The following is a 56309-nucleotide window of genomic DNA, read 5'->3' as shown; positions in this document are numbered from 1 at the left end:
GACGAGCTTGGTGAAGTTCTCGACCGATGTCGTCATCAGCTTGAGATTGACGTCGGCGCGCTGGATGCCGGTCAGGTAACCATCCAGCGTCGAGAGCTTGTTGTTGAGGTCGAGGCTCGTACTGCGATCCATGCCGAGATCGGCAAAGGTCTCCGACTTCTTCTTGGTGATGAGCTGGCGCTGCAGGTCATCGAACTGCGAACGGGTCGCGACGAACTGGTTCGGCTTGGCGAGACGGTAGGCGCCGGTGCCGGTGGCGGTGATGGTCATGACCTATCTCCTCACAGTCTCAGCAGCACGTCGAGCAACTCCTTGACGGTGGAGATGACGCGTGCGTTGGCGGCGTAGGCGCTCTGCAGTTCGATCAACGTCGACATTTCCTGGTCGACATTGACCTTGGTGTCTTCGAGGAAGCGGCTCTGCACCGCCGAGAAGGCGACCTGCTGGCCTTCGTCAAGGCGCTTGGCCTGCTCGCTCGCCTGGCCCTGCCCGGCGACGACGCGCTGGACGAGGCTGGAGACCGTGCCGGTCGAGGTTGCGGTCGAGCCGTCGAAGCCGGTCGCATTGGTGAAGCTGCGCTGGCTCGAGGTCAGGCGGTCATAGAGGAATTTCGGCCGCGTCGTGTCGCCCTGCGGCGTTGCCGGGCTGGTGTTGTAGACGACCAGACGCGAGCGATCGGCGATCAGATCCGGATTGACGGTGATGCGCGAGGCAAAGCCCGCCGACTGAGCCCCGCCCTCATAGGAACCGGTATAGACGCCGTTGTTGCGGCCATCGACGAAGAAGGGCAGTTCGCCGGTGCCGCCGGTCAGCGAGGTCTGGGTCGGGCGCGCGGTCAGGCCGACGACGTCGCGGGTCGCGCCGGCGCCGTCATCGACAATGCGCAGCACCGAGCCGGTGTTCGAGACGGTGAAGCCGGGACCGATAGCCGCCTGCATCTGCGCTGCGACCGAGGCCGGACCGCCGGAGAAGTCGATGCCGATGACGCGATTGTTGGCATCGCCCTGGGCCGAAGCGGGCAACGGCAGCGACGCCGCCGACTCGACACGGACGAAGGTGAAGCGCTGCGTCTGCCCGCCGGGCGTGACCTTGTAGTCGAGCGTCACCGAATTGCCGGACTGTAGCCCGGCGAGGTCGACATCGAAGCCGGTGGCGGCGCCCGCCGTCACGGCTGTTCCGGCGATCTCCCGGTCGGAAAGCGCGCTCGACAGCTGGGCGGCAATCTCGTCGAGCTGCTTCTGGGCCTGCACCAGCGTCTTGTCGCGCAGCTCGACCAGCGCGCCGATCTCACCGGAGCGGAAGGTGTTGTTGGCGATGGCGTCGAAGCCGTTGCCGTTCAGGTCCCGGGCGACGATCGTGCCGACGCCTCGCTGTGCGGGGTCGCTGCTCCATTGCGATTGCGGGCCGATATTGGCGCGCGCATCGAACTCGAACTTGACCGTCGGCCGGCCGTCGAAGAGCTGCGTGCCCGAGGCAGTGGTGATGCTGAGCGAGCCGTTCGGGCGCTCGTCGGTACGGATCTCGACATATTGCGACAGCTCGGAGACGATCCGATCGCGCTGGTCGCGCAGATCCGCCGTGCCGGAGGTCTGCTGGGCGTTGACGATGCGCGCATTGACGTTGGTCAGCTGGTCGAGCAGCTCGTTGACGCGGGTCACTCCCGCGCCGATGCCGGCTTCGGCCTGGCTGCGCTGCTGCTGGACGCCCTCGGACAAGCCGCGCAGGCGGCTGGCGAGTTGACTCGCCGCATCCAGCACGGCGGTGCGGTTGGTGTAAGAGGACGGGTCGTTCTGCAGCGCCTGCAGCGAGCTGGTGAAGCTGCTGTACATCGAGTCGAGCGCCGTCTTGCTGCCGGGCGCACCATACAGCTGGTCGAGGTTGGCGAAGACCTGGGCTCGGGTCGAGGTATAGGCCGCGCCCGAGCTCTCCTGCAGGAGCTGGTGCTGGACGATACGGTCGAGCAGCCGCTGGACGTTCGGATTGCTGACCCCGACGGTGCCGCCGGAGATCGAGTCGACGCTCGAGACATTGCGCCGGACATAGCCGGGGGTGCCGGCATTGGCGACGTTCTGCGAAACGACGCCAATGCCGATCTGCGCGCTGTTCAGCCCGGAAATGGCGGTGCCGAGCGAAGTGCTGAGACCCATCGTCAACTCCTGTCGTCTTGGCCCAGCCCTTCTGGGCTGTCAGGACCAGGCTGCGTTCAGCCGTTCAGCGGATGATGTTGAAGACGTCGCGCAGCATCTCCTGCGCCGTGGAGATCACCTTGGTGTTGGCCGAATAGGCCTGCTGGGTGACGATCATCTTCGAGAACTCGTCGGCGATGTCGGTGTTGGATTGCTCGACATTGCCGCCGATCAGCGCCGCGGTACCGAGGCCGACGATCGGAGCGCCTGACTCGATCGTCTCCTCGAAGGCGCCGCCATCGAGGCGTTTCAGCGCATTGCCTGCGTTGAAGCGGGCGACCGCGATCTGCGCCAGCGCCACGACCTGACCGTTGCTGAAGGTGCCGACCACCTGGCCCTCGTTCGAGATCGAGACCCGGTCGAGCGTGCCGGCGGTGTAGCCGTTCTGGCGGATGCTGCGGGCGTCGATCTGGCCGCTGGTGTCGCCGTTCTGGGTCAGGCTGGTGCCGTTGGTGACGATGCTGATGGGGGCGGCGGCGGGAGAGATGGCGTTTCCGCCGATCGTCATGGGCGGTATGGTGATGTTGCCGTTGACCGGAAACGTCATCTTGCCGGTCGAATCAAAGGTGACGTTGGTGTTGACGTTGCGATAGGCGACGGTCGCGCCGGTCGCGCTGGTATTCTCGGCGATGAACAGGTTCCAGGTATCGGCCACCACCGGCGGGCCTGCCGCGGCATTGGAGATCTTGGCCCAGCGCAATTCGACGCTGGTCGCCTTGCCGAGCGTATCGTAGACCGTGACCGAACCGCCAGGGATCGAGCGATTGAGGAAGGTGGTCAGGTCGGTGCCGACCACGGTGCCGGTTCCACCCGGCGTGACGCCAGGGTTCGTGCCGAAGCCTGTACCCGCATTCAGCAACTCGGAGCCTGGAGTCGTCGAAACGGCGCTGTTGGTTTTCGGATAGGCCGGGATGTTTGCGCTGTATTCGATCTGGGTCGTCGCCTTGGCCGGGAACTGATCCTTGGTGATGCGCAGCACATCGGGCTGACTGCCGATCACCTGGCCGGTGACGGGATCGATCTTCTGGCCCTTGAGATAGTAGCCGGCGCCATTGACCAGATAGCCGTCGGCGTCGAAGTCGAAATCGCCGCGGCGGGTGTAGAGATTGCTGTTGGCGAACTGGGTCGAAGCGCCGACGCCGCTCTGGCGCTGGTCGACCACGAAGAAGCCGTCGCCGTTGATCGCCGCGTTGGTGTCGATGCGGGTGGCGTTGAGGTCGCCCTGGATCGTGTTGGTGGCGCGGCTATAGGAGGCCACCGAGCCGGCGATCTGCCGGTTCAGCGCCGAATCCGGCACCAGGTCCGAGAAGCTGGTATCGACCCGCTTGAAGCCGGCGGTGCGCGAGTTCGCGATGTTGCCGGAGATATTTTCGAGGGCGTAGGACTGGGCCTGCATGCCCGTCACCGCCGTCGTCAGCGCACTGAAAACACCCATCGCAACCTCACCCTGGTCATCCGACCGGACAGCGCCCCCCATGGGCGGCATGTCGAACCGAGGCTTCAGTTTGCACGGCCTGTGCCAGTGCCATGCGCCAATTATTTCAAGAGCTTGGATGGTTTTCGAAAGGTTTCCCGACGATTCCGACCGGGCAGATTCGTCCACCGCCGGCAAATTCTGCCGGGCACCGGCGTCTTTCCGGGGCAGGCCGAAAGGCCTGAGCCCGGAACCCAGCACCGATGAACCTCGTCACGAAGCCGCGGGCTTTTGAGAGCCATCCTGGACCGGCATCGGCTCTGGATTCCGGGCTCGACACTCCGCGTCGCCCCGGAATGACAGTGGAGGCTCAGGCGTCCTTGCCGCCCCAGCCGGAAAGATCGCCGGCGACGTCCGACAGCCCCGGCGGCTTCTCCTCGACGAAGGGCAGCGGACGGCAAACCGCGATGGCCGCGAGCCCGATCCGCGCGGTGAGCAAACCGTTGAGTACGCCCTCGCCGAGCTTGGCCGAGAGGCGCGCCGCCAGTCCCTGGCCGAGCACCTGCTGGATGACGGCATCGCCCGCCGCGATGCCGCCGGTGACGACGAGATGGCCGAGCACCTGCCGCGCCAGCCGGAGCAAGCCGAGCGTGCCCGGGCGGCCGGCATAGACGGTGGCGATCGCCCGCAGCAGCCGGGCACAGGCGACGAGCACGAAGACGACATCGACCAGCGCCCGCGGGCTCACCGCGGTGACCAGCGAGACCCGGCGCGCCGCCTGTGCCACCTGCGCCTGCGCGAGCGCATCGAGTGGCGCGAGCAGGCTGCGCTCGGCGACGGTGAGCAAGTCGCGGGCAGCAAGCAGTTGCGGCGTGTGGGCCGAGAGATCCGCCCTACCCTTCGCGGTTTCCGGCCGGCCGCTATAGAGCTTGTCGAGATCACCAGCGACGGCGCGCGCCTTAGCGAGGTCGCTCTCGGCGAGTGCCGCAACGGCGCGCTCGCGCAGCGCCTCGACCCGCCGCTCACGCAGGATATCGCGCAGCACGCGCAGCAGCATGACCAGCAGCGCCAGCGCCGCCACGCCGGCACAGACCAGCGCCGCGATTCCAACGGCCGGATTGAGGGCCAGCAGCCACCTGATCGTCTGCTCGGCCCAGACCGTTACGGAGAGCGCCAGCAGGCCCGACAGCGCCGCGACGAACAGGTTGCCCCAGCTGAAGCGGCGGCGCGGTGTCACCACCGGAGCCGACAGGGCCTCGGGCTCGATCGGCTCGATCTCGGGCACAACAGCGACATCGCCTCGCCCGCCGAAGACGGCGTCCTCGGACAACCCCTCCTGCGGGTCGAGCCGGATGGCGCGCGGCGCCTTGCTCATGACGGGCCTCCCGCCGAATCGCAGGTCGGACTCCCGAATGAGGCAAGGCATGGGAACCGCCACAGGTCCTCTCCCTCCTTGTGGGGGAGAGTTAGAGAGGGGGGTAGACAGCCGTGAGGCTGATCGCCTTGCAGAGGCTGCGCGACAAAACGACCAATCACAGAGGATGGCATACCCCCCTCCCCAACCCTCCCCCACAAGGGGGGAGGGAGTGCGCCTGCACCCCGCATCGCAGTCAATCTTGGATCGCGACTGCTCATGCCCCTCACGCCAATTTGTCGCCGATCAGGAATTCGAGCGCCCGGTCGAGGCGGATTTGCGGCGGTGGCGCAAGGCGCCCGCCGGCATCGGGCTTGACCAGCGGCGGCCGGAAGCGCGGCGCCCGTACAAGCCAGCGCGGCGCATCCGGATCGAAGATCGCCTCGGGCCGCTCCGGCAGGTCGCCGGGAAAGATCGCAGCCTCCGTCTGGCCATCGAAGACCTCGCCGTCGACCACCTCGCCCGCCTCGGGCACGCCGGCAATGGCGGGCAGTTCCTCGCGGCCCTCGCGGATACGGACCTCGCGCGTGGCGCGGATGGCGGCGAAGGCCATCGCCTCGACCTTGGCGCCCGCCCCTTGCGCCCGCGCCGTGGCGCGCGCGACCAGATGCGACATCACCCCGGCGAGGCGGTCATGGCTGGTATGGTGGAGATGATCGGCCTTGGTCGCGGCGAACAGCACCCTCTCGATCCGCGGCGCGAACAGGCTTGACCGCAGGCTGTTGCGGCCGACGGCGAAGGCCGACAGCGCCTGGTCGAGCGCGGTTTCGAGATCGGCGAGCGCGGCAGGCCCGGCATCGAGCGCCGCCAGCGCGTCGACCAACACGATCTGCCGGTCGAGCCTCTGGAAATGCTCGCGAAAGAATGGCCCGACCACGACCCGCTTATAGGCCTCGAAACGCTCCGCCATCAGCCCGGCGAGCGTGCCGGCCTGCGGCTGCGCACCCGGACTTAAGTCGAGCGGCGCGAAGGTCAGGGCCGGCGAGCCTTCGAGATCGCCCGGCATCAGGAATCGGCCGGGCGGCGTCACCGCCACCGCTTCGGGATCGGCGCGCAAGGCGGCGAGATAGGCCTTGAAGGCGTCGCTCGCAGCTTCGGCCACCAATTCGTCCGCCGGCCCGGCCGGATCGCGCTGCTTCAGATCCTCGAGCCAGGGCGCGGCGATAGCGAGCCGATGGGTCTTGCGTGCGTCCGCGACCGCCTGGGCCGACCAGCCGGCATAATCCTGCCCGATCAGCGCGAGGTCGAGCAGCCACTCGCCGGGATAGTCGACGATATCGAGGGTCAGCGTCGCCGGGCCCTTGAACCAGCCGTACGCCCGCTCGTAGTCGATCTCGAGCCTGAGCTCCGAGATGCGGCGCGTCGAGTCCGGCCAGCGCCGGTCCGGCCCTGAGAGCGCGGCCCGATGCGCCTCGTAGGGAAAGCGCGGAATCTCGGGATCGGGCTGCGGCACCAGCCTGACCCGCGCGATACGTCCCTCCGCCGAAGCCTTCAGCACCGGCAGCTTGGCGCCTTCAACCAGGTTCTGGATCAGTGCGGTGGTGAAGACCGTTTTCCCTGAGCGCGACAGGCCGGTGACGCCGATGCGCAGGCGCGGCCGCGCCAGCCCGAGCAGGCTGTCGCCGAAAGCGAGCGCGGCATTGCGCGCCTCGTCGAGATAGGAGCCGGACGCCATCAGGCGATCCGCATCATTCGTCGGGGCCTTCGCCCAGCGAGGCCGGCGTGACAAAGCGATCGAGCCTGCCGTTTCGCGGCGCAAGATCGCGCCAGTCCTCGATCGAAAAATCGATCACGGCGAGCCCGCAGGTCGGGTATTTCTGCGCCATCCGCGCCGCCGCGTAGCGGTCACCATGCCCGGCGAGCTTGGCGGCGAGCTCCTCGAAGCCAGGATTATGGCCGATCATCAGCAACGTGCGGACTTCCGGTTCGGTCTCCTGAACGACGTTGAGCAGGCGTTCCGGCTTGGCCTCATAGATGCGCGGCTCGTAATGCGTCGGCGGCTTTTCCGGCAGCATCGGCTTGACCAGCTCCCAGGTCTCGGCGGTGCGCTTCGCCGGCGAGATCAGGACGAGGTCGGGCAGCAGCAGCTCCTCGGCGAGATAGCGGCCCATGACCGGAGCGGCCTCGCGCCCGCGCATGGCGAGCGGGCGGTCGCGGTCGGCGGTATTGGCAGGCCAGGCCGATTTGGCGTGGCGCAGGAGCATCAGGCGGCGCATGGCCGCCATCTAACCACGGCTGGCAGGATTTGCGAGTGGCTTGAGCCAGGACAATCAGGTGAAGGGCTGTCTGCAGCGATCGGAAGGCTCAAGCCCTCCCCCCGCTTGCGGTGGGGAGGGTTGGGTGGGGGGCAGTGCCGCTCGGCACTGAACTGGACGAATGGTCCAGCCCCGCTTTCCGGCCCCCCATCCCTAACCCTTCCCCACCGCAAGCGGGGGGAAGGGAATGTGCACTGCCCTCAAGCGGTTGCCTTAGCTGCGGACACGCGCACTGCAGCGAGCAGCATATCCATCAGCCGGCCCGAATAAAGCCCCAGCAGGCGCTCACGTCCGCCCGACTGCATTTCCAACGGCGCGAGCTGGCCGTCGATCAGCATGGTCGAGAATCCGTGGGTGATCGACCAGACGAACAGGATCTCGGCGAGATCGGCATCGTCGGCATAGCTCGACGGCAGGCGCGTCAGCACCTCTTCCTCGTCGACGCGCCGCCCAAGCGCCAGCTTGGTTTCCCGGACCAGGATGCCGAAGGCCCGGACGGCGGCGCGGCGCAGATCCTCGTCGCCGCTTTTCAGGCCAAGGCGCCCGAAGACGACGCGGAAGCGGCCGGGCCGCGTCAGCGCGACCTCGAGATAGCCCTCGCAGATCGCTGCCAGCCGATCGCCGCCGGACGCCTCGGCTTTCGCGACAGCCGCCTCCATTTTCTGCGACAGGTCGTCGAAGCCGAGCGTTGCGATCGCCGTCAGCAGGCCGACGAGATTGCCGAAATGATGCGCCGGCGCGGCCGGCGAGACACCGGCCCGGCGGGCGCATTCGCGCAAGGTAAAGCCGCCGACGCCCTTCTCGGCCAGCACCGCCTCGGCTGCATCGATCATCGCCTGGCGCAGATCGCCGTGATGATACCCGCCTCGCTTGATCACGCCGCCTGCCGTCATCGCAACGCCCTGTCCACGCTCGTCAAAATCAAACTTGACGCCGTCAAGATATCGCAATAGGACGGCATCGCAACTGAACAGTGTCAAGATAGGAGTGCATGATGCCTCTCGGCTTGGACGACACCTTCACCCGGGCGGGCCAGCTGGCCATGCTCGGCTGGCTCGCGCTGATCCTGCTGCCGCGCTGGCGCGGCGTCTCGGCGGCTCTGGCCGGCTGGATCATCCCGGCTTTGCTCTCGCTCGGTTATGCGGTGCTGATCGCCATCCACTGGCATGATGCGAAGGGCGGTTTCTCCTCGCTCGATTCGGTTGCGGCGCTGTTCGCCTCGAAGCCGCTGCTGCTCGCCGGTTGGGTCCATTACCTCGCCTTCGACCTCTTCCTCGGCAACTGGCTCCTGCGCCGCTCTCAGGCAGAGGCGATTCCGCATTGGCTGATGCTGCCGGTGCTGCTGCTGACGTTCCTGTTCGGTCCGTTCGGCTTCATCACCTATCTCTTGCTGGAGGCCTGCTTCCGCCTGGCGCGCGAGGATCGCATCGCCAGGCTCCAGGCCCGCCTGCCGGCCTGGCTGCCTGATCTCGAGCTCGAGCCGCGCCTCACTGCCGCCGCCTTCGCCATGCTGGCCCTGGCGGTGCCGACTATCTTCGCCTGGCTGATCGATGTCAGGCAGTTCCAGGGCGTCGATACCTGGATCAAGCCGCTGAAATTCGAGATCTCGGTCGCCTTCTATTTGCTCACGCTAGCGCTGTTCCTGCCGCTCGCGAGTGACCGCTTCCGCGCCTCCTGGGCCGGGCGCTACATCGTCTGGCCGGTGATCGCGCCGATCGTGCTCGAAGTGCTCTACATCGCCTGGCGCGCCTCGCGGGTGGAAGCCTCGCACTACAACAGCGACAGCGCGCTCGGCGCGGGCCTCTACACGCTGATGGGCATCGGCGCGGTGATGTTCACGATCGCGCCCGGCTTCCTCGCCTATGGGCTCGCTCGCCGCGACGCCGCACAGATGCCCGAGGTCGTGCGCTGGTCGCTGGTCGTCGGCCTCGCCCTCACCTGCGTCTTCGGGCTGCTGAGTGGCGCGCTCCTCGGCTCGAGCCCCACCGGCCATTATGTCGGCACGCAACCGGCCCTGCATCCGACCATTCCGTTCTTCGGCTGGTCGCTGACGATCGGGGATCTGCGCATCGCGCACTTCCTTGGCCTCCACGCTTTGCAGATCATTCCGGCGATCGGCCTGCTGCTCTGGCTGGCGATGCGGCAGACCCGAGCGGGGCTCGTGGCGCTCGGTACGGTCTCCGCTGCCTACGCCGCCATCACCACGGCAGCGCTCGTCGCGGCGTTGCAGGCGCGCCCACTGCTTGGGCTTGGCTGATTCAGTTACGCATCGTCGCCGGGCGCAAGATCATCGGCTCCCGGCTCGTAGCGCAGCAGATCCCCGGGCTGGCAGTCGAGCACGGTGCAGATCCGGGTGAGCGTGTCGAAGCGCATGCCGCGGACCTTGCCGGACTTCAGCTGCGAGACCTGCTGCTCGGTCAGCCCGATGCGCTGGGCCAGCTCTTTCGAGCGCATCTTGCGGCGCGCCAGCATGACATCGAGTTCGACGATGATCGGCATCGCCCAACTCCTACACGAAACTCTGATTCTCGTCCGCGAGCCGGACCGCCTCCCTGAGCACGAGCCCGAAGGCGACCAGCGCAGCGCCAGCCGCCAGCGCGCCGAACATCCCCGGATCGAGCGTGATCGCCAGCTGCTTCTGGCCAGACGGGTTGTCGAAAGTCAGCGCCACGCTCTGCAGCCCGCGCGTGAACGGCGTCGCCACGCCCATCGCCGTCAAGAGCCAGCCTACCCGCGTCAGCCGCTGCGCGTTCTCTTCCTCCAGCACCTGGCCGCGGCCGAAGCGGCCGAACAAGCTGGCGAGCCGCAGCATCGCCGCGATGAAGAGCCCAGCAGGGACCAGGCCGATCGTGAGCGCGATCCAGTAGCCGCGCTCCGACAGCGGGCCAATTGGCGCGCTGACGCCGATCGTGCCGCGGGCATAGGTGGCAAGCTGCTCGGGATCACGCCAGAGCCAAACCACGCCGACAGCCATCAGCACTGCGGCCGCAAAGCAGAGGATGCGTGCGACCGCGCTCACGCGGCGCAACCGCGCCATGGCCGGCCAGCTTTGGTTCGAGCCTGCTGAGGATGCCATCTCATTTCACTCCGTGATTGACAAAATTAAACTAAGAAATGAATTTATAGATGTCAAAGCCATTTCACTGAGAGCCCCAATGCGCGTCTCCCTACCCACCAGTCTCCTGCTCTGCGGCCTGCTTGCCGGCTGCGGCCATGTCCCGCTGGCCTCGCTGCCGAAACTGTCGAAGATCGACATCCGCACGACGGACCTCGCGCAGCTGCGCGGCGGCATCAGCCTGCCGGCCGACATTCGCCCGCTGCCCGGCGGCGTCACGATGACACTCGTCGCCCTGCTGAAGGATGGTGGCCGCCACGAGCGCAAAGTTGTGCTTGAAGAGGTACGCGACGCGGTCGAGCTGGCGAAACTACCGGCGATGGCTGCCCCTGGACGTCGCTTCACACTGTTCAGGTTGAGCACGGCCGATGCGGCGCGCCTCGGCACCTTTCGCGAGGAGATGTTTGCCGGGCCGCAGAACAGCGGCAATCGCGGCAGCCTGGCGCTCGGCGCCGACAAGGCCTGCCGGCTCGGCGAGCTCTCGGGCAAGCCGATCGCGATGACCGGCTATCTCAGGACGTCGGAAACGCAGGACTATGTCCTGCTGATGCGCGACTTCGACCTCAAGGACGCCGTTCGCGAAATCGACCCCAAGGTCGACTTGGCCACGGCGATCCCGCCCTGCGACGCGATCCCGGCGGCGAAGGTCAGCGGCTCTCCCGCCGCACCATGAAGGCGAGCTTCTCGAACAGCGAGACGTCCTGCTCGTTCTTGAGCAGCGCGCCGTGCAGCGGCGGGATCAGCTTGCGCGGATCGCGCTCGCGCAACACCTCGGGGCCGATATCGTCGGCGACGAGGAGCTTCAGCCAGTCGAGCAGCTCGGAGGTCGAGGGCTTCTTCTTGATGCCGGGCACCTCGCGCACCTCGAAGAACAGGCGCAGCGCCTCCTCCATCAGCCGCTTCTTGATGCCGGGGAAATGGACCTCGACGATCCTCTGCATCGTCTCGGCGTCCGGGAAACGGATGTAGTGGAAGAAGCAGCGACGCAGGAAGGCGTCGGGCAATTCCTTCTCGTTGTTCGAGGTGATGATCATCACCGGCCGCCGCAAAGCCCTGATCGTCTCGCCGGTCTCGTAGACATGGAACTCCATGCGGTCGAGCTCGAGCAGGAGATCGTTCGGGAACTCGATGTCGGCCTTGTCGATCTCGTCGATCAGCAGCACCGGACGCACGGGCGAGACGAAGGCCTCCCAGAGCTTGCCGCGCTTGATGTAGTTGGCGATGTCGGAGACGCGGGCGTCGCCGAGCTGGCTGTCGCGCAGGCGGCTGACCGCGTCATATTCATAAAGGCCTTGTTGCGCCTTGGTGGTCGACTTGACGTGCCAGGTCAGCAGCGGCGCGCCGAGCGCAGCGGCGATCTCCTCCGCCAGCACGGTCTTGCCGGTGCCGGGCTCACCCTTGACCAAGAGCGGGCGCTCCAGCCGGATCGCCGCGTTGACCGCAACGGTCAGGTCCTCGGTAGCGACGTAAGAAGCGGTGCCGGTAAAGCGCATGCGGAGGCCCTTGACGTGGCGAGGTCGCGGCCAAGCTGCTGCCACGATTGGCACCGTGCTTAGAGGTCAGCCGGCGGCGGGGCAAGTTTTCGTCAGCCCGGCGCGTGATTTGGTTTGTGTTGCAAGGCTTTGCCAAGCAAAGCTTCGAGATCAGCAGCTTCGCTTGATTCTTCGAGGGTGACGTGGCCGGGACGATCGATCCTTCCGCCTATCGCGACGCCGTGGTCGTGCTCGCCACGGCCGGCGTGATCGTGCCCTTCGCCAAGCGTTTCCGCGTCAATTCGGTCGTCGCCTTCATGGCCTGTGGCGCTTTGCTCGGCCCCTATGGTCTCGGTGGCCTCGCCGCCAAGATTCCCTTCCTCGGCGCGATCACCGTCTCGAATGCGGAAGCGCTCGCCGGCCCGGCCGAGCTCGGCGTTGCCTTCCTGCTCTTCGTCATCGGGCTCGAGCTCTCTTATGAGCGCCTGATGACCATGCGCCGGCTGGTCTTCGGGCTCGGCCTCGGCCAGGTTGCGTTCTCGGCCACCGTGATCAGCGCCATCGCCTATGCCTTCGGGCAGCCGGCGGCCGCAGCCCTGCTGATCGGTACGGCGCTCGCGCTGTCCTCGACCGCGATGGTGGTCGAGCTGCTCTCGGCGCACCGTCGCATCACCTCCTCGGCCGGGCGCGCCAGCTTCGCCGTCCTGCTCTGCCAGGACCTCGCAGTGATTCCCCTGCTCTTCCTGGTCAGCGTGCTCGGCGCACAGAACGGCGGCTCGCTGATCGCCGGCCTAACCCAGGCGCTGCTGCAGGCGGTCGCGGCGGTCGCCGCCATCGTCGTCATCGGCCGCCTCGCCATGCGCCCGCTCTTTCGCCTAGTCGCCTCGACCGATTCCTCCGAGAGCTTCATGGCGGCGACCCTCTTGGTCGCGCTCGGGACCGGGCTGATCGCAGCCGGGGCCGGGCTCTCCATGGGACTGGGGGCCTTCATCGCCGGCCTGCTGCTGGCCGAGACAGAGTATCGCCGGGCCATCGAGGTCACGATCGAGCCGTTCAAGTCGTTGCTGATCGGCGTCTTCTTCCTGACCGTTGGCATGAGCGTGAACCCGGCCGCGCTGGCGGCTCAGCCGGTCGCGATCCTGAGCATCGCCGCCGGGCTCTTCCTCGCCAAGGTGGCGATCACCTTCCTGCTCGCCCGCTATTTCAAGCTGTCGCGGTCGACCGCGCTCGAAACCGCGATCATGATCGGTCCCGGCGGCGAGTTCGCCTTCGTGCTGCTCACAGCCTCCGTCGCCGCCAAGCTGGTCGACCAGAACGCTGCGGCGCTCGTGCTCGCCGCGGTCTCGCTGACCATGATCTTCCTGCCGCTCGCCGCCCGCATGGCACGGACGCTGTCGGCCCGCTTCGTTCCGGTGGCGAATCTTCCAGCGGAGGCGAGCATCCTGCCGCCGGATGACCACACGTCGCGCGCCATCGTCGTCGGCCTCGGCCGCGTCGGCCGGCTGGTCGGCGAGATGCTCGAGCAGCACAAGGTTCCCTATATCACCATCGACGCCGACGCCGCCCTGATCGCGACTCAGCGCCGCGCCGGGCGGCCGGCCTTCTACGGCAACGCGACCAAGCCGGACTTCCTGCGGCTCTGCGGCCTCGAGGACGCGACTGCACTGATCGTCACCATCGACAACCAGCGCGCTGTCGACGAGACCGTGACGGCAGCGCGTGCATTGCGGCCGGATCTGGTCATCGTCGCTCGTGCCCGCGATGCCAAGCACGCCCGGCATCTCTACGAGATCGGTGTGAACGACGCCGTGCCGGAGACGATCGAGGCCAGCCTGCAATTATCGGAAGCGGCGCTGGTCGGCCTCGGCGTGCCGATGGGCCTTGTCATCGCCTCGGTGCATCAGCGCCGCGACGATTTCCGCAGCGAGCTCAAGCCGGCGAGCGCGCTGCAGCCAGCGCTTCCACGTCACGCCCGCTCGCGGCGGCTGTAACGTTTTCTTGTCGTCTTTCCGGGGCAGGCCGCAGGCCTGAGCCCGGAATCCATGAACACGACGTTTCTCGTCATTGCGAGGAGCGTAGCGACGAAGCAATCCAGGAAGACGAAGAGCTCTGCCGCTCCTGGATTGCTTCGCTTACGCTCGCAATGACGGAGGGATCCTTGGCGCCGTCGTGGTCATGGGCTCCGGGCTCGACGCTGCGCGTCACCCCAGAAAGACGGCGCGATCCTACGCGAATTCCTTCCGCTCGGCCGGCTCCAGGCGTACGGAGAGAGTCGTCGACGCAGGCGCCAGCTCGGCGCGCGCCGGCTTCCCTGCCGCCGCAGACTGCATCGCGCGGCGCATATGGCCGTAAAACTGCTCGGCACTGCTGTGCCAGCTATGACGCTGGGCGAGTTCAAGCCCGGCCTCGCGCGGCAGGCGCAGCGCCGCGAGTGCGGCACTGCGCAGATCCTCGTCGAGCACCGCGGCCTGGCTGCCGGCGAAGACGTCGCTCGGCCCCTGCACCGGGAAAGCGGCGACGGGCAGCCCGCTCGCCGCCGCCTCCAGCAGCACGATGCCGAACGTGTCGGTCAGGCTCGGAAAGACAAAGACGTCGGAGGAGGCATAGATCGCAGCCAGCTCCTCACCCTCGCGCGCACCGAGGAAATGCGCATCCGGGAAGGCGCGCTTGAGGTCGGCGCGGGCCGGCCCGTCGCCGACCACGACCTTGCTGCCGGGCAGTCGCAGCGACAGGAAGGCTTCGAGGTTCTTCTCGACCGCGACCCGGCCGACGCTGAGGAAAACCGGCCGCGGCAGGTCGAGCACGCTCTCGGGCCGTGGATGGAACAAGGAGAGGTCGACGCCCCGCCCCCAGCGCAGGATGTGCTCGAAACCATTCGCACGCAGCTCCGCTTCGACGGTCGCTGTCGAGACCATCACCCCGGCGGCCGGTCCATGGAAGCGGCGCAGGAAACGATAGCTCCAGCTCTCGGGAATCGGCCAGCGCGCCGCGACATATTGCGGGAAGCGGGTGTGATAGCTCGTGGTGAAGGTCCGTTTCTGGGCAAGGCAGACCGCCCGCGTCAGCCAGCCGATCGGCCCTTCGGTCGCGATATGGATATGGTCCGGAGCGAACTCGGCGATACGCCGGGCGACATGCCGGCGCGTCGCCAGCGCGATGCGGATGTCGGGATAGGACGGCAGACCGACCTGCCAGAAGCCTTCCGGCGTCAGCATATGCGGGGTGACGCCGAACTCCGGCGCCGCCTCGACCATCCGCTCCAGCGAGCGCACCACGCCGTTGATCTGCGGGCGCCAGGCGTCCGTCGCGATCAGGACGCGCATCACGCCGCCTCGACGAGGCTCGGCACAGGGGCGGGACGCGTCGTCGGCGCCGGCAATGCAGGCTTCTCGCCCTTCTGCCGGTGCTGCGGCCAGCGGATAATCTCGAAGCGGCCATCGTCGTGCTCGACCACCGCCGTGCAGCTTTCGACCCAGTCACCGGTGTTGATGTAGGTCAGCCCGCCGATCTCGCGCTGGGCGGCGTGATGGATGTGCCCGCAGATCACGCCGTCGGCCTTGTGCCGGCGCGCCTCATCGGCGAGGCACTGCTCGAACTCGCCGATATAGTTCACCGCGTTCTTGACCTTGTGCTTGGCCCAGGCCGAGAGCGACCAGTGCGGCAACCGCAAGACACGGCGCACCCGGTTGATGCCGTGGTTGAGCACCAGCGCGACCGTGTAGGCCCAGTCGCCTAGGAGGGCGAGCCATTTGGCGTTGCGCACCACGAGGTCGAACAGGTCGCCATGGATCACCAGCATGCGCTTGCCGTCGGCGGTCTCGTGGACGATGTCGTCGACCAGCGTGATGCCGCCGAATTGCAGGCCTGTGTAGTCGCGCAGGAAGTCGTCGTGGTTGCCGGTGACGTAGATCAGCGTCGAGCCCTTGCGCACCTTGCGCAGCAGCTTCTGGACGACGTCGTTGTGCGATTGCGGGAAGTACCAGCCGCTCTTCAGCCGCCAGCCGTCGATGATGTCGCCGACCAGGTAGATTTTCGGCGCGTCATAGGCGCGCAGGAATTCCAGCACGAGGTCCGCTTGCGCTCCGCGCGTGCCCAGATGAAGGTCGGAGATGAAGATGCTGCGAACCTGTTTGGCGTCGCTGTCGTCGCTCATAGCAGCCGACCCGTCCTGTTACGATGCCTCCGGCGTGTGTCTGATTTGCACTACGCTTTGATGACGCGGCGGGAAAACCGTGCTTTGCCTGCGCTCACGAAAGCGAAGCTTGTTGAGGAGACGACGGATGGACCTTGGAATTGCAGGCCGCACGGCCATCGTTTGCGCTTCGAGCAAGGGGCTGGGTCGGGGCTGCGCGCAGGCGCTGGCGGAGGCCGGCTGCACGGTTATCGTCAACGGCCGCGACGCCAAGACGCTCGAGGAGACCGCAAGCGCGATTCGCGCCAGCACCGGCGCCACCGTGGTTGCCGTCGTCGCCGACGTCTCGACCAAAGCCGGCCAGGACGCGCTCCTCGCCGCGGCGCCCAGCCCCGACATCCTCGTCAACAACAATGGCGGCCCGCCGCCCAAGCCCTTCCGCGAGGTGACGCGCGAGGCGCTGCTCGAAGGCGTCGCGCAGAACATGGCGACTCCGCTCGAGCTGGTGCAGCGTGTCGTCGACGGCATGATCGAGCGGCGCTTCGGCCGCATCGTCAACATCACCTCGGCGAGCGTGCTGACCCCGCTGACCGGGCTCGACGTCTCGTCAGGTGCCCGCGCCGGCCTCACCGCCTTCCTCGCCGGCGTGGCGCGCGAGATCGCCCATGCCAACGTCACCATCAACAACATCCTGCCCGGCGTTTTCGCCACCGACCGGCTGACGACCTCGACCAAGCGCGTCGCGGCGATGAAGGGCATCTCCGAGGAGGAGGTGATGACACTGCGCCGCAACGAGATCCCGGCCGGCCGCTTCGGCGAGGCCGACGAATTCGGCAAGCTCTGCGCCTTCATTGCCAGCACCCATGCCGGCTACATCACCGGCCAGAACTTCCTGATCGACGGCGGCTCGTTCCGCACGAACTTCTGAAAACCGCCAACAGAGTTTGAGCCCTCATCCTGAGGAGGCCGCTCCGGCGGCCGTCTCGAAGGATGCTTCAGATGGCTCCGGAGTCTGCTGGAGCATCCTTCGAGACGCCATTCCTCGCGGAATGGCTCCTCAGGATGAGGGTCGAAGGACCTCTAACGTAACAAAGCCAACCCGAGCGCTATGACCATCGCCTATCGACGAGCTGTCCCCGAAGACACGCCAGCCTGCGTCATTCTGCGCGGCAGGACACGGGAGAACGCCTTCTCGGTCGAGCGGTTGGCCGCTGCGGGTGTCACGCTGGAAGGCTGGCGCGCCGCCATCGCCGATGGCAGCCTGCCGGGCCATGTCGCAACCTTTGGCGATGAGATCGTCGGCTATTGCTTCGGCGAGCGCGAGACCGGCGAGATCGTCGTGCTGGCGCTGCTGCCGGACTATGAAGGACAGGGCATCGGGAAGAGCCTGCTGGATCTGGTCGTCGACGAACTCCGGGCGCTCGGCTTCACCAGGCTGTTCCTTGGCTGCTCGTCCGATCCGACCGTACGCTCTTATGGCTTCTACCGGCACCTAGGCTGGACCTCGACCGGTACGTTCGACGACCGGGACGACGAGATCCTCGAATATCGACTCTCCTGATCGGCTGGTCGACGCCGCCTCCCGCACATCGCCGGTCCGATGTGCAAGATCGGTGCTTGGAACGGCTCCACGCTCATGGTCTAAGGAATGGAAGTCTTGCACAAGACTTCCATTCCTCGTGCCCGACCTTTTCCCTTGTCCCCGCTCCTCGGCATCAGCCTCAAGCTGCTTTCAGCCCTGTCGTTCACGCTGATGTCGGCCGGCATCAAGACGCTGGCCTCGCGCTATCCGACAGGCGAGCTCGTCTTCTTCCGCTCGTTCTTCGCGTTGATCCCGCTGATCATATGGCTGGCTTGGCGCCATGAATTCCCGGAAGCGCTCAAGACGAGCAATCTGCGCGGCCATCTCAAGCGTGGGGTCATCGGCTCGACCGGCATGTTCCTCGGCTTTGCCGCCCTGCATCTGCTGCCGCTCTCCGACGCGGTCGCGATCGGCTACGCCGCGCCGCTGATCGTCGTCGTGCTGGCGGCGCTGATCCTGAAGGAGCGCGTCCGCATCTACCGCTGGACCGCCGTTGCCGTAGGCTTCGTCGGCGTGTTGCTGATGCTTTCGCCGCATATGGGCGCGCAGGCCTTCGGACATGGCCTCTCGGGAGGGCCCGCCATCGGTGCGCTGCTCGCGCTTGCCGGCGCCTTCTGCTCGGCCTTCGCCTCGATCGAGGTCCGGCTCCTGACTCATACCGAGAAGACCGGCGCCATCGTCTTCTATTTCATGTCGCTGACCTCGCTGCTCGGCCTGCTGACGCTGGCGCTCGGCTGGACGGTGCCCGACCTGAAGGACTTCATCCTGCTCGTCACCATCGGCGTGCTCGGCGGCCTCGGCCAGATGCTGCTGGTCCAAGCCTATCGCTATGGCGACGCCTCGCTGATCGCCCCCTTCGAGTATTCGACGATGATCTGGGCGACGGCGCTCGGCTGGTTCGTCTTCGGCGAGTGGCCGCTCCTGGCCGTGCTCATCGGCTCGCTGATCGTGATCGCCTCGGGCATCTACGTCATCCTGCGCGAACAGCAACTCGGCTTGCTCAAGAAGGAGACTCGCGAAGCCGGCCCATCCCGCTCGGTCTGAGGCAGCCCGACTTGCCGCTTGGAGCGATCCGAGGCATTGTCCGCTAAGACAAACAATCGTTCTCTTTCCCAAACGGACAAATTCCTGAACGGGCAAGGCGCGACGGCAGGCAAGAGTGCAATGGGTATCGAAACCAGGGAACGTGGCGGCCGCGAAATTGAGTCGGGTGCACAGGTCATCTCCGGCCAGCTCGGCAAGACGATCCAGCGGTTGCGCAAGGCCTATAATCTCTCGCTCTCGGAGCTGGCCGAACAGTCCGGCGTCGCCAAGTCGATCATCAGCCAGATCGAGCGCAACGAGACCAATCCGACCCTGGCTACGATCTGGCGGCTGTCGCAGGCGCTCGACGTCTCGATCGAGCGCGTGCTCTCGACCAATGAGGAAGAGGCCTTCATCGAGAAGATCGCCCGATCGGATACGCCGATCCTGGTCTCGGAGGACGGCAAGCTGCGCCTCGCCATCATCGGCTGGATCAAAACCGTCGAATGGCTGCAATGGTACGAGGTCAGCGCCGAGCCCGGCGGCGAGCTCGATTCGGAAGGCCATCAGCGCGGCTCGATCGAATCGCTCTCGGTCAGCGCCGGCGAATTCGAAGTCGAGGTCGGCGGCATCACCCAGCGCGCCAAGGCCGGCGAGACCCTGCGCTATCGCTGCGACCGCCAGCACGTCGTCCGCTGCGTCAGCGGCCAGCCAGGCACGGCCCTGATGGTCTGCATCCTCAAGGCGGCAGTGATGGACTGAAGGCCGCCTCGCCTCTGTTGCAGCCCCGCTTGCGGGAAGCCTCAGTCGAGACTATATTTTGCCTCAGATGAAACGAGGCAAGATCGATGCTGACCTACGAGGCAATGGCTCGCGTACTTGGCCTGCCCGGTGATACTCTGGCAGCACGCACGCCCTTCGAACTGATTTCGACGATCGAGAGCGGACTTCCGGTGAGCGCGTTGGAGCGTATCTCCCGGCTGCTATCGCCCAACGATGCCCAGTTCAAGTTCCGCTTCGTCCCGAAGGCCACCTATGAGCGACGCAAGGCAGCGCATCGCCTATCTGCCGACGAAGGCACGCGCCTGGCGCGCGTCGCCGGCGTCTGGGGTCTGGCCCTCGATGTCTGGAAGACCGAAGAGGCCGCGCGAGACTTTATGTTCAGGTCGCACGCCATGCTCGACGACCGGCGTCCGATCGACGTCGTCATCCAGAACGAGATTGGCGCCGAATTGGTGCGCGACATTCTAGCTGGCCTGAAATACGGCAGCGCCGCGTGACGCCACAGCGTCTGGACCGGACGCTGACAGCCTATCGCATCGGCGATCCCGACGGCCTTTATCCGATCTTCGACGCAACCGGCTCCACCATTGCGCCCGGGCGCTGGAACACACCGGGCAGCCCGGTGATCTATACCAGCGAACATTACTCCACAGCCCTGCTGGAGAAGCTGGTGCGCGGCAGCGGCCAGTTGCCGCCCAACCAGCATTTCGTCCGGATCGGCATCCCCCGCGGCGTCAGCTACGAGATATTCTCAGCCCCCGCTCTGCCCGGCTGGGATACGATGCCCGCAACAGTCAGCAGGCCCTATGGCGAACTCTGGTGCCGGGAGCGCCGCAGCGCGGTCCTGCTGGTCCCGAGCGTCGTCGCGCGACTCGACAAAAACGTGCTGATCAATCCGGCTCATCCCGACTTCGCCCTGATTGAGGCGAGCCTACACGAGCCTGTGTTCTGGGATCGGCGCCTGTTTGGCGGATAACCTACCCGCCCGCCGCCTTCTGCGGCCGGGGCGGCCCCTGCACCGCCGGCAGCGACTTCAGGTATTCCGCCATCGCCAGCCGGTCGGCATCCGACAATTGCGCCATGTTGCGCACCACTGCCGCCATCAAGCCGCCGACGCTGTCGAAGCTCGGCGTAAAGCCGCTCTTGAGCAATTCGGCGATCTCGGATTTCGACCACTTCCCTAAGCCGTCCTCGGCCTGGGTGATGTTCGGCACCCAGCCCTTGCGCTCGGGATCGGGCCCGCCGGCAAAGCGCGTCGCCTGGACGATCGCGCCGAACTGGTTGCGGCTGGAATGGCATTCGGCGCAGTGGCCCGGCCCGTTCACCAGATAAGCGCCGCGATTCCACTCCTCGCTCTTGGCCGGATCGGCCTTGAACGGCGTCCCGTCAAAGAACAAGAGCTTCCAGCCGCCCACAGCGCGGCGGATGTTGTAAGGGAAGCCTAGCTCGTGCGCAGGCGCCCTGCCCTCGACCGAGGGCAACGTGCGGATATAGGCGAGGAGATCGGCGACCGCCTTTGGCGGCATCAGCCGGTATGAGGTGTAGGGGAAAGCCGGGTAATAGTGCTGACCTGAGGGTGAGACGCCGGCCGTCATCGCCTGGATGAAATCCGCCGTGCCCCAGTTGCCGATGCCGTCGCGCGTATGCGGCGAGATGTTCGGCACATGGAACTTGCCGAAGGGCGAGCCCAGCACCAGCCCGCCGCCGAGCCGGGTCTTGTCGTCCTGCCCCGGTGTGGCGTGGCAGGAGGCGCAGCCGCCGGCCGCGAACAGCAGCTTGCCGTTCTCGATGTCGGGCGCCGGCAGCGTGCCGACCGCCGGGCCCGGCGAGACCACGCGCGGATCGGTGAGGACAAAGAAGCCGGCAGTGCCAAGCGCGATGAAGACCAGAAGCGTGATCAGCAGGCGGCGCATCGGTTCCTCATTGAGTTGTCCCGGGCAAACAACGCTCGTATCGCGACAGGGTTCGCCCCGGATGACGCCGACACGAATGGAGCGGGCTCCACAAGGAAGCCCGCTCCTTCGATCAGGTCAAATCTGCAGGTCAAATCGGGGGCGTCAGGCCGCTATCACTTCTTGATGCGATAGGTCTCGTGGCAGCCGCCGCAATTCTTGGTGGCGTCGCCGAAGGCGGTGCGGAAGCCGGCGAGATCGGTCACCGCGGCGCCCTTGCCGGCATCGGCCTCGAACTTGGCGAAGGCGGCCTTGAAGCCGGCCTGGTCCTCCCAGATCTTCGGCGCCGCCGTGGTCTCGCCGCCGGTCTTGGCATTGTCCGGATAGAGGCCCGGCATCTTCTTGGCCGCATCGCCATAGGCCTTGAACACCGCCTGCGCCTTGGCGGCGTCGAACGGCGCCTCGCCCTTGGCCATCGCCGCGCCATCGCGCGTCGCAGCCCCGACGCCCTTCATCGTGTCGCGCCGTTCGGCGATCGGATTGGCCTGGGCCAGAACGGCGGAGACACCGACGGCAAGGCCGAGGGCGACGAAAGCAGAGCGAAGCATGCGCAGGAATCCTCCGGAAGACAGGCGCCTGAACCAGCGCTGTTTTGAACTCTTCCAGATCAACGCACGGGCACGACAGCGCCAAGTCGCATTGTCGTGAATATCATTGCATAAGCGCAATCAACTCCTTGCGTCAAAGCAGATATCCCGCCGCCTTCAGCGTCCCGAACACCTTGGCCGGCGTCGCCGGCATGTCGATCGCCTTGATCCCCGCGGCGCGGTCCAGCGCATCGACCATGGCGTTCATCACCGCCGGACAGGCGCCGATCGCGCCGGCCTCGCCCGCGCCCTTCACGCCGAGGGCGTTGGTGACGCAAGGCACGTTGCGCGTCTCGAAATGGAAGTTCGGGATGTCGATCGCGCGCGGCAGCGCATAATCCATGAAGGTCGCGGTCAGCATCTGGCCGGACGAGTCGAAACGGATTTCCTCCATCAGCGCCTGGCCGATGCCCTGCGCCGCGCCACCATGGACCTGGCCCTGCAGCATGATCGGGTTCAGCGTCACCCCGAAATCGTCGACCACGACATAGTTCTGGATCTCGGTGCCGCCGGTCGCCGGATCGACCTCGAGCTCGACCACATGCGTGCCGTTCGGATAGGTCGCCTCTGGCGGCGTCCAGCTCTGATGGACGCTGAGCTGCTCCGCCTTGGCGCCGGGCAGGTTAGCGATCGCCTTGAGGTCGAGCTTCTTGTCGGTGCCGACGATACGGACGGCGCCGTCGACGATCTCGAGATCGCCCGGGCTGGCTTCGAGCGCATCCGAGGCCAGGCTCTTGAGGTTGTCGGCAAGAATGCCGGTCGCCGCGTTCAGCGCCGCGCCGCCGACGGGGATCGAGCGCGAGCCGCCGGTACCCGAGCCCGTTGCGACCCGGTCGGTATCGCCCTGGATGACCTTGATGCGGTCCATCGGGATGTCGAGATGCTGCGAGACGAGTTGCGAATAGGCGGTCTCGTGGCCCTGCCCGTTCGACTGGGTGCCGATCAGCACGGTGACGGTGCCGTCCTTCTCCAGGATCACGGTCGAACTCTCCGGCCCGCCACCGCCGCAGGCCTCGATATAGCAGGCGAGTCCGATGCCGCGGATCTTGCCTGCCTTCTGCGAGGCTTTCAGGCGGCTCTTGAAGCCCTTCCAGTCCGCCACTTCCATGGCGCGGCGCATATGACCCTCGAACTCGCCGGAATCGTAGACCGGGCCGGTCTGCGTCCTGTGCGGCATCTCGCTCGGCTTGACGAAGTTGAGGGCGCGCACCGCATCCGGCGTCTTGCCGGTCTCGCGCGCGATGGCATCGACCAGCCGCTCGATCAGATAGGCCGCCTCGGGCCGGCCCGCTCCGCGATAGGCGTCGACCGGCGTCGTGTTGGTGAAGACGCCGCGGAAGCGGACATGCACGGCCGGGATATTGTAGCAGCCCGGCGTCATCGTCGTGCCGACCCAGGGGATGAAGGGCCCATACTGCGAGAGATAGGCGCCCATATCGGCAGCGAGATCGACCTTGAGGCCAATGAACTTACCGCGCTTGTCGAGCGCCATCGTCGCGGTGCTGAGATTGGCGCGGCCATGTGTATCGGCGAGGAAGTGCTCGGTGCGATCGGCGACCCAGCGCACCGGCCGCTTCAGCATCTCGGCTGCGACCATGGTCAGCGGGTATTCGCGGTACATGAAGATCTTGGTGCCGAAGCCGCCACCGACATCGGGGGTGACCACCCGGATCCGAGCCTGGTCGACCTTGAGGATGTAGTCGGCGAGGATCTCACGCGTGCCGTGGCTGCCCTGGCTGCCGAGTGTCAGGGTCCAGCGCTTGGTCGCCCTGTCGTATTCGGCGATGCAGGCGCGCGTCTCCATGTAGTTGGAGGCGAGACGATTGTTGACGATGGTCACCGAGACGGTCCGGTCGGCCTTGGCGAAGGCTTCTTCAGTCTTCTTGGCGTTGCCCTGCTCCGCCTCGAAGGCGACATTGCCGGCCCGGTCCGGCCAGACCTGCGGCGCCTTCCCCTCGAGCGCCTCGGCGATGCCTGTGATCGAAGGCAGCGTCTCGAACTCGATCTCGATCGCTTCGGCGGCGTCGCGCGCCTGGTCGAGCGTCTCGGCGACGATGAAGGCGATCGCTTCGCCGACATGGCGCACCGTATCGGTGGGCAGGACCGGGACAGGATTCGGCTTCACATCCTCGCCGGAAATCTCCTTGATCAAACCCTTGCAAGGGATGTCGCCGAGATGGGCGACATCCTCGCCGGTCAGGATCAGCTTGACGCCCTTGCGCTTCCTGGCCGTCTCCTTGTCGATGATCCTGAACTTTGCGTGCGCGTGCGGCGAGCGCAGCACATAGGCGTGCAGCGCGCCTTCGACCGCGGTATCGTCGGTATAGCGGCCGGTGCCGGTGGTCAGGCGCTGATCCTCGACCCGCCGCACCGGCTGGCCCATCCCGAACTTCATCGGACGCATCGGCAAACTTCCTTCGGATCACTCGAATGAGAAAGACTGGCGCAGGATCGCCGTGACGTCACCCCGGTCCACGCGCAGGGACCGGGATGCGCCGAGCGCAAGCAACGGGTCTTGAATTCAGCGGATCATGCGCGCAGCGCTGTCGGACATGCTCACCATCATATTGTAGCTGGAGACGATCCGGTTGGCATCGCCCGCCGCGCCCTTGCGGACATCGCCCTTCGACTTGCCGAGCTTCTCGCGGAAGTCGCGCAGCGAGCCGAGCCAGGTACTGGCGGAGGAATCGATCATCGGCACGCCGGACGGGTTGTTGTCCTTGAAGCGGTCCATCTCCTTGATCGCCCCGGAATAGCCGGCCAGCGCCGTGTCGAAGGCGGCGAGATCGACGATCGGCCGCTCATTGCTCGGCATCAAATCCATCACGGCGCGGGCATTCATCATGATGTTGCGCAGCTGCCAGCGGGCCTGGCGGCCCTCGCTCGCCTCGATCGCCGCGAGCTCGCGGGCGTCGATGCCCTTCTTGTAGGCGTTGAGCTGCAGGTCGAAGGCGCCCCGCTCGCGCAGGAAGGCCTCCGCCGCCGGCACCATCTTGGCGTGCAGCTCACGGCCCTCGGTGGCATTGTCGTCACGATAGTCCTTGCGCTCGTAATAGCGTTCGGCCCGGGTGATCAGCGGCGCCAGCTCCTGATAGGCGGCGATGAAGCGCTCGACCGCGCCATCGAGCTCCGGCTGAGCCGGCGGCTGGCCGGTCGCGGCCTCGGCCTTGGCAATCTCGTCCTTCACGTCATAGAGGCTGTAGAGCCCATAGGAGATGTAGCGCTCCTTGCCGGTCGGGCCCTTCTTCATGTCGACCCAGCTCTTGTAGCGATCCCAGGACTCGATCGCCCTGAGCGTCCGGTTGGCGAGCGAGGTATAGGCGTTCGACTTGGCGATCGCAGCCTGCAGCTCCGGATCCTGCGTCGGTCGCTTCGCTGCGGTCTGCGGGGCAGCCTGCGCGAAGGCGAGCGGAGCTGCGGAAGCAGTGCAAAGCAGGGCTGCGAGGGAGAGGCTCAGCAGGCGGACGGCCTTCATCAGGGCACCTTTGGTCGACCACGGCCGGTTTTGAAGCCGCGCCACGTTATCGGCTCTGGCGTGGCAAGCTGCAACCGGAAGGCGACATGGATCAGCTCGGGGTTCGCCCCCCAACACAGCCCTCATCCTGAGGAGGCTGCGTGAGCGGCCGTCTCGAAGGATGCTCCAGCGATCTCCGGAACCTCCTGGAGCATCCTTCGAGACGCGCTCCTGCGGAGCGCTCCTCAGGATGAGGGCTCAAGGGATTCAAACGGACACTCAGCGCTCGACCGGCTCGCCGCGCATGGCCCAATCCTTGAAGCCGCCGATATAGTGGCTGTCGATGTCGAGGCCGGCCGCCTGCGCGAACTCCAGTGCCCGCAGCGAGCGCACGCCCGCGGCGCAGGACAGCACGATGCGCTTGCCGGGTTCATCCGGCAGGTCGGCGGGGTCGAACTGCGAGAGCGGCAGCGACACCGAGCCGGGAATACGCCCCGCCGCGCACTCGTGCGGCTCGCGCACGTCGACGATCAGGATCGAGCCGTCGGCGAGCCCAGCCTTGACGGCGTCGATGTCGAGGTCGTGTACGATCATGCTGTCGCTCTCGGGTATCGCTCAGTTCAGGAGCTTCACCAGATAGAGACTCAACGCCGGAAATGCCACGCAGATGCCAAGCCGGATCACGTCGGCGACGACGAAAGGCAGCACCCCACGATAGATCCGCGTCACCGGCACGTCGCGCGCCAGCGAAGCGACGACGAAGACGTTGAGCCCGATCGGCGGACAGGTCATGCCGATGCCGACCACGACCAGGACGAGGATGCCGAACCAGATCGCGATGTCGTCGCTCGGCATGCCGAAATCGAGCGCCGTCACGATCGGGAAGAACACCGGCAGCGTCAAAAGGATCATGGCGAGCTCGTCCATGACGCCACCGAGCACGATGTAGAACAGCAGCAGGCCGACCAGCACGGTGTAGGGCGCCCAGCCGGACGCCGCGATCATCTCGGCCGCCGCCGTCGGCACCTGCGTCAGGGCCAAGAAGGCGTTGAACACCTCCGCCCCGAGCAGGATCGCGAAGATCATCGCCGAGGTCTCGGCCGTCTGCAGGATCGCCTGCTTGATCTCGGCGAGGCCGAGCGTGCGCCGGAACAGGCCGATCGCCAGCATGATGAAGGCGCCGACAGAGGCTCCCTCGGTCGGGGTGAAGATGCCGCCATAGATGCCGCCAACCACGATCACGGCGACCGCCATCGCCGGGATGACGCCGACGAGCAGCGGCCAGCGTTCGCGCCAGGGCGTGCGCTCATGCGCGGGCCCGAGCGTGCCGTCGAGCCGCGTCATGATCGCGATGGTGATGCAGTAGAACGCCGCCGCCATCAGCCCGGGGATCAGCGCCGCCTGGAACAGCTTGGCGATGTTCTGCTCGGTCGAGATCGCATAGACGACGAGGATGACCGAGGGCGGGATCAGGATGCCGAGCGTGCCGCCGACCGCGGTGACGCCGCAGGCGAAGCCGGGATCATAGCGGTAGCTGCGCAATTGCGGCAGCGCGGCACGGGCGAAGGTCGCGGTGGTCGCGACCGAGGAACCGCAGATCGCGCCAAAGCCGGTGCAGGCCCCGATCATCGCCATGCCGAGGCCGCCGCGGCGATGGCCGACGAAGGCAGAGGCCGCCTTGAACAGATCGCCCGCCAATCCCGAGCGCTCGGCGAAGGCGCCCATCAGCACGAAGAGCGGGATCACCGAGAGCGTGTAGTTGGCGAAGATCTGATAGGGCGTGGTGCGGATATAGTTGAGGAACGGCTCGAGTCCGTTGAGCTGGATATAGCCGGCGCTGCCGACGACCAGCATGGCGAGGCCGATCGGCAGGCGCAGCGCCATCAGCGTCAGCATGACGACGAAACCTGTGATGGCGAGGGACGCGCCGCTCATCGGGGTTGCCTCAGCAGGCGGCTGGCGCTGACGAAGGCGGCAAGCGCGACGAAGCCGGCGAGCACCGCGCAGAGCGCGATCGGCAGATAGCTCGGCAGCTGCAGAACCATCGTGTTCTCGCCGCTGGCGAGCGCCGAGCGAGCCCCGACTCCGAGCCGCCAGGCGATCAGCGCCATGGCGAGGCCGTAGACCACGTCCCAGAGCGCATCGAGCCCGTCGCGCCAGCGCGGCGGCAGCTTCAATGTGAAGGTGTCGACGAAGATGTTGCCGCGCTTCAACTGGCAGAGCGGCAGGAAGCAGAAGGCGGCGACGGCCGTCGCCATCTGCACCAGCTCGAAATCGCCCGGTACGCCGGCCTTGCCGACGAGATCACTGCGCAAGGTCACGCTGACGACGACCATGGTCGCGAGCACGATCAGCAGCACTCCGCCGATGAGCGCGACCGTCTCCGCCACCGCGTCGATGCGCGATGGCGGCCTTTCCACTGCCCTGTCGGTCATGACCGGATCAGGCGGCGTTCTGGTGCTTGGTCAGCGCGGCACGGGCGGCGGCGAGCAGCTTCTCGCCGTCGAGGCCCTTGTCCTTGGCGGTCTTGATCCAGCCCTCGATCACCGGCTCGGTCGTCTTGCGCCAGCGCGCCGCTTCCGCCTCGTCGATGGTGGTGATGCTGTTGCCGCGCTTCTTGACCATCTCGGAGACCACGATCGCCTGCTCGTCCCAGACCTTGCCGGCCATGGCCGAGGCGGCGGCGCCGGAGTTCTTGTCGATGATCGCCTTGAGGTCGGGCGCGAGCCCTTCGTATTTCGCCTTGTTCATCGCGAGCACGAAGGTCGCGACATACAGGGTCGGCGAGCCCGGGATCTCGGTGTGGTTCTTGACCAGCTCCTGGACCTTGATCGACGGCACGACCTCCCAGGGCACGACGCAGCCGTCGATCACGCGCTGCGCCAGCGATTCCGGCACCTGCGGGATCGGCATGCCGATGGCGTTGACACCGAGCGCGCGCAGCGCCTCGCCGGCGAGCCGCGTCGGGAAGCGCAGCTTCAGACCCTTCAGGTCCTCCATCGTCTTCACCGGCTTGTTGGCGTGGATCAGCCCGTGATCATGCGCCCAGAAGCAGATCGGATGGATGTCCTTGAACTCGTCCTTGAGATGCTCGCTGGCGTAATCGGTCAGCGCCAGCGAGTTCACCAGCGCCCGTTTGTTCGCCACGAAGGGCAGCTCGAACGCTTCGATGCCGGTGAAGCGGCCGGGCGTGTTGCCGGGCAGCGTCCAGACGATGTCGACGACGCCGTCGCGGGCCTGGTCGTAGAGCTGCGGTGGGGTGCCGCCGAGCTGCATCGACGGGAAGATGTCGATCTTGATCCGGCCGTTCGATTCGGCTCCGACCTTGTCGGCCCAGGGCTTCAGGAACTTGGAGTGCCCGTTCGCCACCGGCGGCAGGAAGTGGTGCATGCGCAGCGTGACTTCCTGCGCATTGGCACGGCTGGCGCGCAGCACCGCCGGAGCGGCCACGGCTGAGCCGGCGAGCGTCAGGAACTTGCGGCGATCAAAGCTCATTTGGGTCCCCTCCCCGGGAATTCTGCGTTGTTGCGTTCACCCTGCCGCGGGCCTTGCCGGCAAAAGGCCGGCTGGCCCGTCTCGCGAAGACGCAAGATGGATCAAACCGGCCCCGATGCAAACTGGCCGGAAGTCTCACGCCTTCCAGGCCTTATAGTTTCATTCGCAACTAATTCGCAAGCCCGCCGGAACTTGCCCGGCGGGCTGCTCGCGCTAGAGCCCGTTCCGCCGAGCTTGCACCGCAAGCTCGCGGCAAAAACGGCCTTCCAGACCACAAGCGAGAGATGGATCTACTGATCGGGTTGATTCAACCCGATCAGATCCGGCTCAAGCGTGATCAGGCCAGCGGCGGAATGCGCAGCACCCAGCCCGGCTGGATCAGGTCGGGATCCTTCACCGGCGGCGTGTTGGCCTTGACGATCTCGGTGTACTTGGCGCCCTTGCCCTTGCCGTAGTTCTCCTCGGCGATCTTCCAGAGCGTGTCGCCCTTCTTCACCGTGTAGAACACGGCGGCCGGCGCCTCCTTGTTGACGACCAGCTCCGATTCGACTGAACCGACGCCGGCGGTGTTGCCAATCGCCAGAATGATCTTCTCGGCCTCCTCGGTGCTCAGCGCCTTGCCGGAGACCTTCACCTTGTCGCCCGAGACGTCGATCTTGACGTCGGACGGCAGGCCGTGGCCGGCCAGTTCCTTCTGCAACTGATCTGCCGTCGCCGCATTGGCCGAGCTCGACCCGAAGATCTTGGCGCCGGCTTCCTTGATGAAACTGAACAGACCCATAGCATGCTCTCCTGGCGCGCCTTCCGTTCGACCAGGATTGGTCGAACGCTAGGACTTCACACAACCCGACAGCCTTGGAGCATGTTCTGGTCGCAAAAGTGGCGTCACCTTGCGGAACACATTCCCGGACGGGCAATCCATCAAGCCCATTCGGAACGACAACTGCAAGACGAAACCTGCAAGACGAAACCGCGTCGTCGCCCTTCCCTCGCGCCGTCGACGCTGGCAGAACGGAGCCGAACCAAAGCATACCGTCATCGACACCGCGAAAGGCCAGCCATGAGCGCACTTACCCTCGAACAGGCCAGCGTGATCGTCGACGGCGCCCTGAAATATGCGCGCGACAACGCCCTGAAGCCGCTCGCCATCGCGGTGCTCGACGCGCGCGGTGCGCAGAAATTCTTCCTCGCCCAGGACGGCACCAGCCTGAAGCGCGGCGAGATCGCGCTCGGCAAGGCCAATGGTGCGATCGCGCTCGGCGTCGGCCCGCGCACGCTCAACAAGATGGCGCTGGAGCGCCCGCACTTCATCAACGGCGTCGCACTCTCGGTCGGCGGGCCGGTGGTGCCGGTTCCCGGCGGCGCGCTGGTCCGCAATGCAGAAGGCGACCTCATCGGCGTCGTCGGCATTTCCGGCGACACTTCCGACAATGACGAGGCGGCGGCGCTCGCCGGCATCGCCGCGGCAGGGCTCGTCGCCGAAACCGGCGGCTGAATTCTGCTATCGTCACATGCGGCCCTGCCTGCCCGGCCTTGCGCCATGTCGCATTGCAAGGCCGGCGGATTTCCGGCAACGGGTGCGTGACCGGCGGCCCTTGAAGCCGTCTCAGGAATTGCGACCATGAACATCGCCGCCGCCATCGAGGGCGAAACCGTCCAGACCGACGTGCTGATCATCGGCGCCGGCCCTTGCGGCCTGTTCGCCGTGTTCGAGCTCGGCCTGCTCGACATCAAGGCCCATCTCGTCGACATCCTGCCCAAGGTCGGCGGCCAATGCGCCGAGCTCTATCCGGAGAAGCCGATCTACGACATTCCCGGCTTCCCGCTCGTCACCGGCCAGGGGCTGGTCGACAACCTGATGGAGCAGATCAAGCCCTTCGACGCGACCTTCCATCTCAACCAGATGATCGAGCAGGTCGAGGTGCTCGGCACCGCCGAGGCGCCGCGCTTCCGCCTGCGCACAGATGCCGACACGGTTTTCGAAACGAAAGCGATCCTGATCGCGGCTGGCGGCGGCTCATTCCAGCCGAAGAAGCCGCCGATCCCCGGCATCGAGGCCTATGAGGGCCGCCACGACGGCGGCGGCGTGCACTATGCCGTGCGCAAGATGGAGGTCTTCCGCGACCGCGAGATCCTGATCGTCGGTGGCGGCGATTCGGCGCTCGACTGGACACTGAACCTGCAGCCGATCGCCAGGCGCGTGACGCTGATGCACAGGCGCGACGATTTCCGCGCCGCGCCGCATTCAGTCGAGCAGATGCGCGCCCTCGTCGCCTCCGGCGCGATGGATCTGAAGCTCGGCCAGGTGCTGGGGCTGAAGGGCGAAGGCAATGACCTTCAGGGTGCGGTCTGCCGCGACAATGCCGGTGCCGAGTTCGAGATCGCCTGCAATACGATGCTGCCCTTCTTCGGGCTGACGATGAAGCTCGGGCCGATCGCCGACTGGGGCCTGAACCTTCACGAGAACCTCATCCCGGCCGACACCGAGAAGTTCGAGACCAATGTGCCCGGCATCTTCGCCGTCGGCGACATCAACACCTATCCGGGCAAGCTGAAGCTGATCCTGTCGGGCTTCCACGAAGCGGCGCTCGCCGCCCAGAAGGTCCACCGCTACGTCTATCCAGAGAAGCGGCTGACCTTCCAGTACACGACCTCCTCGACCGCACTGCAGAAGAAGCTCGGCGTGGCCTGAGATTCCGCGTCATTCTCGGGCGAAGCGAAGCGCAGACCCGAGAATCTCGGGACGAGAAAACGCTATCCGAGGCCTCTTCGACCTGAGATGCTCGGCTCAAGGCCGAGCATGACGTCCGTGAAGCCCTACCGCACCACCGACATGGCCGACGAGGCCGACAGATCGTGCGCGGCCATGTCCGGCGCCGGGCGCTTGACCGGCTCGGGCGCAATCGGCTGGAGCCGCGTCGCCAGCGAGCCCGATGGGCCGCTATGTGTCGGAGCCTCGGCGACTACGCCCTCCTCCTCCGGCGGGGTCACGCGGTCGCGCAATTCGGCGATCGCGCCGTCGAGCGGATGGAAGCTGAAGCGGATCTTGTGCGTCCCGGCCGGAACCTGCACGGCGCGGAACAGGACGTTGGCCCTGAGGATCTCGACCTCCTGCCCGTCGAGCTCGGCCTGCCACCAGGGATGCCAGATGTCGTTCAGCACGACGAAGCCGGGCTGAGCGCTCGTCACCTCGATCTCGACCACCGTATTGCGGTAGCGCTTGAGCTTGACCTCGGCATTGGCCGCGACCGGCCCCTCCGGCACACCGGGCTCCGGCTCCTGCTCGAGCAGGACGACGCGCTGCGGGTCGGCATCAGGCCACTGGCCGGCCGACTTCATCCCCTCGAAATCGGCGAGCTGCCAGCCGCCGACGAACATCACGCGCGGCAGCGCCCGCGGATTCTCGTAGATGTAGCCGTCCTTGGTGTAGGCGACGAGCTTGAGGTCGCCTGCTCGCAGCGAGCGGTCGACCTGGCCGATCGGCACCCGCGTCGCGATGTAGCGCAGGCCGAGGAAGTCGGCGAGGCGGCAGCGATAGGACGGGAACAGCGGCGTGAATACGCGCTCGCCCGGCGCGGCGATCGAGTCCCGCGTGCCGACCGCCTCCGAGAAATCGGCGAGCCGCAGCGGGTTGTAGCCCAGCGTGTGGTCGAAGCCGTGGATCATGCCGGCATTGGGCCATTCGAAGCCCATGCCGAGCAGTTCGACCCGGTCGCGCCGCGGTGAATCCGGCGGCTGCACCGTAAGCTTCTTCAGCACAGCGACCGTCTCGTTCTTCGTCTCCGGCCGCAGCACGTCGTAGACCTCCGGCGCCAGCGCCGTGGCTTCGTTCGGGCCGTTATTGGCGGCAAGGTCGGCGGCGACGACGCCGGTCACGATCAGGCTCGCGACGAGCGGAGCCGCGGCGCCGCGCCAGCGCGTCAGCACGACGAGGAGCAGAAGCGCCGTCACGAACCAGGCGGCGGCCGTTGCGCTCGGGAGCCAGGCCTGGCTGAGATGGCCGGCGTGGCGCGCCACCAGCAAGGCGAGGACGATGAGCAGGGCGATCACGCCGGCGCCGATGCCGAGATCGCGCAGGGTCGCGCCCGGCTTCTCCTCGCGGAGGATGCGGTGCAGCAGATAGCCCGAGAGCACGGCCCCGAGCCCGCCGATCAGGAAGGTCGCATCGGCTGGCCGCCGGAACACCTTGACGCCCGGCAGATACTCATAGGCGAGGTGGAACAGCGGCGTGTAGCGGCCGAGCGCGAACAGCACCATCAGCACGAACAGGATGGTGTAGGGTCGGATCGCCTTGTCCCAGAGCCAGCCGCGTGTCAGCCCCGGCACGATCAGCAGCAGGAAGGGCAGCGCTCCGAGATAGACCTGCCCCATGTTCTTGGAGAGGAAGAGCTCCTTGGCATTCCAGTCCGGAGCGTAGGGGCCCCAGAACTCGATCGCCGGATCGCGCACGCCGAACAGGTCGCCGACGAAGGCTGTCAGCAGCGAGGCCGGGTGCAGCGAGCCCCTACCCGCCTCGACGAGATCGATCGCCGGCCGCGTCGTCGCCTCGGCGAAGAGCCAGGTCCAGAGCAGGGGCACGGCGATGGTGACGATGCCGGCGAAGCAGGCGGCCGCGATCGGTGCAAGGCTGGCACGGAACCCCGTCCAGCCTTCCGAGAGCCAGTGGGCCACGACCATGCCGATCAGGATATAGGCCCCGAGCAGCGCCACCTGATCCGGATCGAGCACCATCATGCCGGCGGAAAAGCCGGCGAGCAGCCCGTAGCGCAGTGAGGCGCGCTGCAGCATCCGCGCCGTCATCCAGAAGGCGAGGCCGAAGAAGGCAAAGCTCGCGATCTGCCCGACATGCTGGATGCGCCAGGCCGCCGAGGCGCCGAAGGCGAAGACCAGCGCCGCCAGCAGCGCGCCGGCCGGATGCCAGCCGCGATCGCGGAAGAACATCAGCATGGCGAGCCCGCCGACGAGCAGATGGGCCAGCACATAGGCATCGACCGCGCGGAAACTCGGCGAGGAATTGAACAGCGCCAGCAGGATCGCCGGCGAGAAGATCAGCGATTGCGGATCGGCGACCTGCGGCGAGCCGGCAAAGACATTGTGGGTCCAGAACGGCGACTGCCCCGAATGCAGCGCCTGCGCCAGGAACTGGATCTGCGCCTGGAAATGCGCCTTGGCATCGAACGGAATCGTCACCGCCCCCGACAGCCAGGGCCAGCACAGCGCCATCCAGGCGCAACAGAACAGCGCGGCCGCCAGCCAGTAGCTGGAGCCCGATCTCCAAACCGCTTTCAACTGGACCCCCAAGGCCCCTGGCGCACCCGGCACGCATGATCACGCGCCGATCACGCCGATGTGATCAGGATTGACGATGACGGTTCCGCGATGAACCGAAACTGAATGAAACTGAACGGAGCGGATCAGCCGCCCGACTGTGGCACAGCAGCGTCACCATGCCGCGCCGGTGCAGCGCGATCAGCGCTTCTGCGCCACCCAGGCCGCGAGCACACGCCGTTCGTCTGCGGTCATGCCGGAGAGGTTGTTCGGCGGCATGGCGTGGGTCAGCACCGCCTGGACGCCGATGGCCCGGCGCTGGCGGGCGATCAGCTCAGGCTCGTGCAGATAGACGCCCTTGGGCGCGATGCCGATGCCGGGCCAGGACGGCTCCGGCGCATGGCACATGGCGCAGCGGCCGGTGACGATGTTGGCGACCTCGGGCGAAGGCGCGACGAGCCCGGCGAGCATCACCGGCTTCACCGGCTCGAGCGGCTTCAGGCCGAGCCGCTCGCGCCCGCCGGGCGAGGACGCCATCGCGACCCAGAAGGCGAGCCAGAGCGCCAGCGCCGCCACCGCCCAGGTCCACCAGGGCGATTTCGCATGATCGGCATGGCGGACATTGTAGAAGTGCCGGATCAGCGCGCCAGCGACGATGATCAGCGCGACCAGAGCCGGGATCACCACCGAATTGGCGTAGGTCACCGGGTAGTGGTTCGCCAGCATCAGGAACAGCACCGGCAGGGTGATGTAGTTGTTGTGCAGCGAGCGCTGCTTGGCCTGCTTGCCGTATTTCGGATCGGGCACCTCGCCGGCGACCATCGCGGCGATGGTCTTGCGCTGGCCCGGCATGATCACGAAGAAGACGTTGGCCGACATGATCGTCGCCATCAGCGCGCCGGTATGGATCAGCGCGCCACGCCCCGAGAAAACGCTGGCGAAGGCCCAGCTCGCGGCAACCACATAGCCGAAGCCGAGCAGGCCGAGCACGACATCATTCTTCCCCAGCGGTGACCTGCAGAGCAGGTCGTAGAACAGCCAGCCGCCGGCCAGCGCCGCGATGCCGATCGCGCCCGCCGCGACTGGCGAGAGCGCCATCACCGCCGGATCGATCAGATAGAGCTCGGACTGGGCGTAATAGACCCAGACCAAGAGGAAGAAGCCGGAGATCCAGGTCCAGTAGGCCTGCCATTTGTGCCAGGTCAGCTCCTTCGGCAGCACCTCCGGCGCGACCAGGTATTTGCGCATCGCATAGAAGCCGCCGCCATGGACCTGCCAGGCGAGGAACTGCGTCGGCTGGCCGGCGTCGGTCCTGGGCGCATCGGGCGCGGCCCGGAGCGAAGCGTCGAGATGGATGAAGAAGAAGGACGAGCCGATCCAGGCGATCGCCGCGATCACATGCAGCCAGCGCAGGAGCTGGCTGCCCCACTCCATCAGATAGGCCTCAAGCACCGGCGGGTTCCGGATGGAGAAGCACCAGCGCAATCGAAGCTGCGACCTGTCCTCTCTCCCCTTGTGGGGGAGAGTTAGAGAGGGGGGTATGCCACCCTCGACATCTGCTCAGCTTGGCACGGAGAGGACTGCGGCTGCGATACCCCCCTCCCAACCCTCCCCCACAAGGGGGGAGGGCTTGTCGCGCGGTTCTCGCGCGCTTCACCATTTGACAGGGCCGAATCCGGGATGGAACTTGCATCGCCTTCAAGACTAGGTTCGCGCTTTCGGAAGGCAAGCGGCATTCCCGCCGCGCGGCGCGGCTTCAACGAGAGGTTCAAGGCATGGGGCGTCTGTCGACGCATGTGCTCGATACGGTCCACGGCAAGCCGGCCGCCGGCGTCGCCATCGCGCTCGATGCGCTGCTGCCGGACGGCAGCCGCGTGCGGGTGGCCGACGCCGTCACCAATGCCGATGGCCGCACCGATGCACCGCTGCTCAGCGGGACGCTGCCGGTCGGCAGCTATGAGCTGACCTTCGCGATCGGCGACTATTTCCGCCATCTCGGCACGAAAATGCCCGAACCCGCCTTCCTCGATCTCGTGCCGATCCGCTTCGCCATCGCCGAGCCGCAGGGGCATTATCACGTGCCCCTGCTCGCTTCGCCCTGGAGCTACTCGACCTATCGCGGCAGCTGAGAAACGAATCTGTCGCCAACGGCTTGCGAGCCGCGCTTGAATCACCGTCGCATGGACTTGAATCACCAGATGAACGCCTCCTCCTATCCGCGCGACCTCGTCGGCTATGGCCGCACCCCACCGCATCCGCACTGGCCGGGCGAGGCCCGCATCGCCGTGCAGTTCGTGGTGAACTACGAGGAAGGCGGCGAGAACAACATCCTGCATGGCGACGCTGCCTCGGAGGCCTTCCTGTCCGAGATCGTCGGCGCGGCGCCCTGGCCCGGCCAGCGCCACATGAACATGGAGTCGATCTACGAATACGGCTCGCGCGCCGGCTATTGGCGGCTCTGGCGCATGTTCACGCAGCGCAAGCTGCCGGTCACGGTCTTCGCGGTCGCGTCGGCGCTGCAGCGCTATCCCGAGATCGTCTCATCGATGCAGGAAGCCGGCTGGGAGATCGCCACCCACGGCCTGAAATGGATCGATTATCGCGACCTGCCCGCCGAGACCGAGCGCGCGCATATCGCCGAGGCGATCCGCATCCAGACCGAGATCGCCGGCGAACGTCCGCTCGGCTGCTACCAAGGTCGGACGTCGCAGAACACCATTCCCCTGACCATGGAAGAAGGCGGCTTCCTCTACACCGCCGACGTCTACGCCGACGAGTTGCCCTATTGGCTCGAAGGCCCGCATGGCCCGCAGCTCGCCGTGCCCTACACGCTCGACGCCAACGACATGCGCTTCGCGACGCCGCAGGGCTTCAATGCCGGCGATCAGTTCTTCGCCTATCTCAAGGATAGCTTCGACACGCTCTATGCCGAGGGCGAGACCGCGCCGAAGATGATGTCGGTTGGTCTGCACTGTCGCCTCGTCGGCCGGCCCGGCCGCGCCGCCGCGCTCGCCCGCTTCCTCGACTATGTCCAGAGCCATGAGCGCGTCTGGGTCGCGACCCGCCTCGACATCGCCCGCCACTGGGTCAGGACGCAGCCGCCGGCTGGCGGCTATAAGCCGTCGCGGCTGCCGCAGGCGCTGTTCACCGAAGTCTATGGCCGGATCTGGGAGCACTCGCCCTGGATCGCGCAGGAGACGCATGCCGCCGGCCTTTCGTCCGAACAGGACAGCGCAGAGGGCCTGCACCAGGCGATGGTCGGGGTGATGCGCAAGGCCCCGCGCGAGCGCCAGAAGGTGCTGCTCGACGCCCACCCCGACCTCGCCGGCAAGATTGCGGCCGCCGGCGAGCTGACACCGGAATCGGCCAATGAGCAGGGCTCGGCCGGGCTCGACCGCCTGACATCGGACGAGCGTGCCCGCTTCACCGCCCTGAACGAGGCCTACAAGGCGCGGTTCGGCATCCCCTTCATCCTGGCGGTCAAGGGACTGACGAAGGCGGACATCCTCGCCTCGTTCGAGGAGCGGCTGAAGAGCACGCCGGAGCAGGAGTTCGCGACGGCGCTGGCGCAGGTCGAGACAATCGCGCTGATCAGGCTGCGGGATTTGCTGCCGGGAGCTTGAAGGAAGGCATTCCCGTCATTGCGAGGAGCGCAGCGACGAAGCAATCCAGAGGACGTAGAGCTCTGCCGCCCCTGGATTGCTTCGCTACGCTCGCAATGACGGAAGAGCGCGATCGGGTTCCTACAGCCCGCTGACCAGATGGCCGCCGTCGACCGCGACGACCGCGCCGGTCATGTAGCGCCCGGCGTCGGATGAGAGCAGCAGCAGCGGCCCATCGAGATCGTCGAGTTCGCCGGGTCGGCGCATCGGGATGCGCTTCTTCAGCGCCTCGCCTGCGTCTCCGGCGAAGAACTCGCGGTTGATGTCGGTGACGACATAGCCCGGCGCCAGCGCATTGACCCTGATTTGGTGCCGGGCCCACTCCAGCGCCAGCGCCTTGGTCATCTGGATCAATCCGGCCTTGGAGATCGCATAGGGCGCGACCTTGCCCGCGACGCGCTCGCCCAGGATCGAGGCGATATTGACGATCGCCCCGCCTGATTGCTCCGCCATGATCTTCGCCGCCGCCTGCGCCGCGAAGAAGCAGCCCTTCAGGTTGACGTCGAGCTGCCAGTCCCATTGCGCCTCGCTGACCGAGAGCGCAGCTTCCGTCTCACCGACGCCGGCATTGTTGACGAGCACATCGAGCCCGCCGAGCAGCTTGGCGGCTTCAGCGACACCCGTCTCGATCGCTCCAACAGAACTCACATCGAGCGCGAGCGGCACGACCCGGCCCGGCAGCCCCTCGCAGTCGCGCGCCAGTTCCGCGAGGCGCTCGGTACGCCGCGCCGCCGCCGCGACCAATGCGCCCTTGCCCGCAAGCAGCCGGGCGAAATGCGCGCCGAGCCCCGAGGAGGCACCCGTCACCAGAACCCGCTTGCCGTTGAGATCGTCGAACATCCAGTGCCTGCCTCCCCGGTGGAGGGGACAATGCCGCGCGGCGGTGGTCAACCTCGCTGCGCAGGAACCCCGCCGCCGCCCGAGCGTTCTCTGCCGAAGACCAATTCGGACGGGGGATTTCCCATGTTTCGCATTCTGCTGGTGATCGCGGTCATCGCGATCGGCTACGACGCCATCGTCCATCAGGGCGCCTATACGCGCGACCTCTGGTACAAGGCGGTCGGCGCGACCGAGCGCGTCGTCGATCAGGCCAAGCGCATCGGCGAGCGCGCGCCGGACGAGCCGCCGCGTTCGCAGATGAATTGAGCGACGCCGTCATGCTCGCCCCTGTGGCGAGCATCCACGCCTTGAACACCGCACTGGATCGCCGAAGACGTGGACGGTCGGGACAAGCCCGACCATGACGGAAAGGGTGGCGTCTAAGCCGCCTCGCGCGCCAGCGCCGCCCGCTCGATCTCCCCGGCGATGGCGTCGATCAGCGCCGTCTCGTCACCGGCGAGGCCTTCCATCGCCGCCATGCGGGCGAGCACGGTCGTGGCGACCTTCTCCTCCACCGTGTCCTCGGCATAGGTGTAGAAGATCGTCGCGTGCTGGCCGTCGCGATGGCAGCGGCCCTCGATCTGCTGCAGCTGGATCGCACTGTGGCGCAGATCGTGGACGACGAGCGCGCGCTCGCGCTCGCCGCCGGGCATCTCGGCCTTATGCAGCGAGATCGACTCGGTCACGGTGAATATGACGGCGTCGAGCTTGCCGGTCTGGAAGGCGATCCGGGTCGCCTCGTTGGCTTCGCCGGAATACTCGCCGGTGATCGAACCGACGCGCCAGCCCTTGCCGGTGAGTTTCTCGGCCAGCATCGCGCCGGTTTCCAGGAAAGCCACAGAGATCGCGACCTGCTCGTCGTTCTCGAGCAGGTCCTGGCAGAACTCGGCCGTGCCCGCAGTGCGCAGCAGGCTCGCCTTCTGGCGGAAGCGCAGATCGGCGGCCCAGCCGGCGGGCTTGCGGGTCGAGCCGCCGGCAAGGCCGAGCTCGCGCCGGAACTCGCGCCAGGTCGCGTCGTAGAGCTTGCGCTCGCTTCCATCGAGCGCGACCGGAGCGAGCTCGCGCTGCACCTCCGGCCAGCCGGCGATCTCCTCCGGCCGGCGCCTGAGCCCGATGGCGTTGGCGCCGCGATAGAGCAGACCGGCCATCACCTTGCGGTCGCTCTCGTTCGGCTCCCAGCTCCAGTTCTTCCAGCGCCCTTTGGCCTTGCCCATCTTCAGGCGCTTCATCAGCGCCCGGAAGCCGTCGAGATCGGCGCCGGGCGCCCCCGTTGCCTCGGCGAGTAGCCGCGCGAGATAGGAAAGCTCGTGCGGCGCCTGCCCTGCCGTCGCGCTCATGTAGATCGTGAACTGCGCCGCCGCCGCCATCTGCCGGCAGACCAGCCCCTGCTGCGAATTCGGATTGCGGATGCGATGGGCCTCGTCGATCACGACCAGCGGCCAGACCCGCTTCGGCGTGCCGTGCTTGGCGAGCTCGTTGTTCTTCGCCCGTGTCGAGCGCTTGCTGCTGGCCGGCGGCGGAGCGAGCAGCGACTTGGTCCGCTCGAAATTCATCAAGGTCAGCTTCTTCGCCGGCAGCCCGGCATGGGCGATGGTGCGCCGCCATTGCGGGATCGCGCCTTTCGGGCAGATCACCAGCACCTCCTGCTCCGGCATCGCCGAAATCGCGAGCCAGGCCGAGAGCGTCTTGCCGAGCCCGGTCAGGTCGCCGAGCAGGAAGCCCGGCTTGCCCGCCGCCCGCGCCGCCAGGATCGCATCGCGCGCCACGAGCTGGTGCGGATGCGGCACCATGATCTCGGACGGATCGCCCTTGGCTGGAACGCTCATGCCTGCCGGACCTCGGAAGCCGCTGCCGGCTCGGTCGCCATCGCCGCGAGCACGTCGGCGCGCTGCAGCTCCTCGATCAGCACGCCGAGGAAATTGGTTACCACCTTAGGCAGGGCGCGGCCCGACATGGTCTGGATCTGCAGGCTGCGCGGCGGCAGGTCGCCATCCCTCAGCGGCAGCGCCACCACCGAGCCGTCCCGGATCGAGGCGCCGAAGGTGATCGAGCTGGCGAACATCACGGCACCGCCGAGTTTGCAGAAATGGCGCAGGCTCGCGACATTGGTCGAGGTCAGGACGGCATCGACGGTCAGCCCGCGCGCCGAGAAATAGATGTCGACGATCTTGCGCACCGTCGCCTCGCTATCGAGTACCGCGACCGGGTGGACGAAGATGTCCTCGATCCGGACCGACTCCCTCGCCGCCAGCGGATGGTGCGGCGCGACGAAGGCATAGGTCCGCGCCGCACATTGCCAGTTGATGGTGACGCCGCGCTCCTGCTGCAGCACGAAGGTCAGGCCGAGATCGATCGTGCCGGTGCGGACATGCTCGGTCACCACCTGCGGCGACATCACCTTGACGTCGAAGGCGACATCCGGGTGTTGCTGGCGGAAGGCGAAGATCACCTCCGGGATGAAGCTGACCGCGAAGCCTTCGGTGACGCCGAGCCTGATCAGCCCCTTGCTCGCACCGCGCAGCTCGCGGATCTCGCTGACGACCTGCTCGCTCTCCAGCTCGAGCCGCTGGGCATAGGCGGCGAGCGTCTGCCCGGCCTGGGTCAGGATCATGCCGTGCGAGCGCCGCTCGAACAGGGCTGCGTCCAGTTCCTTCTCGAGATTGGCGATCTGGCGGCTGACCGCCGAGGCTGCGACGCGCAGGCGCTGCGCGGCGGCGCTGACCGAGCCGGTCCGCACCACCGCCAGGAAATATCGCAAGGCCGGAGTCTGCACGTCTGAGCCTCGGCAATCGCTTCGGGCACTCCAGCCCTCATCCTGAGGAGCAAGCACAGCTTGCGCCTCGAAGGATGCTCCAGCTGGTTCCGGAGCCTCCTGGAGCATCCTTCGAGACGCAGCCTTGCGGCTACTCCTCAGGATGAGGGCTGAGAGTTTGCTCGCCTTAGCAAAAGCCTTGCCATTCCGGCAACGATCCTTTCGATTCATTCTTATGGCGGCAAGCACGAAGCTGTGCAGAGTTTGTGTCGCCGGCGTGACGGCGGCCCATGGCTGCCCGCCGAACCAGACAAGCGACAACGCTGCGAGGGGAAAACATGCGCTTCTTCGACAAGGCCTCCACGGCCCTGGCTGCAACCGTTCTGGCGGTGACCGCTCTGGCGACGCCCGCCTTCGCGCAGAAGGCCGCCAATACCGTCCGCTTCGCCTATGACCAGGCGCCGGAAAGCGTCGATCCGTTCTTCAACAATGTCCGCATCGGCGTGATCATCGGCGCCAATGTCTGGGACACGCTGATCTACCGCGACCCTGCCACCAACGAGTACAAGGGCCAGCTCGCCAAGAGCTGGAAGCAGGTCGATGACAAGACCATCGACTTCGAGCTGCGCGAGGGCGTGAAGTTCCACAATGGCGAGGAGTTCGACGCCGACGACGTCGTCTACACGCTGAACTTCATCTCCAAGACCGAGAACAAGGTCGTCACCCAGGGCAACGTCAACTGGATCGCCAAGGCCGAGAAGCAGGGCAAATACAAGGTCCGGCTGACCACCAAGGAGATCTTCCCGGCCGCGATCGAGTATCTCGCCGGCCCGGTCGTGATTCATCCGAACGAGTATTACGAGAAGGTCGGTCCCAAGGGACAGAACGAGAAGCCGGTCGGCTCGGGCCCGTACAAGGTCACGAACTACGTGCCCGGCAAGTCGATCTCGCTCGAGCTCAACAAGGACTACTTCAAGGATTCGCCGAAGCCGCAGCCGAAGATCGGCAAGTTCGAGATCCGCTTCATTCCGGATCGCCAGACCCAGATGGCCGAGATGCTCTCGGGCGGCGCCGACCTGATCATGCACGTGCCGAAGGACCAGGCCGACCAGCTTCAGGCGGTGCCAACGCTGCAGGTCGTCTCCGGCGAGACGATGCGCATCGTCTTCATGCAGATGAACATCCTCGAGAACGGGCCGGCCCCGGCCCTCAAGGACGAGCGCGTCCGCAAGGCGATCATCCACGCCATCGACCGCGAGGCGATGGTCAAGAACATCGTCGGCACCGGCTCGCGGGTCATCAACACGATCTGCTTCCCCTCGCAGTTCGGCTGCACCGACGAGGGCGCGGCGCGCTATCCCTATGATCCCGCCAAGGCCAAGGCGCTGCTGGCGGAAGCCGGCCATCCCAGCCTGACCATGGACATCGTCGCCTATCGCGAACGCAACCAGACCGAGGCGCTGATCGGCTATCTCCAGGCCGTCGGCATCAAGACCAATCTGCGCTTCCTGCAATACGCCGCGATGCGCGAGCAGATCGCCACCAACAAGGCGATGCTGACGCACCAGACCTGGGGCTCGTTCTCGGTCAACGACGTCTCGGCCGCGACGCCGAACTATTTCGCCTTCCGCAGCGAGGACATCACCCGCGATGCGGCGGTCCGCGATCTCCTGGAGAAAGGCAACAACTCGGTCGATCCGGCGGTGCGCAAGGAAGCCTACAAGGCCGGGCTGAAGCTGATCGCCGACAAGGCCTATGCCGTGCCGCTCTACTCGCTGCCGGTTTACTACGTCGCCAACAAGGACCTGAACTTCAAGGCCTATCCGGACGAGCTCGTCCGCTTCTGGGAGATGGGCTGGAAGTGACGGGCGGAAGCGCCACAGAGTTCCCCTCCCCCTTGTGGGGAGGGTTAGGGGTGGGGGTCGCAAAGCCTGGGCGCGACGCTCGCCGATCGCATTGACGCTGATGCCAATCTCCAAATCACCCACCCGGTCGTTCGACCCCCGCCCCTACCCCTCCCCACAAGGGGGAGGGGTTCGCGCAGCGGTTCCTTGCGCAAGCACCCGGCCGCTGGATGTCATCACCCTGCATCACCCCGGACGCATCTCGTGTTAGGCTTCATCGTCAAACGGCTCGGCCTGGCGCTGCTCGTCGCGCTCGCGGTCTCGGCCATCGCCTTCTTCCTGCTGCGCCTCTCCGGCGACATCGCGGTCGCGATCGCCGGCGAGGGCGCGCAGCAGGCCGATCTCGACGTCATCCGCAAGACCTACGGGCTCGACCGGCCGCTCGTCGTCCAGTACCTCGACTGGCTGCTGAAGACGCTCTCCGGCGATTTCGGCACCTCGATCTACTTCAAGACCGATGTCGCAACGCTGGTCTTCGCCAAGTTGCCGGTGACGCTGATCCTTGGCCTCTCCTCGCTCGCCTTCGCGCTCCTGATCTCGATCCCGCTCGGCGTGCTCGCCGCGATCTACTCCAATAGCTGGATCGACCGGCTGGCGCTCGCCATCGCCGTCTTCGGCCAGGCGATGCCGAACTTCTTCTTCGCGCTGATCCTGGTGATGCTGCTCTCGATCACGCTGCGCTGGCTGCCGGTCTCCGGCTCCGGCAGCTGGCTGCACTACGTCATGCCGACGATCGCGCTCGGCTATTACACCGCGCCGGCCTTCATGCGCCTGATCCGCGCCGGCATGATCGAGGTGCTCTCGGCCGATTATATCCGCACCGCGCGCGCCAAGGGCCTCTCGCCCTACGCCGTCGTCATCACCCATGCACTGCGCAACGCGGCGGTGCCGGTCGTGGCGCTGACGGCGGTGCAGCTCGGCCACCTGCTTGGCGGCTCGGTGGTGATCGAGACGATCTTCGCGCTCGATGGGCTCGGCTACCTCGCCTATCAGAGCATCACTTACAAGGATTTCCCGGTCATGCAGGTCATCGTCCTGCTGCTGTCGGTGGTCTATGTGCTGCTGACGCTCGCTGGCGACATCGCCAATGCCTGGCTCGATCCGCGCATCCGGGTGTCATGAGATGAGCGACGTGACCTCCCTCCCCCTCGCTGCCAGCGACGTCACCGGTGGGCGCCGTTTGCTGCGCCGGGCGCTGGCGCAAAAATCCTTCCTGCTCGGCTTCGGGCTGCTGCTGCTGTTCGTGGCGCTCGCGCTGCTCGCCCCGGTGCTGGCGCCGCACGACCCCTATCTGCAGAACCTGACGGCGCGGAACGTCCCGCCGGTCTGGTACGCCAAGGGCGGCTGGCTCCATCCGCTCGGCACCGACCCGCTCGGGCGCGACTATCTCTCGCGCCTGCTCTACGGCGCCCGCATCTCGCTGCTGATCGGCATCAGCGTCGTCGCCATCGCCGGGCTGATCGGCACGACCATGGGCCTGCTCGCCGGCTATTTCGGCGGCCGCATCGACATGGCGATGACCTTCGTGCTGACGACCCGCCTCGCCATGCCAGTGATCCTGGTGGCGCTCGCCGTCGTCGCCATCATCGGCTCCTCGCTCTGGATTGTCATCCTGGTGCTCGGCCTGCTGAAATGGGACCGCTTCGCCGTGGTGATGCGCAGCGCGACGCAGCAGGTCCGCTCACTCGACTACATCACGGCGGCGCAGGCCTCCGGCGCGACCACGACCCGCATCATCCTGCGCGAGGTCCTGCCCAACATCGCCCCGCATCTGATCGTGGTCGCGACGCTGGAAGCGGCGAGCGCCATCCTGCTCGAAGCGGCGCTCTCCTTCCTCGGCCTCGGCGTGCAGCCGCCGCTGCCCTCCTGGGGCCTGATGGTCTCGGAAGCCAAGGCCTACATGTTCTTCTCGTTCTGGCTGATCGCCCTGCCCGGCACGGCGCTCGCTCTGCTGATCTTCGCGATCAACCTCGCCGGCGACGGCCTGCGCGATGTGATCTCGCCCGAAAAGCGTAACTGATGCATCTCTGCCCACCCCGACCCACAGCCCTCATCCTGAGGAGCGATCGCAGATCGCGTCTCGAAGGATACTCCCAGTGCACTCTGGAGCATCCTTCGAGACACCGCTGCGCGGCTCCTCAGGATGAGGGCTGAGAGTTGGGCTACTCAAGACCAGACGGAGTGACTGCCATGACCCGCGCCAAGGCCATCGCCCATGCGCTCGACTATTTCGACTCCGGCAGCTTCAAGAGCGACCTGTCGCGGCTCGTCGCCATGCCGACCGAGAGCCAGAATCCCGAGCGCGCCCCAGTCCTCGCCGAATATCTCGACGCCGAGATGCGCCCGCTGCTGGAGAGCCTCGGCTTTACCTGCACGGTGCTGACCCATCCCAAGGCCAAGGGCCCCTTCCTCTTCGCCCAGCGTATCGAGGACGAAGGCCTGCCGACCATCTTCGGCTACGGTCATGGCGACGTCATTCGCGGCCTCGACGCGCAATGGGCCGAAGGCCTTTCGCCCTGGACCCTCACCGAGCGCGGCGACCGCTGGTATGGCCGCGGCGTCGTCGACAACAAGGGCCAGCACCTGATCAACCTCAGCGCGTTGAAATCCGTGCTGGAGACGCGTGGCGGCAAGCTCGGCTTCAACGCCAAATACCTGATCGAGATGGGCGAGGAATGCGGCTCGCCCGGCCTGCGCGAGCTCTGCACCGAGCAGAAGGAGCTGTTCAAGTCGGATGTGCTGATCGCTTCCGACGGGCCGCGTCTCAACGCCGAGCGCCCGACCATCTTCTTAGGCGCCCGCGGCGGCGTCACCTTCGATCTCACCATCAACGCCCGCGAGGGCGGCCACCATTCCGGCAACTGGGGTGGCATCCTCTCCGACCCAGCGATCCAGCTCGCCCATGCCATCGCCTCGATCACCTCGCCGACCGGCCAGATCCGCATCCATGAATGGGTACCGAAGGAATTGCCGGCGGCCGTGCGCAAAGCCCTCGCCGATTGCGAGATCGACGGCGGGCCCGACGGTCCGACCATCGACCGCGAATGGGGCGAGCCCGGCCTGTCGCCGGCCGAGCAGGTCTTCGGCTGGTGCTCCTTCGACGTGCTGGCGATGAAATCCGGCGTGCCGGAAACCCCGGTCAACGCCGTGCCGCCGAGCGCCTGGGCCCGCTGCGCCCTGCGCTTCGTCGTCGGCATCGATCCGGACGACGTCATGCCGGCGCTGCGCCGGCATTTCGACCGCCATGGCTTCGGCATGGTCGAGGTCACCAAGGCGCGCGATGCGGTCTTCAATGCGACCCGGCTCGATCCCGACGACCCGTGGGTCGAATGGGCGCTGGCCTCGCTCGCCAGGAGCACCGGCAAGAAGCCGGCGCTGCTGCCCAATCTCGGTGGCGGCCTGCCCAACGACATCTTCGCCGACATCGTCGGCATGCGCACGATCTGGGTGCCGCATTCCTATCCCGGCTGCTCGCAGCATGCGCCGAACGAGCATGTCCCCGTCGCCATCCCGCGCGAGGCGCTTGGCCTGATGGCCGGGCTCTACTGGGATCTCGGCGAGAGCGACCGCCCGGCACTCTGACAAGTTCGGGAACTCCCCACCGTCATGCTCGACGCACGGCCAAGGCTGTCATCCGCGGGGAACCCCTCTCCCGAATGGGAGAGGGGCAGGGGTGAGGGACCGCCGCTGATTATTGGAACGCGAGGGTGCCGTCGCGCCTTCTACGGATAGGGCAGGCCCTCATCCCTGCCCTTCTCCCACACGGGAGAAGGGTTCCCCGCGCTCTTCATCCGCATTGATCTATTCCCGATCAAGGACGGCTCCTATCGGCCGGGCTCCTGCGGCTCGCGCGGGTCGCGCGCCGGCGGCAGGTCGATCGGCGTCGCCGGCGGCCCTTCGGGCGGTGCGTTCGGCGGCAGCTCCGGCGGCGGATCGTTCGGGATGCCGTTCGGCTCGTTGTCCGGCGGGTTCTCGATCGGCGGCGCCGGCGGCACCTCGCCCGGGGTAGCCGGCGGCAGTTCCGGTGGCGGCGTCGGGCTGGTCGGCGCGCCGCCCGGGGGTCCACCGGCCTGATGGATCGTCGTCATGCGGGCACTCCTTGCATCCTCAATAAACGTCCATGCCTCGCGATGGTTCGCGGTGGGCGGCGCGGAACAATGCCGCAGTTCGCAGCTTGGATTCGGCAGGCAACCAGCAACGGAGCCGTGCCATGTCGGACGATGGAAAAAAGCGCGAGAATCCCGCTTTGCTCGACGAGCGCATCCCGAACGACCCTGTGCGTCCCGAGGATGCTTCGGTCCGCCCGGATCAGGAGGCACCGGTCGGCGACCGCCGCCGGGTGAGTGACGAGACCAATGTCCACGACGCCGGCAGCGACGCGAACGACACCGTGGACGGGCTGACCGAACAGGAGGAGGCTGTCCGTCAGGCGGCTGAGGACGTCCCAACCGGGCAGGACCCGGCCGGCAAGACCGAGGCGACACCCGTCTTCGATCGCGCTTCAAAGCCCCCCAGGATCTGACGCGGCCGGCGCTGCACTTCGCATGAATTGCACCGTCATTCCGGCCGCAGCGAAGCGGAGCGCCGGGAACCATCATAGGGCTTAGCGCTTTACGATGGATTCCGGAGCTGCGCCGCTACGCGGCTTGTCCGGAATGACGACGAGTGTGATCGAGGAACGCCTCAGTCCTCGTCTTCGCGTGCTCTTCCGGTCTCGACGAGGATCTCGCGTTTGCCGGCGTGGTTGGCCGGGCCGACGATGCCCTCGTTCTCCATCCGCTCCATGATCGAGGCGGCGCGGTTGTAGCCGATCTGCAGCCGGCGCTGGATGTAGGAGGTCGAGGCCTTCTTGTCGCGCAGGACCACCGCCACCGCCTGCTCATAGGGGTCGTCGCTCTCGGCGCCCATCGCGCTCTTGTCGAAGACCGCGCCGTCCTCGTCCTCAGCCGTGCCGGCCTCGTCCTCGGCGGTGACCGCGTCGAGATAGTCCGGCCGCCCTTGCGTCTTCAGATGCGCCACCACCTTCTCGACCTCGGCGTCCGAGACGAACGGCCCGTGCACCCGGGTGATCCGCCCGCCGCCGGCCATGTAGAGCATGTCGCCCTGGCCGAGCAGCTGCTCGGCGCCCATCTCGCCGAGGATGGTGCGGCTGTCGATCTTGCTGGTGACCTGGAAGGAGATCCTTGTCGGGAAGTTCGCCTTGATCGTGCCGGTGATGACGTCGACCGAGGGCCGCTGGGTGGCGAGCACGACATGGATGCCGGCGGCTCTGGCCATCTGCGCCAGGCGCTGGATCGTGCCCTCGATCTCCTTGCCGGCGACCATCATCAGGTCGGCCATCTCGTCGACGATCACGACGATATAGGGCAGAGGCGACAGGTCCATCGCCTCCTCCTCGTAGATCGCCTCGCCCGAATGCTTGTCGAAGCCGGTCTGGACCGTGCGGGTGATGACCTCGCCTGCCGCGAGCGCCTCGCCGACCCGGACATTGAAGCCGTCGATGTTGCGCACACCGAGCTTCGACATCTTCTTGTAGCGCTCCTCCATCTCGCGCACCGCCCATTTCAGCGCGACCACCGCCTTCTTCGGGTCGGTGACGACGGGGGTGAGCAGATGCGGGATGCCGTCATAGACCGAGAGCTCGAGCATCTTGGGATCGACCATGATCAGCCGGCACTCCTCCGGCTTCAGCCGGTAGAGGATCGACAGGATCATGGTGTTGATCGCGACCGACTTGCCCGAGCCGGTGGTGCCGGCGACGAGCAGATGCGGCATGCGGGCCAGGTCGGCGATCACCGGCTCGCCGCCGATGGTCTTGCCGAGGCAGAGGGCGAGCTTGTGCTTGGTGCCCTCGAAATCCTGGCTGGCCAGGAGCTCGCGCAGGAAGACGGTCTCGCGCTTGGCGTTGGGCAGTTCGATGCCGATCGCGTTCTTGCCCTGCACCACCGCCACACGCGCCGAGATCGCGCTCATCGACCGCGCAATGTCGTCCGCAAGCGAAATCACCCGCGAGCTCTTCGTCCCAGGCGCAGGCTCAAGCTCGTACAAGGTGACCACAGGGCCGGGGCAGGCCTGCACCACCTCGCCACGAACGTTGAAGTCCTCCAGAATCCCCTCGAGCAGGCCGGAATTCTGCTGGATGAGCTCGATCGGGATCGTTGCCGCGATCTGTGGCGGCTCGGCCAGGAACTCGATTGGCGGCAGCTCGAAGCCCTGCGCCGCGACCCGCCTGGGCTGCGGCGCGGCCACGCGCGGTCTCAGTGCTGGCGGCACGACTGACACCTTCGACTGCACGGCCGCGGGCACATCCTCGGCTTCGGCCACCTTCGGCACGGGCGCAGCGGCAGGAGCGAGTTGCCCCATGATCCTGCGACGCGGGGCCGGAGCCGGAGCCGGGGCTTTGGGCGCACGAACCGGAGTTGCGAATACGGGAGCCGGCATGGCAACCGGGGGAGCGGGCTGTGCGAAGCTCAGATCGAAGCGATAAGGCTGCGTCCAGCCGAAGCTCATTGCCGCAGATACGGCTGCCAGAGCCTGAGCAGGCACAGCGCGCACCGGCTCGGCGACCACCACAGGCGCGTTCAGCTCCGGAGGAGTCATGGGTGCGAGCACCAGAGGCGCGCTCTCGAACGCCGCCTCATCCTCCTGCTCCGCGTCGGGGATGAACTCCCAGAACGCAGCATCGGAGAGGAAGGCGAACGGGGTGGTCACCGCTTCGGGCGGGCTCTCTTTCTCTGCAGGCGAATCGATCGCCGAAACGGTCAGCGCCTCATCCCCCTCCCCAGCTATGTCAGCCTGGAGCTGCGGTAGCATCTCGGGCCCCGGCACTTCGGCCGACGCGCCACCCCAGACCTGCTGCATCATGTGCCGCGGCGTCCGCCAGAAACGAACGCGCTCGGCCTCAGCCGGAGCCTCCGGCACCGGCTCGGGCGGCGGATTCAGGGGCTCTGCGGCCGCACGCTCGACCTCCTGCCGGCGGACCTTGTCGGGCGTGCGCCCGAAGCGCACCAGCCCGGGCGCAGCCGGTGCTACGGACGTGCGGCGATCGGCCGGAGCCGGCTCCGGAATATCAGCGAAATCAGCAAGTTGATCCGAGATTCGGGCAGCGGGAGAGGCGCTGTTCGTCTGGAGATTGCGATGGATTCGACGCATGGATTGACGCTGGCCCGGCACTCACGACTGAGCATCGAGAGGTAGCCGGGCAGGGTTAACACCCCCTGAACTCGCGCCGGAGATAGCTGTGGATCGTGGCCTGTGCCCGTCGCTCTCAATCGGCCTGGAACGCGCCGATCATGTAGCTTTCATTGCCGATTTCGGTGACGCGACCCTTCACCTCATAGCTCGCCAGATCGACGATCCAGACGACGCTCGAATTCGGCTTGCCCTTGGGCGCACCGGTGATCGCCGCATATTTTCCGTCCGGCGTGATCGCGATGCCACGCGGCCGCGACGGCTCGCCGCCTGGCGTCTTGAGCTCGATCCGCTTGATCGTCGCCGGCTGGCCGGCGAGCGCCTTGGCGACATCGATGATGTCGATGTTGTTCGAGCGGAACTGGGTCGACAGGATGCGCTTGCCGTCCGGCAGGAAGGCGGCCACGAACGGGCGCGTTGGCGTCGCCTTGTCGTCTGTGCCGACCAGGACCCGCGCCACCTCCGCCTTGCCAGGATCGCTGAGCGCCTTTTCGACATCGACGATACTGACGGTGTTGCCGGGCGTGTCGGTCTGGGCGTTCTCGCGCGAGGCATGCGCGACGAGCTTGCCGTCGGGGCTGGTCGAGATGCCGAAGCCACCGGCCTGGACCGGGATGCGCGCGACCTCCGCCCCGCTTTCGCCGGCGATCGCCTTCTGCAGGCTCATCACCGTGATGTCGTCGGTACCGCCATTGGCGCCGAAGATCGTGCCACCACCGAGCGAGCTGATGGTGACGCCGTTGGTATCGGGGAAGCAGCCGAACTTGGGATCGGGCGCGCGGTGCGGCACCGGATTGGGCGGACAGGGGAAGCCTGGCTTGCCGAAGGCCTGCTCGACACGGCGGATCACCTTGTTGGTCGAAAGATCGACGATGCTGAGATGGCGCCCGCCATCCTCGTCGCCCTCCTGCTCGGCATGGGCAAGGACCGCATGCTTGCCGTCGGCGGCGATCGCGAACCCAGTCGGGCCGAAGCCACCGGTCTCGATATAGCCCTCGACCGCACCGAGCGTGCCGTTGCTCGCCGGGTCGAGCGCCTTCTTGAGATCGACCACCGTCACTGTGCCGGCATGGCCATGCTGGAAGGCAGCGGCAGCTTCCGGCGAGGTCCGGCCGGAATGATTGACGACATAGGCGCGGCGATAATCCGGCGCGATCGCGATCGAGATTGGCTGGCCGCTCGAGATGACGATCTTGCTGTCGACCTGGATATCCGGCGTGACGCGCAAGCGGTTGACGACGGCCTTCGGCGTCCCATCATTGGCCGGGTCGATCGCCTTCTCGAGGTCGATGACCAGGACGACATTGTCCCAGCGTCCGCTCGCGAGGAAATAGTCTTTCGCCATGACCTGATCTGCGCCTCCAATCGCGCAAAACGCCAGCGTCGTTCCGAGAAGCGTCGTCCGCAACATGATCGTCCTCCCTCGGTTGTCCCGTTCTCCGGGTTCGTCGTTCTCTATGTCGGTGTGCCCTGCTCCTTCAGCGCGCCGTCCAGCACCCTGACAACGTGGATCGCCTCGCGCCCGGCGCCGTCGTGGATCTGGTGGCGGCAACTGGTGCCGTCGGCGACGACGAGGTCGTCGGCCGCAGCCTTGCGCACCGCCGGCAGCAGCGAGAGTTCGCCCATGGCGAGCGAGACGTCGATCGTCGCCGCCCCGTAGCCGAAAGCCCCGGACATGCCGCAGCAGCTCGATTCGATCGGCTTGACCTCGAGCCCCGGCACCGCCCGCAAGGTCTTCTCGACCGCCCCCATCGCGTCGAAGGCCTTCTGGTGGCAGTGCCCGTGCAGATGCGCGACGCGTCCACCCTGGTCGCGCAGCGGCAGGCTGGTCGTGCCGGCAGTCATGTCGGCGGCAAGCAGCTCTTCGACCAGCAGTGCCGCCTTGGCCAAGGGCTCGACCTCGGCCTTCGGCAGCAGCGCACCGAACTCGTCGCGGAAGCTCATCAGGCAGGACGGCTCGAGCCCGACGATGCGTGCTCCCTTGGCAACGAAGGGCGCGAGCGCATCGAGCGTCCGCCTTGCCTCGGCTCGCGCCTCGTCGACCAGCCCGGCCGAGAGGAAGGTGCGCCCGCAGCAGAGCGGCCGCCCTCCTCCCACAGCCGCAACACGATGCAAGCGATAGCCGCCGGCCAACAGCACGCGCTCGGCCGCCTCCAGGTTCTCGCGCTCGAAATAGCGGTTGAAGGTGTCGCCGAAGAGCACGATGTCGCGGCCGTCGCCCTGCACGGCGGACGGATCCGACGGTGCCGCCGCCTCGCGCCAGGGCTTGCGCCAGACCGGCAGCGGGCGCCGCGCCGAGAAGCCGAGCCAGCGTTCGCTGAGCTTCGCCAGCAGCGGGATACGATCACGCAGGTTCATCAGCGGCGCGAGCTTGGCGGCAAACGGCGCATAGCGCGGCAGGAAGGCGATCAAGCGCTCCTTCAGCGGCAGGCCGTGCTTGCCATGGTAGTGATGCAGGAACTCGACCTTCATCCTGGCCATGTCGACGCCGGTCGGGCAGTCGCGCTTGCAGCCCTTGCAGGAGACGCAGAGATCGAGCGTCTCCTTCATCTCCGGCGAGGTGAAGGCGCCCTCTCCGAGCTGGCCGGAGATGGCGAGCCGTAAGGTGTTCGCCCGCCCGCGCGTCAGATGCGTCTCGTCTTTGGTGGCGCGATAGGACGGGCACATCGTGCCGCCGGACATTTTCCGGCAGGTGCCGTTGTTGTTGCACATCTCGACGGCACCGCCGAGCCCGCCCCAGTCCGACCAGTCGAGCGCGGTCTCCGCCGGGATCGGCGTCGCGTAGCCCGGCGGGAAGCGCATCAGCGAGCGGTCGTCCATCCTGAGCGGGCGCACGATCTTGCCGGGGTTGAGCTGGTTGCCCGGGTCGAACCCGTCCTTGACCACCTCGAAGGCGCGGGTCAGCGGGCCCCCGAACATCGGCTCGACGAAATCCGAGCGCGAGATGCCGTCGCCATGCTCGCCCGAGAACGAGCCCTTGAATCGCCGCACCAGCTCGCAGGCCTCCTCGGCGATGCCGCGCATCGCCCTGACGCCGGCTTCCGTCTTCATGTTGAGGATCGGGCGGACATGCAGGCAGCCGACCGAGGCATGCGCATACCATGTGCCGCGCGTGCCATGGCGCTCGAACAGAGCGGTGACGGCATCGGTGTAATCGGCGAGATGCTCGAGCGGGACGGCGCAATCCTCGATGAACGAGACCGGCTTCCCGTCGCCCTTCATCGACATCATGATGTTGAGACAGGCCTCGCGCACCTCCCAGACTGGCTTCTGCCGGGCCGGCTCGATGACCTCGACCACGGCATCCGGTAAACCGTGATCGGCCATGCACTGGTCGAGCCGCTTGAGGTCGGCCTTCAGCGCGGCAAGGTCGTCGCCGGCGAATTCGACCAGCAGCAGGCAGTTCGGCTTGCCCTTGGTGATGTCGGCGAGCGTGCGCACGAACAGCGGGATGTCAGCGCCGAGCACCAGCACATTATTGTCGACGAGCTCGACCGCTGCCGGCCCGAGCGCGACGAGATGCTGCGTCGTCTCCATCGCCGCGCGGAAATTCGGGAAATGACAGACGCCCATGACGCGGTGCTGCGGCAGGGCCGAGAGCTTCAGCGTCGCCTGCGTCGTCAGCGCCAGCGTGCCCTCCGATCCGACCAACAGGTGCGACAGGTTCGGCCGCGGCACGATCAATTCGTCGAGATTGTAGCCGCCGACACGCCGCTGCACTTTTGGGAAGATCGCCTCGATCTCGTCGCGATGCCGGTCGGCCAGCGCCAGCATATTCTCCATCAGCGCTCGCGCCCGCGGCGAGGCGTTGTCGCCGACCGGTCCCTCGCCGAGCGCAAAGGGCTCGCCGTCATGGAACATCGCCTTCAGCGCGACGACATTGTCGACCGTCTTGCCGTAGCGCAGCGAGCGCGCACCCGATGAGTTGTTGCCGACCATGCCGCCGATGGTGCAGCGGCTCGCCGTCGAGGGCTCGACCGGGAAGAAGAGGCCATCCTTCTTCACATGCGTGTTGAGCGCTTCCAGCACGATGCCGGGCGCGACCGAGACCGTCCGCGAGGCCGGGTCGTAGTCGCGGATCCCGTTGAAGTGCCGGCTCATGTCGAGGATCAGCGCATCGCCGATCGGCTGGCCGTTCTGCGAGGTGCCGCCGCCACGGGCGATCACCGGCACGCCATGCTCGGCGGCGATCGTCAGCGCCGCGGCGAGGTCGGCCTCGCTCTTCGGGAAGGCGACGCCCTCAGGCACGATCTGGTAGATCGAGGCATCGGTGGCGTAGCGCCCGCGGGTGAAGGCGTCGAACCGCACCTCCCCTTCCAGCGCCTGCGACAGCTTGCGTTCGAAGCCGAGATTGCGGCTGTGCGGGCGCGGCAGCGCGGCCTGCGTCATCGGGCGGCCTCTGCGGGTTCGACTTCGCTCCGGCCGCGACCGCGCAGCGCCGCAATCGCATCGCTGGCAGGGCCCCAGCAGAGCAGCAGCAAAGCGAGTACCACCAGCGTCGCGACCAGCCCGTTCGCCCAGAAGACGCCGAGCGAGCCGCCCGAGCCGAGCAGCGCCTGGCGGAAGGCATCCTCGGCCCGGTCACCCAGCACCAGCGCCAGGATCATCGGGGCGAGCGGGTAATCGAGCTTCTTGAAGACATAGCCGACGACGCCGAAGATCAGCATCAGCCAGATGTCGAAGATCGAGTTTGAGATTGTATAAGCGCCGATCGCGCAGACGATCAGGATGACCGGCGCGACGAAGGAGAACGGGATCCGCATGATCGCGGCAAAGAGCGGCACCGTCGCCAAAACGATGATCAGCCCGGCGAGATTGCCGAGATACATCGAGGCGATCAGCCCCCAGACGAACTCCTTCTGCTCGACGAACAGCATCGGCCCGGGCTGAAGCCCCCAGACCAGGAGGCCGCCGAGCAGGACGGCCGCCGTCGCCGAGCCGGGAATGCCGAGCGCCAGCATCGGCAAGAGCGCGCTGGTACCTGCCGCATGCGCGGCCGTCTCCGGCGCCAGAACCCCCTCGATCTCGCCCTTGCCGAAGTTCTTGCCATGCTTCGAGAAGCGCTTGGCGAGGCCATAGCCCATGAAGGATGCGGCGATGGCGCCGCCCGGCGTCACGCCCATCCACATGCCCACGACCGCCGAGCGCAGCAGCGTCGCCCAATAGCGCGGCAGACCGGCCCAGGTCCGCAGCACGACCATCAGGTCGATCTTCGCCTGCTTGCCTTTGAACACCAGCCCCTCCTCGACCGTCAGCAGGATCTCGCTGACGCCGAACAGGCCGATCACCACGATCAGGAAGTCGAAACCACGCATCAGCTCGGTCGAGCCGAAGGTCATGCGCAGGTCGCCCGAGATCGAATCCAGGCCCACCGCGGCGAGCAGGAAGCCGATGCAGAGCGAAGCGATGATCTTGGCGCGGTTCTCGCGGCCCATGCCGATGAAGGAGCAGAAGGTCAGGAGGAAGACCGCGAAGAACTCGGCCGGACCGAATTTGAGCGCGAACTGCGCGACCAGGGGCGCAACGAAGGTGATCAGCACCACGCCGGAGAGCGCCCCGATGAAGGAGGCGGTGAAGGCCGCCGTCAGCGCTTCCGCCGCCTTGCCCTGGACCGCCATCGGATAGCCGTCGAAGGTGGTCGCGACCGACCAGGCCTCGCCGGGGATGTTGAACAGGATCGAGGTGATCGCGCCGCCGAACAGCGCGCCCCAGTAGATCGACGACAGCAGGATGATCGCCGAGGTCGGGTCCATGCCGAAGGTCAGCGGCAAGAGGATCGCGACGCCGTT

50 protein-coding genes (2 of these 50 only partly in view) are annotated in these 56309 nt (G+C 66.7%); 19 read left to right on the top strand and 31 right to left on the bottom strand.

Annotated features, from left to right (window positions below):
* The 7 genes from ACSQ24_RS07810 to ACSQ24_RS07780 all read right to left on the bottom strand — a co-directional run.
* On the bottom strand, nt 1-270 hold the 5' portion of the coding sequence (locus ACSQ24_RS07810; RefSeq protein ID WP_436094141.1) for a flagellar biosynthesis protein FlgL. Its footprint begins 1248 nt before the window's first position; only the first 270 of its 1518 coding nucleotides appear in the window; its start codon is at nt 268-270; its stop codon lies off the left edge, out of view.
* A gap of 11 nt (nt 271-281) precedes the next feature.
* The gene (gene flgK / locus ACSQ24_RS07805) at nt 282-2147 is read right to left on the bottom strand and encodes a flagellar hook-associated protein FlgK (RefSeq protein ID WP_436094140.1); all 1866 of its coding nucleotides are present in this window, start codon (nt 2145-2147) and stop codon (nt 282-284) included.
* Between the two features lie 64 nt (nt 2148-2211).
* Nucleotides 2212-3621 (bottom strand): flagellar hook protein FlgE, encoded by a 1410-nt coding sequence (locus ACSQ24_RS07800; protein WP_436094139.1) that lies wholly within the window; start codon nt 3619-3621, stop codon nt 2212-2214.
* A 349-nt stretch (nt 3622-3970) separates the two neighbouring features.
* Nucleotides 3971-4975 (bottom strand): YcjF family protein, encoded by a 1005-nt coding sequence (locus ACSQ24_RS07795; protein ID WP_436094138.1) that lies wholly within the window; start codon nt 4973-4975, stop codon nt 3971-3973.
* A 265-nt stretch (nt 4976-5240) separates the two neighbouring features.
* Entirely contained in the window at nt 5241-6689 is a 1449-nt protein-coding gene (locus tag ACSQ24_RS07790; RefSeq protein WP_436094137.1) for a YcjX family protein, read from the bottom strand.
* A gap of 13 nt (nt 6690-6702) precedes the next feature.
* On the bottom strand, nt 6703-7230 hold the full coding sequence (locus ACSQ24_RS07785) for a SixA phosphatase family protein (protein WP_436094136.1): 528 nt from the start codon (nt 7228-7230) through the stop codon (nt 6703-6705).
* A gap of 239 nt (nt 7231-7469) precedes the next feature.
* Nucleotides 7470-8162 carry a TetR/AcrR family transcriptional regulator gene (locus tag ACSQ24_RS07780; RefSeq protein ID WP_436094135.1) on the bottom strand — a complete coding sequence of 231 codons (693 nt, stop codon included), beginning with the start codon at nt 8160-8162 and terminating at the stop codon, nt 7470-7472.
* Nucleotides 8163-8263: 101 nt separating this feature from the next.
* Here ACSQ24_RS07780 and ACSQ24_RS07775 point away from each other — a divergent pair, with 101 nt between their 5' ends.
* Complete coding sequence (locus ACSQ24_RS07775) at nt 8264-9526, top strand: ABA4-like family protein (protein WP_436094134.1); 1263 nt, start codon at nt 8264-8266, stop codon at nt 9524-9526.
* Between the two features lie 5 nt (nt 9527-9531).
* On the opposite strand, the gene ACSQ24_RS07770 is transcribed toward ACSQ24_RS07775, so the two are convergent.
* Together ACSQ24_RS07770 and ACSQ24_RS07765 are read right to left on the bottom strand one after the other, a co-directional pair.
* A complete protein-coding gene (locus ACSQ24_RS07770; protein WP_436094133.1) occupies nt 9532-9768 on the bottom strand; it encodes a helix-turn-helix domain-containing protein in 237 nt (78 codons plus the stop codon).
* Between the two features lie 10 nt (nt 9769-9778).
* Nucleotides 9779-10345, bottom strand: coding sequence for a DUF2975 domain-containing protein (locus ACSQ24_RS07765; protein ID WP_436094132.1), 567 nt, complete (start codon nt 10343-10345; stop codon nt 9779-9781).
* 79 nt (nt 10346-10424) lie between these two features.
* Here ACSQ24_RS07765 and ACSQ24_RS07760 point away from each other — a divergent pair, with 79 nt between their 5' ends.
* Nucleotides 10425-11057: a hypothetical protein gene (locus tag ACSQ24_RS07760; protein WP_436094131.1), complete on the top strand. Its 633-nt coding sequence runs from the start codon at nt 10425-10427 to the stop codon at nt 11055-11057.
* Here ACSQ24_RS07760 and ACSQ24_RS07755 read toward each other — a convergent pair.
* Complete coding sequence (locus tag ACSQ24_RS07755; RefSeq protein WP_436094130.1) at nt 11032-11877, bottom strand: AAA family ATPase; 846 nt, start codon at nt 11875-11877, stop codon at nt 11032-11034. The two genes, ACSQ24_RS07760 and ACSQ24_RS07755, sit on opposite strands and share 26 nt — an antisense overlap.
* Nucleotides 11878-12059: 182 nt before the next feature.
* On the opposite strand from ACSQ24_RS07755, the gene ACSQ24_RS07750 reads away from it, so the two are divergent.
* The gene (locus ACSQ24_RS07750; protein WP_436094129.1) at nt 12060-13847 is read left to right on the top strand and encodes a cation:proton antiporter domain-containing protein; all 1788 of its coding nucleotides are present in this window, start codon (nt 12060-12062) and stop codon (nt 13845-13847) included.
* A 234-nt stretch (nt 13848-14081) separates the two neighbouring features.
* On the opposite strand, the gene ACSQ24_RS07745 is transcribed toward ACSQ24_RS07750, so the two are convergent.
* Both ACSQ24_RS07745 and ACSQ24_RS07740 read right to left on the bottom strand, forming a co-directional pair.
* Nucleotides 14082-15179, bottom strand: a complete 1098-nt coding sequence (locus ACSQ24_RS07745; protein ID WP_436094128.1) for a glycosyltransferase family 4 protein — start codon at nt 15177-15179, stop codon at nt 14082-14084.
* Nucleotides 15179-16009 (bottom strand): UDP-2,3-diacylglucosamine diphosphatase, encoded by an 831-nt coding sequence (locus ACSQ24_RS07740; protein WP_436094127.1) that lies wholly within the window; start codon nt 16007-16009, stop codon nt 15179-15181. Before ACSQ24_RS07740 ends, ACSQ24_RS07745 begins: the two co-directional genes overlap by 1 nt.
* A 127-nt stretch (nt 16010-16136) precedes the next feature.
* Here ACSQ24_RS07740 and ACSQ24_RS07735 point away from each other — a divergent pair, with 127 nt between their 5' ends.
* The 6 genes from ACSQ24_RS07735 (at nt 16137) to ACSQ24_RS07710 (ending at nt 20352) form a co-directional block, all read left to right on the top strand.
* Nucleotides 16137-16916 (top strand): SDR family oxidoreductase, encoded by a 780-nt coding sequence (locus tag ACSQ24_RS07735; RefSeq protein ID WP_436094126.1) that lies wholly within the window; start codon nt 16137-16139, stop codon nt 16914-16916.
* 180 nt (nt 16917-17096) lie between these two features.
* The gene (locus tag ACSQ24_RS07730; protein ID WP_436094125.1) at nt 17097-17549 is read left to right on the top strand and encodes an N-acetyltransferase family protein; all 453 of its coding nucleotides are present in this window, start codon (nt 17097-17099) and stop codon (nt 17547-17549) included.
* Nucleotides 17550-17684: 135 nt separating this feature from the next.
* Nucleotides 17685-18614, top strand: coding sequence for a DMT family transporter (locus tag ACSQ24_RS07725; RefSeq protein WP_436094124.1), 930 nt, complete (start codon nt 17685-17687; stop codon nt 18612-18614).
* Nucleotides 18615-18734: 120 nt separating this feature from the next.
* Nucleotides 18735-19355, top strand: coding sequence for a helix-turn-helix domain-containing protein (locus tag ACSQ24_RS07720; RefSeq protein ID WP_436094123.1), 621 nt, complete (start codon nt 18735-18737; stop codon nt 19353-19355).
* 86 nt (nt 19356-19441) lie between these two features.
* A complete protein-coding gene (locus ACSQ24_RS07715) occupies nt 19442-19873 on the top strand; it encodes an antitoxin Xre-like helix-turn-helix domain-containing protein (protein ID WP_436094122.1) in 432 nt (143 codons plus the stop codon).
* Nucleotides 19870-20352 carry an RES family NAD+ phosphorylase gene (locus ACSQ24_RS07710; protein WP_436094121.1) on the top strand — a complete coding sequence of 161 codons (483 nt, stop codon included), beginning with the start codon at nt 19870-19872 and terminating at the stop codon, nt 20350-20352. The genes ACSQ24_RS07715 and ACSQ24_RS07710 overlap by 4 nt, the downstream gene beginning before the upstream one ends.
* A 1-nt stretch (nt 20353) precedes the next feature.
* Here ACSQ24_RS07710 and ACSQ24_RS07705 read toward each other — a convergent pair whose 3' ends face one another.
* The 9 genes from ACSQ24_RS07705 to lysM all read right to left on the bottom strand — a co-directional run bounded on the left by ACSQ24_RS07705 (nt 20354) and on the right by lysM (nt 29645).
* Complete coding sequence (locus ACSQ24_RS07705) at nt 20354-21289, bottom strand: c-type cytochrome (RefSeq protein WP_436094120.1); 936 nt, start codon at nt 21287-21289, stop codon at nt 20354-20356.
* A 155-nt stretch (nt 21290-21444) separates the two neighbouring features.
* Nucleotides 21445-21876 carry a c-type cytochrome gene (locus ACSQ24_RS07700; protein ID WP_436094119.1) on the bottom strand — a complete coding sequence of 144 codons (432 nt, stop codon included), beginning with the start codon at nt 21874-21876 and terminating at the stop codon, nt 21445-21447.
* 133 nt (nt 21877-22009) lie between these two features.
* Nucleotides 22010-24319 (bottom strand): xanthine dehydrogenase family protein molybdopterin-binding subunit, encoded by a 2310-nt coding sequence (locus ACSQ24_RS07695; RefSeq protein ID WP_436094118.1) that lies wholly within the window; start codon nt 24317-24319, stop codon nt 22010-22012.
* Nucleotides 24320-24436: 117 nt separating this feature from the next.
* Nucleotides 24437-25390 carry a YiiG family protein gene (locus tag ACSQ24_RS07690; RefSeq protein ID WP_436094117.1) on the bottom strand — a complete coding sequence of 318 codons (954 nt, stop codon included), beginning with the start codon at nt 25388-25390 and terminating at the stop codon, nt 24437-24439.
* A 258-nt stretch (nt 25391-25648) separates the two neighbouring features.
* Entirely contained in the window at nt 25649-25963 is a 315-nt protein-coding gene (locus ACSQ24_RS07685; RefSeq protein WP_436094116.1) for a rhodanese-like domain-containing protein, read from the bottom strand.
* 21 nt (nt 25964-25984) lie between these two features.
* Nucleotides 25985-27304, bottom strand: coding sequence for a TRAP transporter large permease (locus ACSQ24_RS07680; RefSeq protein ID WP_436094115.1), 1320 nt, complete (start codon nt 27302-27304; stop codon nt 25985-25987).
* Nucleotides 27301-27804 carry a TRAP transporter small permease gene (locus ACSQ24_RS07675; protein ID WP_436094114.1) on the bottom strand — a complete coding sequence of 168 codons (504 nt, stop codon included), beginning with the start codon at nt 27802-27804 and terminating at the stop codon, nt 27301-27303. The genes ACSQ24_RS07680 and ACSQ24_RS07675 overlap by 4 nt, the downstream gene beginning before the upstream one ends.
* 7 nt (nt 27805-27811) lie before the next feature.
* On the bottom strand, nt 27812-28864 hold the full coding sequence (locus tag ACSQ24_RS07670; protein ID WP_436094113.1) for a TRAP transporter substrate-binding protein: 1053 nt from the start codon (nt 28862-28864) through the stop codon (nt 27812-27814).
* A 337-nt stretch (nt 28865-29201) separates the two neighbouring features.
* Complete coding sequence (lysM, locus tag ACSQ24_RS07665) at nt 29202-29645, bottom strand: peptidoglycan-binding protein LysM (protein WP_436094112.1); 444 nt, start codon at nt 29643-29645, stop codon at nt 29202-29204.
* A 279-nt stretch (nt 29646-29924) separates the two neighbouring features.
* Here lysM and ACSQ24_RS07660 point away from each other — a divergent pair, with 279 nt between their 5' ends.
* Complete coding sequence (locus ACSQ24_RS07660) at nt 29925-30359, top strand: GlcG/HbpS family heme-binding protein (protein WP_436094111.1); 435 nt, start codon at nt 29925-29927, stop codon at nt 30357-30359.
* 126 nt (nt 30360-30485) lie between these two features.
* On the top strand, nt 30486-31556 hold the full coding sequence (locus ACSQ24_RS07655; protein ID WP_436094110.1) for an NAD(P)/FAD-dependent oxidoreductase: 1071 nt from the start codon (nt 30486-30488) through the stop codon (nt 31554-31556).
* Between the two features lie 125 nt (nt 31557-31681).
* Here the strand turns inward: ACSQ24_RS07655 and ACSQ24_RS07650 are convergent, their stop codons facing one another.
* Together ACSQ24_RS07650 and ACSQ24_RS07645 are read right to left on the bottom strand one after the other, a co-directional pair.
* Nucleotides 31682-34153 (bottom strand): hypothetical protein, encoded by a 2472-nt coding sequence (locus ACSQ24_RS07650; RefSeq protein ID WP_436094109.1) that lies wholly within the window; start codon nt 34151-34153, stop codon nt 31682-31684.
* A gap of 180 nt (nt 34154-34333) precedes the next feature.
* Nucleotides 34334-35566, bottom strand: coding sequence for a urate hydroxylase PuuD (locus tag ACSQ24_RS07645; RefSeq protein ID WP_436097842.1), 1233 nt, complete (start codon nt 35564-35566; stop codon nt 34334-34336).
* A gap of 341 nt (nt 35567-35907) precedes the next feature.
* Between ACSQ24_RS07645 and uraH the strand changes: the two genes are divergently transcribed.
* Nucleotides 35908-36261, top strand: coding sequence for a hydroxyisourate hydrolase (uraH, locus tag ACSQ24_RS07640; RefSeq protein WP_436094108.1), 354 nt, complete (start codon nt 35908-35910; stop codon nt 36259-36261).
* A 69-nt stretch (nt 36262-36330) separates the two neighbouring features.
* Nucleotides 36331-37755, top strand: coding sequence for an allantoinase PuuE (gene puuE / locus ACSQ24_RS07635; RefSeq protein ID WP_436097841.1), 1425 nt, complete (start codon nt 36331-36333; stop codon nt 37753-37755).
* 120 nt (nt 37756-37875) lie between these two features.
* Here the strand turns inward: puuE and ACSQ24_RS07630 are convergent, their stop codons facing one another.
* On the bottom strand, nt 37876-38634 hold the full coding sequence (locus ACSQ24_RS07630) for an SDR family NAD(P)-dependent oxidoreductase (RefSeq protein ID WP_436094107.1): 759 nt from the start codon (nt 38632-38634) through the stop codon (nt 37876-37878).
* A 123-nt stretch (nt 38635-38757) separates the two neighbouring features.
* Here ACSQ24_RS07630 and ACSQ24_RS07625 point away from each other — a divergent pair, with 123 nt between their 5' ends.
* Nucleotides 38758-38940, top strand: coding sequence for a hypothetical protein (locus ACSQ24_RS07625; RefSeq protein ID WP_436094106.1), 183 nt, complete (start codon nt 38758-38760; stop codon nt 38938-38940).
* 113 nt (nt 38941-39053) lie between these two features.
* On the opposite strand, the gene ACSQ24_RS07620 is transcribed toward ACSQ24_RS07625, so the two are convergent.
* Nucleotides 39054-40499: an SNF2-related protein gene (locus ACSQ24_RS07620; protein ID WP_436094105.1), complete on the bottom strand. Its 1446-nt coding sequence runs from the start codon at nt 40497-40499 to the stop codon at nt 39054-39056.
* The gene (locus ACSQ24_RS07615; RefSeq protein ID WP_436094104.1) at nt 40496-41446 is read right to left on the bottom strand and encodes a LysR family transcriptional regulator; all 951 of its coding nucleotides are present in this window, start codon (nt 41444-41446) and stop codon (nt 40496-40498) included. Before ACSQ24_RS07615 ends, ACSQ24_RS07620 begins: the two co-directional genes overlap by 4 nt.
* A 317-nt stretch (nt 41447-41763) precedes the next feature.
* Between ACSQ24_RS07615 and ACSQ24_RS07610 the strand changes: the two genes are divergently transcribed.
* The 4 genes from ACSQ24_RS07610 to ACSQ24_RS07595 all read left to right on the top strand — a co-directional run bounded on the left by ACSQ24_RS07610 (nt 41764) and on the right by ACSQ24_RS07595 (nt 46911).
* Nucleotides 41764-43290, top strand: a complete 1527-nt coding sequence (locus tag ACSQ24_RS07610; protein WP_436094103.1) for an ABC transporter substrate-binding protein — start codon at nt 41764-41766, stop codon at nt 43288-43290.
* Nucleotides 43291-43533: 243 nt separating this feature from the next.
* Nucleotides 43534-44451 (top strand): ABC transporter permease, encoded by a 918-nt coding sequence (locus ACSQ24_RS07605; protein ID WP_436094102.1) that lies wholly within the window; start codon nt 43534-43536, stop codon nt 44449-44451.
* 1 nt (nt 44452) lies between these two features.
* Nucleotides 44453-45349 (top strand): ABC transporter permease, encoded by an 897-nt coding sequence (locus ACSQ24_RS07600; RefSeq protein ID WP_436094101.1) that lies wholly within the window; start codon nt 44453-44455, stop codon nt 45347-45349.
* Between the two features lie 170 nt (nt 45350-45519).
* Entirely contained in the window at nt 45520-46911 is a 1392-nt protein-coding gene (locus tag ACSQ24_RS07595; RefSeq protein ID WP_436094100.1) for a M20 family metallopeptidase, read from the top strand.
* 242 nt (nt 46912-47153) lie between these two features.
* Here ACSQ24_RS07595 and ACSQ24_RS07590 read toward each other — a convergent pair whose 3' ends face one another.
* A complete protein-coding gene (locus tag ACSQ24_RS07590) occupies nt 47154-47417 on the bottom strand; it encodes a hypothetical protein (RefSeq protein ID WP_436094099.1) in 264 nt (87 codons plus the stop codon).
* 122 nt (nt 47418-47539) lie between these two features.
* On the opposite strand from ACSQ24_RS07590, the gene ACSQ24_RS07585 reads away from it, so the two are divergent.
* Entirely contained in the window at nt 47540-47851 is a 312-nt protein-coding gene (locus tag ACSQ24_RS07585) for a hypothetical protein (protein WP_436094098.1), read from the top strand.
* 161 nt (nt 47852-48012) lie between these two features.
* Here the strand turns inward: ACSQ24_RS07585 and ACSQ24_RS07580 are convergent, their stop codons facing one another.
* The 4 genes from ACSQ24_RS07580 to ACSQ24_RS07565 all read right to left on the bottom strand — a co-directional run.
* The gene (locus ACSQ24_RS07580; protein WP_436094097.1) at nt 48013-50481 is read right to left on the bottom strand and encodes a DNA translocase FtsK; all 2469 of its coding nucleotides are present in this window, start codon (nt 50479-50481) and stop codon (nt 48013-48015) included.
* Nucleotides 50482-50596: 115 nt separating this feature from the next.
* Complete coding sequence (locus tag ACSQ24_RS07575; RefSeq protein ID WP_436094096.1) at nt 50597-51865, bottom strand: YncE family protein; 1269 nt, start codon at nt 51863-51865, stop codon at nt 50597-50599.
* 110 nt (nt 51866-51975) lie between these two features.
* Nucleotides 51976-54909 carry an FAD-binding and (Fe-S)-binding domain-containing protein gene (locus ACSQ24_RS07570; RefSeq protein ID WP_436094095.1) on the bottom strand — a complete coding sequence of 978 codons (2934 nt, stop codon included), beginning with the start codon at nt 54907-54909 and terminating at the stop codon, nt 51976-51978.
* Nucleotides 54906-56309, bottom strand: partial view of a tripartite tricarboxylate transporter permease gene (locus tag ACSQ24_RS07565; protein ID WP_436094094.1) — the 3' portion only. Its footprint extends 126 nt past the window's final position; only the last 1404 of its 1530 coding nucleotides appear in the window; the start codon falls outside the window, past its right edge; its stop codon occupies nt 54906-54908. Before ACSQ24_RS07565 ends, ACSQ24_RS07570 begins: the two co-directional genes overlap by 4 nt.

Origin of the sequence: Allobosea sp. LjRoot237, assembly GCF_964253285.1 — a bacterium.
GTDB lineage: Bacteria > Pseudomonadota > Alphaproteobacteria > Rhizobiales > Beijerinckiaceae > Allobosea.
This window is presented reverse-complemented; position numbering and strand designations above follow the sequence as displayed.

What these genes read in the sequence shown, in the direction of transcription:
- flgK (WP_436094140.1), bottom strand. Translation starts at nt 2,147, where the DNA reads ATGGGTCTCAGCACTTCGCTCGGCACCGCCATTTCCGGGCTGAACAGC.
- ACSQ24_RS07800 (WP_436094139.1), bottom strand. Translation starts at nt 3,621, where the DNA reads ATGGGTGTTTTCAGTGCGCTGACGACGGCGGTGACGGGCATGCAGGCC.
- ACSQ24_RS07795 (WP_436094138.1), bottom strand. Translation starts at nt 4,975, where the DNA reads ATGAGCAAGGCGCCGCGCGCCATCCGGCTCGACCCGCAGGAGGGGTTG.
- ACSQ24_RS07790 (WP_436094137.1), bottom strand. Translation starts at nt 6,689, where the DNA reads ATGGCGTCCGGCTCCTATCTCGACGAGGCGCGCAATGCCGCGCTCGCT.
- ACSQ24_RS07785 (WP_436094136.1), bottom strand. Translation starts at nt 7,230, where the DNA reads ATGCGCCGCCTGATGCTCCTGCGCCACGCCAAATCGGCCTGGCCTGCC.
- ACSQ24_RS07780 (WP_436094135.1), bottom strand. Translation starts at nt 8,162, where the DNA reads ATGACGGCAGGCGGCGTGATCAAGCGAGGCGGGTATCATCACGGCGAT.
- ACSQ24_RS07775 (WP_436094134.1), top strand. Translation starts at nt 8,264, where the DNA reads ATGCCTCTCGGCTTGGACGACACCTTCACCCGGGCGGGCCAGCTGGCC.
- ACSQ24_RS07770 (WP_436094133.1), bottom strand. Translation starts at nt 9,768, where the DNA reads ATGCCGATCATCGTCGAACTCGATGTCATGCTGGCGCGCCGCAAGATG.
- ACSQ24_RS07765 (WP_436094132.1), bottom strand. Translation starts at nt 10,345, where the DNA reads ATGGCATCCTCAGCAGGCTCGAACCAAAGCTGGCCGGCCATGGCGCGG.
- ACSQ24_RS07760 (WP_436094131.1), top strand. Translation starts at nt 10,425, where the DNA reads ATGCGCGTCTCCCTACCCACCAGTCTCCTGCTCTGCGGCCTGCTTGCC.
- ACSQ24_RS07755 (WP_436094130.1), bottom strand. Translation starts at nt 11,877, where the DNA reads ATGCGCTTTACCGGCACCGCTTCTTACGTCGCTACCGAGGACCTGACC.
- ACSQ24_RS07745 (WP_436094128.1), bottom strand. Translation starts at nt 15,179, where the DNA reads ATGCGCGTCCTGATCGCGACGGACGCCTGGCGCCCGCAGATCAACGGC.
- ACSQ24_RS07740 (WP_436094127.1), bottom strand. Translation starts at nt 16,009, where the DNA reads ATGAGCGACGACAGCGACGCCAAACAGGTTCGCAGCATCTTCATCTCC.
- ACSQ24_RS07735 (WP_436094126.1), top strand. Translation starts at nt 16,137, where the DNA reads ATGGACCTTGGAATTGCAGGCCGCACGGCCATCGTTTGCGCTTCGAGC.
- ACSQ24_RS07730 (WP_436094125.1), top strand. Translation starts at nt 17,097, where the DNA reads ATGACCATCGCCTATCGACGAGCTGTCCCCGAAGACACGCCAGCCTGC.
- ACSQ24_RS07720 (WP_436094123.1), top strand. Translation starts at nt 18,735, where the DNA reads ATGGGTATCGAAACCAGGGAACGTGGCGGCCGCGAAATTGAGTCGGGT.
- ACSQ24_RS07715 (WP_436094122.1), top strand. Translation starts at nt 19,442, where the DNA reads ATGCTGACCTACGAGGCAATGGCTCGCGTACTTGGCCTGCCCGGTGAT.
- ACSQ24_RS07705 (WP_436094120.1), bottom strand. Translation starts at nt 21,289, where the DNA reads ATGCGCCGCCTGCTGATCACGCTTCTGGTCTTCATCGCGCTTGGCACT.
- ACSQ24_RS07700 (WP_436094119.1), bottom strand. Translation starts at nt 21,876, where the DNA reads ATGCTTCGCTCTGCTTTCGTCGCCCTCGGCCTTGCCGTCGGTGTCTCC.
- ACSQ24_RS07695 (WP_436094118.1), bottom strand. Translation starts at nt 24,319, where the DNA reads ATGCGTCCGATGAAGTTCGGGATGGGCCAGCCGGTGCGGCGGGTCGAG.
- ACSQ24_RS07690 (WP_436094117.1), bottom strand. Translation starts at nt 25,390, where the DNA reads ATGAAGGCCGTCCGCCTGCTGAGCCTCTCCCTCGCAGCCCTGCTTTGC.
- ACSQ24_RS07685 (WP_436094116.1), bottom strand. Translation starts at nt 25,963, where the DNA reads ATGATCGTACACGACCTCGACATCGACGCCGTCAAGGCTGGGCTCGCC.
- ACSQ24_RS07680 (WP_436094115.1), bottom strand. Translation starts at nt 27,304, where the DNA reads ATGAGCGGCGCGTCCCTCGCCATCACAGGTTTCGTCGTCATGCTGACG.
- ACSQ24_RS07675 (WP_436094114.1), bottom strand. Translation starts at nt 27,804, where the DNA reads ATGACCGACAGGGCAGTGGAAAGGCCGCCATCGCGCATCGACGCGGTG.
- ACSQ24_RS07670 (WP_436094113.1), bottom strand. Translation starts at nt 28,864, where the DNA reads ATGAGCTTTGATCGCCGCAAGTTCCTGACGCTCGCCGGCTCAGCCGTG.
- lysM (WP_436094112.1), bottom strand. Translation starts at nt 29,645, where the DNA reads ATGGGTCTGTTCAGTTTCATCAAGGAAGCCGGCGCCAAGATCTTCGGG.
- ACSQ24_RS07660 (WP_436094111.1), top strand. Translation starts at nt 29,925, where the DNA reads ATGAGCGCACTTACCCTCGAACAGGCCAGCGTGATCGTCGACGGCGCC.
- ACSQ24_RS07655 (WP_436094110.1), top strand. Translation starts at nt 30,486, where the DNA reads ATGAACATCGCCGCCGCCATCGAGGGCGAAACCGTCCAGACCGACGTG.
- ACSQ24_RS07645 (WP_436097842.1), bottom strand. Translation starts at nt 35,566, where the DNA reads ATGGAGTGGGGCAGCCAGCTCCTGCGCTGGCTGCATGTGATCGCGGCG.
- uraH (WP_436094108.1), top strand. Translation starts at nt 35,908, where the DNA reads ATGGGGCGTCTGTCGACGCATGTGCTCGATACGGTCCACGGCAAGCCG.
- puuE (WP_436097841.1), top strand. Translation starts at nt 36,331, where the DNA reads ATGAACGCCTCCTCCTATCCGCGCGACCTCGTCGGCTATGGCCGCACC.
- ACSQ24_RS07630 (WP_436094107.1), bottom strand. Translation starts at nt 38,634, where the DNA reads ATGTTCGACGATCTCAACGGCAAGCGGGTTCTGGTGACGGGTGCCTCC.
- ACSQ24_RS07625 (WP_436094106.1), top strand. Translation starts at nt 38,758, where the DNA reads ATGTTTCGCATTCTGCTGGTGATCGCGGTCATCGCGATCGGCTACGAC.
- ACSQ24_RS07620 (WP_436094105.1), bottom strand. Translation starts at nt 40,499, where the DNA reads ATGAGCGTTCCAGCCAAGGGCGATCCGTCCGAGATCATGGTGCCGCAT.
- ACSQ24_RS07610 (WP_436094103.1), top strand. Translation starts at nt 41,764, where the DNA reads ATGCGCTTCTTCGACAAGGCCTCCACGGCCCTGGCTGCAACCGTTCTG.
- ACSQ24_RS07600 (WP_436094101.1), top strand. Translation starts at nt 44,453, where the DNA reads ATGAGCGACGTGACCTCCCTCCCCCTCGCTGCCAGCGACGTCACCGGT.
- ACSQ24_RS07595 (WP_436094100.1), top strand. Translation starts at nt 45,520, where the DNA reads ATGACCCGCGCCAAGGCCATCGCCCATGCGCTCGACTATTTCGACTCC.
- ACSQ24_RS07590 (WP_436094099.1), bottom strand. Translation starts at nt 47,417, where the DNA reads ATGACGACGATCCATCAGGCCGGTGGACCCCCGGGCGGCGCGCCGACC.
- ACSQ24_RS07585 (WP_436094098.1), top strand. Translation starts at nt 47,540, where the DNA reads ATGTCGGACGATGGAAAAAAGCGCGAGAATCCCGCTTTGCTCGACGAG.
- ACSQ24_RS07580 (WP_436094097.1), bottom strand. Translation starts at nt 50,481, where the DNA reads ATGCGTCGAATCCATCGCAATCTCCAGACGAACAGCGCCTCTCCCGCT.
- ACSQ24_RS07575 (WP_436094096.1), bottom strand. Translation starts at nt 51,865, where the DNA reads ATGGCGAAAGACTATTTCCTCGCGAGCGGACGCTGGGACAATGTCGTC.
- ACSQ24_RS07570 (WP_436094095.1), bottom strand. Translation starts at nt 54,909, where the DNA reads ATGACGCAGGCCGCGCTGCCGCGCCCGCACAGCCGCAATCTCGGCTTC.